The sequence below is a fragment of the Gulbenkiania mobilis genome (assembly GCA_004346645.1).
Lineage (GTDB): Bacteria > Pseudomonadota > Gammaproteobacteria > Burkholderiales > Chromobacteriaceae > Gulbenkiania > Gulbenkiania mobilis.
This window is the reverse complement of the sequence record SMDA01000011.1, coordinates 1-56,979: the sequence shown is the minus strand read 5'-3', so window position 1 is coordinate 56,979 and position 56,979 is coordinate 1. Positions and strand designations below refer to the sequence as shown.

General features: G+C 63.2%; 55 protein-coding genes and 2 tRNA genes (1 of these 57 only partly in view). 41 read left to right on the top strand and 16 right to left on the bottom strand.

Annotated features, from left to right (window positions below):
- The 3 genes in view from rpsD to rplQ are tightly spaced (at most 24 nt apart) and all read left to right on the top strand, a layout consistent with a single transcriptional unit that may run on beyond the window.
- On the top strand, window positions 1-38 hold the 3' portion of the coding sequence (gene rpsD / locus EV669_RS13395; RefSeq protein WP_054286189.1) for a 30S ribosomal protein S4. 583 nt of this gene lie to the left of the window's left edge; the window shows 38 of its 621 coding nt (coding positions 584-621); the start codon falls outside the window, past its left edge; the stop codon is at window positions 36-38.
- A gap of 23 nt (window positions 39-61) precedes the next feature.
- Window positions 62-1,045: a DNA-directed RNA polymerase subunit alpha gene (locus EV669_RS13390; RefSeq protein ID WP_054286188.1), complete on the top strand. Its 984-nt coding sequence runs from the start codon at window positions 62-64 to the stop codon at window positions 1,043-1,045.
- Window positions 1,046-1,069: 24 nt separating this feature from the next.
- On the top strand, window positions 1,070-1,462 hold the full coding sequence (gene rplQ, locus EV669_RS13385; protein ID WP_054286187.1) for a 50S ribosomal protein L17: 393 nt from the start codon (window positions 1,070-1,072) through the stop codon (window positions 1,460-1,462).
- Window positions 1,463-1,529: 67 nt separating this feature from the next.
- Here rplQ and EV669_RS13380 read toward each other — a convergent pair whose 3' ends face one another.
- A complete protein-coding gene (locus EV669_RS13380) occupies window positions 1,530-2,333 on the bottom strand; it encodes an MOSC domain-containing protein (RefSeq protein WP_132098959.1) in 804 nt (267 codons plus the stop codon).
- A gap of 31 nt (window positions 2,334-2,364) precedes the next feature.
- On the bottom strand, window positions 2,365-3,774 hold the full coding sequence (locus EV669_RS13375) for an aminotransferase-like domain-containing protein (protein ID WP_132098958.1): 1,410 nt from the start codon (window positions 3,772-3,774) through the stop codon (window positions 2,365-2,367).
- Between the two features lie 189 nt (window positions 3,775-3,963).
- Between EV669_RS13375 and EV669_RS13370 the strand changes: the two genes are divergently transcribed.
- The 4 genes from EV669_RS13370 to EV669_RS13355 all read left to right on the top strand — a co-directional run bounded on the left by EV669_RS13370 (window position 3,964) and on the right by EV669_RS13355 (window position 10,734).
- A complete protein-coding gene (locus EV669_RS13370) occupies window positions 3,964-5,841 on the top strand; it encodes a methyl-accepting chemotaxis protein (RefSeq protein WP_132098957.1) in 1,878 nt (625 codons plus the stop codon).
- A 156-nt stretch (window positions 5,842-5,997) separates the two neighbouring features.
- Window positions 5,998-7,314 carry an aspartate aminotransferase family protein gene (locus EV669_RS13365; protein WP_318271483.1) on the top strand — a complete coding sequence of 439 codons (1,317 nt, stop codon included), beginning with the start codon at window positions 5,998-6,000 and terminating at the stop codon, window positions 7,312-7,314.
- A 23-nt stretch (window positions 7,315-7,337) separates the two neighbouring features.
- Complete coding sequence (locus EV669_RS13360) at window positions 7,338-8,828, top strand: CoA-acylating methylmalonate-semialdehyde dehydrogenase (protein WP_132098956.1); 1,491 nt, start codon at window positions 7,338-7,340, stop codon at window positions 8,826-8,828.
- 331 nt (window positions 8,829-9,159) lie between these two features.
- Window positions 9,160-10,734: a methyl-accepting chemotaxis protein gene (locus EV669_RS13355; protein ID WP_132098955.1), complete on the top strand. Its 1,575-nt coding sequence runs from the start codon at window positions 9,160-9,162 to the stop codon at window positions 10,732-10,734.
- Window positions 10,735-10,897: 163 nt separating this feature from the next.
- Here the strand turns inward: EV669_RS13355 and lnt are convergent, their stop codons facing one another.
- The 9 genes from lnt to EV669_RS13310 all read right to left on the bottom strand — a co-directional run bounded on the left by lnt (window position 10,898) and on the right by EV669_RS13310 (window position 18,048).
- Entirely contained in the window at window positions 10,898-12,406 is a 1,509-nt protein-coding gene (gene lnt, locus EV669_RS13350) for an apolipoprotein N-acyltransferase (protein ID WP_132098954.1), read from the bottom strand.
- A 2-nt stretch (window positions 12,407-12,408) separates the two neighbouring features.
- A complete protein-coding gene (locus EV669_RS13345) occupies window positions 12,409-13,272 on the bottom strand; it encodes an HlyC/CorC family transporter (protein WP_054286180.1) in 864 nt (287 codons plus the stop codon).
- A 2-nt stretch (window positions 13,273-13,274) separates the two neighbouring features.
- Window positions 13,275-13,781, bottom strand: a complete 507-nt coding sequence (ybeY, locus tag EV669_RS13340) for an rRNA maturation RNase YbeY (protein ID WP_132098953.1) — start codon at window positions 13,779-13,781, stop codon at window positions 13,275-13,277.
- Complete coding sequence (locus EV669_RS13335; RefSeq protein ID WP_054286178.1) at window positions 13,762-14,757, bottom strand: PhoH family protein; 996 nt, start codon at window positions 14,755-14,757, stop codon at window positions 13,762-13,764. The genes ybeY and EV669_RS13335 overlap by 20 nt, the downstream gene beginning before the upstream one ends.
- A 13-nt stretch (window positions 14,758-14,770) precedes the next feature.
- Window positions 14,771-15,076: a YciI family protein gene (locus tag EV669_RS13330; protein WP_132098952.1), complete on the bottom strand. Its 306-nt coding sequence runs from the start codon at window positions 15,074-15,076 to the stop codon at window positions 14,771-14,773.
- Window positions 15,077-15,123: 47 nt separating this feature from the next.
- Window positions 15,124-16,458 carry a tRNA (N6-isopentenyl adenosine(37)-C2)-methylthiotransferase MiaB gene (gene miaB, locus EV669_RS13325; RefSeq protein ID WP_132098951.1) on the bottom strand — a complete coding sequence of 445 codons (1,335 nt, stop codon included), beginning with the start codon at window positions 16,456-16,458 and terminating at the stop codon, window positions 15,124-15,126.
- A 2-nt stretch (window positions 16,459-16,460) separates the two neighbouring features.
- Window positions 16,461-16,847, bottom strand: coding sequence for a hypothetical protein (locus EV669_RS13320; RefSeq protein WP_055434016.1), 387 nt, complete (start codon window positions 16,845-16,847; stop codon window positions 16,461-16,463).
- 85 nt (window positions 16,848-16,932) lie between these two features.
- Window positions 16,933-17,457: a methylated-DNA--[protein]-cysteine S-methyltransferase gene (locus EV669_RS13315; protein WP_132098950.1), complete on the bottom strand. Its 525-nt coding sequence runs from the start codon at window positions 17,455-17,457 to the stop codon at window positions 16,933-16,935.
- 521 nt (window positions 17,458-17,978) lie between these two features.
- Window positions 17,979-18,048, bottom strand: a tRNA-Ser gene (locus EV669_RS13310).
- 151 nt (window positions 18,049-18,199) lie between these two features.
- On the opposite strand from EV669_RS13310, the gene EV669_RS13305 reads away from it, so the two are divergent.
- From EV669_RS13305 to EV669_RS13275, 7 genes are all read left to right on the top strand, one after another.
- Window positions 18,200-19,543 (top strand): tyrosine-type recombinase/integrase, encoded by a 1,344-nt coding sequence (locus EV669_RS13305; protein WP_132098949.1) that lies wholly within the window; start codon window positions 18,200-18,202, stop codon window positions 19,541-19,543.
- Window positions 19,544-19,569: 26 nt separating this feature from the next.
- A complete protein-coding gene (locus EV669_RS13300) occupies window positions 19,570-19,893 on the top strand; it encodes a hypothetical protein (RefSeq protein WP_132098948.1) in 324 nt (107 codons plus the stop codon).
- A gap of 109 nt (window positions 19,894-20,002) precedes the next feature.
- Window positions 20,003-20,773 carry a hypothetical protein gene (locus EV669_RS13295; protein WP_132098947.1) on the top strand — a complete coding sequence of 257 codons (771 nt, stop codon included), beginning with the start codon at window positions 20,003-20,005 and terminating at the stop codon, window positions 20,771-20,773.
- 119 nt (window positions 20,774-20,892) lie between these two features.
- Entirely contained in the window at window positions 20,893-21,165 is a 273-nt protein-coding gene (locus EV669_RS13290; RefSeq protein WP_207913905.1) for a hypothetical protein, read from the top strand.
- A 2-nt stretch (window positions 21,166-21,167) separates the two neighbouring features.
- Window positions 21,168-21,548, top strand: coding sequence for a hypothetical protein (locus EV669_RS13285; RefSeq protein WP_132098946.1), 381 nt, complete (start codon window positions 21,168-21,170; stop codon window positions 21,546-21,548).
- Between the two features lie 82 nt (window positions 21,549-21,630).
- Window positions 21,631-22,254, top strand: a complete 624-nt coding sequence (locus EV669_RS13280) for a hypothetical protein (RefSeq protein WP_132098945.1) — start codon at window positions 21,631-21,633, stop codon at window positions 22,252-22,254.
- On the top strand, window positions 22,167-24,182 hold the full coding sequence (locus EV669_RS13275) for an AAA family ATPase (protein ID WP_132098944.1): 2,016 nt from the start codon (window positions 22,167-22,169) through the stop codon (window positions 24,180-24,182). The genes EV669_RS13280 and EV669_RS13275 overlap by 88 nt, the downstream gene beginning before the upstream one ends.
- Before the next feature lie 765 nt (window positions 24,183-24,947).
- Here the strand turns inward: EV669_RS13275 and EV669_RS13270 are convergent.
- Both EV669_RS13270 and EV669_RS13265 read right to left on the bottom strand, forming a co-directional pair.
- Window positions 24,948-25,024, bottom strand: a tRNA-Met gene (locus EV669_RS13270).
- A gap of 109 nt (window positions 25,025-25,133) precedes the next feature.
- Window positions 25,134-26,288, bottom strand: a complete 1,155-nt coding sequence (locus EV669_RS13265; protein ID WP_132098943.1) for a class I SAM-dependent methyltransferase — start codon at window positions 26,286-26,288, stop codon at window positions 25,134-25,136.
- 90 nt (window positions 26,289-26,378) lie between these two features.
- On the opposite strand from EV669_RS13265, the gene EV669_RS13260 reads away from it, so the two are divergent.
- The 20 genes from EV669_RS13260 (at window position 26,379) to EV669_RS13165 (ending at window position 46,807) form a co-directional block, all read left to right on the top strand.
- Window positions 26,379-27,134 (top strand): pteridine reductase, encoded by a 756-nt coding sequence (locus EV669_RS13260; protein ID WP_054286172.1) that lies wholly within the window; start codon window positions 26,379-26,381, stop codon window positions 27,132-27,134.
- Window positions 27,135-27,216: 82 nt separating this feature from the next.
- Window positions 27,217-28,203, top strand: coding sequence for a tRNA 2-thiocytidine(32) synthetase TtcA (gene ttcA / locus EV669_RS13255; protein WP_132098942.1), 987 nt, complete (start codon window positions 27,217-27,219; stop codon window positions 28,201-28,203).
- A complete protein-coding gene (locus EV669_RS13250; protein WP_072242863.1) occupies window positions 28,193-28,993 on the top strand; it encodes a polyamine aminopropyltransferase in 801 nt (266 codons plus the stop codon). Before ttcA ends, EV669_RS13250 begins: the two co-directional genes overlap by 11 nt.
- Window positions 28,994-29,146: 153 nt before the next feature.
- Window positions 29,147-30,451, top strand: a complete 1,305-nt coding sequence (locus EV669_RS13245; protein ID WP_054286231.1) for a nucleotide sugar dehydrogenase — start codon at window positions 29,147-29,149, stop codon at window positions 30,449-30,451.
- A 60-nt stretch (window positions 30,452-30,511) separates the two neighbouring features.
- On the top strand, window positions 30,512-31,570 hold the full coding sequence (locus EV669_RS13240) for a Gfo/Idh/MocA family protein (protein WP_132098941.1): 1,059 nt from the start codon (window positions 30,512-30,514) through the stop codon (window positions 31,568-31,570).
- Window positions 31,571-31,581: 11 nt separating this feature from the next.
- The gene (locus EV669_RS13235; RefSeq protein WP_054286169.1) at window positions 31,582-32,148 is read left to right on the top strand and encodes an acyltransferase; all 567 of its coding nucleotides are present in this window, start codon (window positions 31,582-31,584) and stop codon (window positions 32,146-32,148) included.
- A gap of 46 nt (window positions 32,149-32,194) precedes the next feature.
- Window positions 32,195-33,292 (top strand): DegT/DnrJ/EryC1/StrS family aminotransferase, encoded by a 1,098-nt coding sequence (locus EV669_RS13230; RefSeq protein ID WP_054286168.1) that lies wholly within the window; start codon window positions 32,195-32,197, stop codon window positions 33,290-33,292.
- Window positions 33,293-33,412: 120 nt separating this feature from the next.
- Entirely contained in the window at window positions 33,413-34,711 is a 1,299-nt protein-coding gene (locus EV669_RS13225; protein WP_318271481.1) for a lipopolysaccharide biosynthesis protein, read from the top strand.
- Window positions 34,708-35,301 (top strand): acyltransferase, encoded by a 594-nt coding sequence (locus tag EV669_RS13220; RefSeq protein WP_132098940.1) that lies wholly within the window; start codon window positions 34,708-34,710, stop codon window positions 35,299-35,301. Before EV669_RS13225 ends, EV669_RS13220 begins: the two co-directional genes overlap by 4 nt.
- A complete protein-coding gene (locus EV669_RS13215) occupies window positions 35,298-36,380 on the top strand; it encodes a glycosyltransferase family 4 protein (RefSeq protein WP_132098939.1) in 1,083 nt (360 codons plus the stop codon). Before EV669_RS13220 ends, EV669_RS13215 begins: the two co-directional genes overlap by 4 nt.
- Before the next feature lie 82 nt (window positions 36,381-36,462).
- Window positions 36,463-37,599: a glycosyltransferase family 4 protein gene (locus EV669_RS13210; protein WP_132098938.1), complete on the top strand. Its 1,137-nt coding sequence runs from the start codon at window positions 36,463-36,465 to the stop codon at window positions 37,597-37,599.
- A gap of 52 nt (window positions 37,600-37,651) precedes the next feature.
- Window positions 37,652-38,134: a hypothetical protein gene (locus EV669_RS13205; protein ID WP_132098937.1), complete on the top strand. Its 483-nt coding sequence runs from the start codon at window positions 37,652-37,654 to the stop codon at window positions 38,132-38,134.
- A 4-nt stretch (window positions 38,135-38,138) separates the two neighbouring features.
- On the top strand, window positions 38,139-39,401 hold the full coding sequence (locus EV669_RS13200) for a glycosyltransferase family 4 protein (protein WP_132098936.1): 1,263 nt from the start codon (window positions 38,139-38,141) through the stop codon (window positions 39,399-39,401).
- 75 nt (window positions 39,402-39,476) lie between these two features.
- Window positions 39,477-39,794: an encapsulin-associated ferritin-like protein gene (locus EV669_RS13195; RefSeq protein WP_054286161.1), complete on the top strand. Its 318-nt coding sequence runs from the start codon at window positions 39,477-39,479 to the stop codon at window positions 39,792-39,794.
- Window positions 39,795-39,927: 133 nt separating this feature from the next.
- A complete protein-coding gene (locus EV669_RS13190; protein ID WP_132098935.1) occupies window positions 39,928-41,091 on the top strand; it encodes a DegT/DnrJ/EryC1/StrS family aminotransferase in 1,164 nt (387 codons plus the stop codon).
- Window positions 41,088-41,729, top strand: coding sequence for a sugar transferase (locus EV669_RS13185; RefSeq protein ID WP_054286159.1), 642 nt, complete (start codon window positions 41,088-41,090; stop codon window positions 41,727-41,729). The genes EV669_RS13190 and EV669_RS13185 overlap by 4 nt, the downstream gene beginning before the upstream one ends.
- Window positions 41,730-43,619 (top strand): polysaccharide biosynthesis protein, encoded by a 1,890-nt coding sequence (locus EV669_RS13180; RefSeq protein WP_132098934.1) that lies wholly within the window; start codon window positions 41,730-41,732, stop codon window positions 43,617-43,619.
- A gap of 238 nt (window positions 43,620-43,857) precedes the next feature.
- Window positions 43,858-45,171, top strand: coding sequence for a dicarboxylate/amino acid:cation symporter (locus EV669_RS13175; RefSeq protein WP_055434028.1), 1,314 nt, complete (start codon window positions 43,858-43,860; stop codon window positions 45,169-45,171).
- A 327-nt stretch (window positions 45,172-45,498) separates the two neighbouring features.
- Window positions 45,499-46,359, top strand: coding sequence for a KPN_02809 family neutral zinc metallopeptidase (ypfJ, locus tag EV669_RS13170; protein WP_132098933.1), 861 nt, complete (start codon window positions 45,499-45,501; stop codon window positions 46,357-46,359).
- A 76-nt stretch (window positions 46,360-46,435) separates the two neighbouring features.
- Window positions 46,436-46,807 carry a hypothetical protein gene (locus tag EV669_RS13165; RefSeq protein WP_132098932.1) on the top strand — a complete coding sequence of 124 codons (372 nt, stop codon included), beginning with the start codon at window positions 46,436-46,438 and terminating at the stop codon, window positions 46,805-46,807.
- Window positions 46,808-46,869: 62 nt separating this feature from the next.
- On the opposite strand, the gene EV669_RS13160 is transcribed toward EV669_RS13165, so the two are convergent.
- Window positions 46,870-47,238 (bottom strand): YggL 50S ribosome-binding family protein, encoded by a 369-nt coding sequence (locus EV669_RS13160; protein ID WP_132098931.1) that lies wholly within the window; start codon window positions 47,236-47,238, stop codon window positions 46,870-46,872.
- A 67-nt stretch (window positions 47,239-47,305) separates the two neighbouring features.
- A complete protein-coding gene (gene ubiD, locus EV669_RS13155) occupies window positions 47,306-48,841 on the bottom strand; it encodes a 4-hydroxy-3-polyprenylbenzoate decarboxylase (RefSeq protein WP_132098930.1) in 1,536 nt (511 codons plus the stop codon).
- A gap of 144 nt (window positions 48,842-48,985) precedes the next feature.
- Between ubiD and EV669_RS13150 the strand changes: the two genes are divergently transcribed.
- From EV669_RS13150 to EV669_RS13120, 7 genes are all read left to right on the top strand, one after another.
- Window positions 48,986-49,582: an OmpW/AlkL family protein gene (locus EV669_RS13150; RefSeq protein ID WP_055434032.1), complete on the top strand. Its 597-nt coding sequence runs from the start codon at window positions 48,986-48,988 to the stop codon at window positions 49,580-49,582.
- 90 nt (window positions 49,583-49,672) lie between these two features.
- Window positions 49,673-50,740 carry a PLP-dependent cysteine synthase family protein gene (locus EV669_RS13145; protein WP_054286151.1) on the top strand — a complete coding sequence of 356 codons (1,068 nt, stop codon included), beginning with the start codon at window positions 49,673-49,675 and terminating at the stop codon, window positions 50,738-50,740.
- Between the two features lie 231 nt (window positions 50,741-50,971).
- The gene (locus EV669_RS13140) at window positions 50,972-52,057 is read left to right on the top strand and encodes an ABC transporter ATP-binding protein (RefSeq protein ID WP_132098929.1); all 1,086 of its coding nucleotides are present in this window, start codon (window positions 50,972-50,974) and stop codon (window positions 52,055-52,057) included.
- A gap of 5 nt (window positions 52,058-52,062) precedes the next feature.
- Window positions 52,063-52,956: an ABC transporter permease gene (locus tag EV669_RS13135; protein WP_162838301.1), complete on the top strand. Its 894-nt coding sequence runs from the start codon at window positions 52,063-52,065 to the stop codon at window positions 52,954-52,956.
- Window positions 52,949-53,743 carry an ABC transporter permease gene (locus EV669_RS13130; protein WP_054286149.1) on the top strand — a complete coding sequence of 265 codons (795 nt, stop codon included), beginning with the start codon at window positions 52,949-52,951 and terminating at the stop codon, window positions 53,741-53,743. The genes EV669_RS13135 and EV669_RS13130 overlap by 8 nt, the downstream gene beginning before the upstream one ends.
- 130 nt (window positions 53,744-53,873) lie before the next feature.
- Window positions 53,874-54,938, top strand: a complete 1,065-nt coding sequence (locus EV669_RS13125) for an ABC transporter substrate-binding protein (protein WP_055434033.1) — start codon at window positions 53,874-53,876, stop codon at window positions 54,936-54,938.
- A 107-nt stretch (window positions 54,939-55,045) separates the two neighbouring features.
- Window positions 55,046-56,128: a VanZ family protein gene (locus EV669_RS13120; protein ID WP_132098928.1), complete on the top strand. Its 1,083-nt coding sequence runs from the start codon at window positions 55,046-55,048 to the stop codon at window positions 56,126-56,128.
- Here the strand turns inward: EV669_RS13120 and EV669_RS13115 are convergent.
- Window positions 56,125-56,760 (bottom strand): pyrimidine 5'-nucleotidase, encoded by a 636-nt coding sequence (locus tag EV669_RS13115; protein ID WP_054286146.1) that lies wholly within the window; start codon window positions 56,758-56,760, stop codon window positions 56,125-56,127. The genes EV669_RS13120 and EV669_RS13115 overlap by 4 nt on opposite strands.
- Between the last annotated feature and the right edge of the window lie 219 nt (window positions 56,761-56,979).

The following is a 56,979-nucleotide window of genomic DNA, read 5'->3' as shown; positions in this document are numbered from 1 at the left end:
TCAACGAACAGCTGGTTGTTGAATTCTATTCCAAGTAATCGCTAGACCATAAGGAATGACTATGCAAAACAGCGCTTCGGAATTTCTGAAACCCCGTCTTATCGACGTGCAGCCGGTTTCCGCTACGCATGCCCGCGTATCGATGGAGCCGTTCGAACGTGGCTACGCGCATACCCTCGGGAATGCCCTGCGTCGTATTCTGCTGTCCTCGATGCCGGGCTTTGCTCCGACCGAAGTGACCATCGCTGGCGTTTTGCATGAGTATTCCGCCCTGGAAGGCGTTCGGGAGGATGTCGTCGACATTCTTCTGAACCTGAAGGGCGTGGTGCTTAAACTGCATGGTCGTGACAGCGTGATCCTCTCCCTCAAGAAAGAGGGCGAAGGTCCTGTCTTGGCTAGCGATATCGATCTGCCGCATGACGTAGAAGTCATCAACCCCGACCATGTCATCGCGACGTTGTCGGCGGGCGGCAAGATCGAGATGGAGATCAAAGTCGAGAAAGGGCGTGGCTACCAGCCGGTGGCAGCCCGTATCAGCCACGACGAAAACCGTGCGATCGGTACCATCCAGCTGGATGCATCGTTCTCGCCCGTGCGCCGCGTCAGCTTCGCTGTCGAAAGCGCACGTGTGGAACAGCGTACCGACCTCGATCGTCTCGTGCTCGATATCGAGACCAACGGCGTCATCGAACCGGAGCAAGCCGTGCGCAGTGCGGCCCGCATCCTTATCGACCAGCTGTCGATCTTTGCTGATCTCCAGGGTACAACGGTTGAAGAAGTCGTTGAAAAGGCACCGCCGATCGATCCGATCCTGCTGCGCCCGGTCGACGATCTTGAACTCACGGTACGTTCGGCCAACTGCCTGAAGGCTGAGAACATTTACTACATCGGTGATCTGATCCAGCGCACCGAAACCGAGCTTCTGAAGACTCCGAACCTCGGTCGTAAATCTCTTAACGAAATCAAGGAAGTCCTGGCTTCCAAGGGTCTGACTCTTGGCATGAAGCTGGAGAACTGGCCGCCGGCAGGGCTCGAAAAACCGTAAGGTTTGAGATAAAAGGACACTACAATGCGTCATCGTTATAGCAATCGCAAACTTAACCGCACGAGCAGCCATCGTCTGGCCATGCTCCGCAACATGGCCAACTCGCTGCTGCGCCATGAAGTGATCATTACCACTCTGCCCAAGGCCAAGGAACTGCGCCGCGTGGCTGAGCCGCTGATCACGCTGGGCAAGAAGCCGTCGCTGGCCAATCGCCGTCTGGCGTTCGACCGCACCCGCGACCGTGAGATCGTGGTGAAGCTGTTCGACGTACTGGGCCCGCGTTTCGCGGCCCGTAACGGCGGCTATGTGCGTATCCTGAAGTATGGTTTCCGCAAGGGCGACAATGCGCCGCTGGCTCTGGTTGAGCTGGTGGACCGCCCGGAAGAGGCCGTGGCTGTCGAAGACGAGGCCGCTTAAGCGATTTCTGTCGTCAGTCATGAAAAAAGCCAGCTTTTGCTGGCTTTTTTCTTTGGTATTTCAATAATCAGTCAAAATCGTAGCGTCCCTTCACGACCTGAACATCATCCCCCACATTTAAAATGCCTGCTCCTTCCAGAAGGCGTAGGTTGACGCCGAAGCAGATACCGTCCCCCGACTGGCGTGTGCGGCGCAAGGTGCGCAGGGGTTCGCCGTCAGGCATGAGTGCACCGGAGTCAGGGTCCAGGGTAGTGATCACACAGCGTGTACAAGGTTTGGTGATCTCGAAGACACTGCCGCCGATTTTCAGGTGTGTCCAGTCGTCCTCCTCATACGCGCCTGCACCGGCGATCACCAGATTGGGCCGGAAGTGACGTGTGGCTACAGGGTTCGGCAGCAGCTGGTTGAGACTGTCGAGCGAGGCTTGGTTGACGAGCAGGTAGGGGTAGCCATCCGCAAAGCTCAGGGGCTTCTGCAAGCCCTTCTGGGGGCGCTGTGATTGAGTGCCCAGCCAGACCAATCGACAAGGTCGCCCCAGTACGGTGCTGAACCACATATCTACCCTTGCGTCTCCGTGCCAAGCCGCAAAACGGTCTTTCCAGACGTTGCATTCCACTGGGTGGCGGTATTCATGGCTCAATGCTGCAATCAACGGGGTGTCTGGTGCCCTGAAGAGGGCAGCGCCCGGAATCAGCTCCACTTGGATGCCCAGTAGAGCCGGGCATTCGCGTGCAGTGATGAAACGGCCGTCCGGATCGGTCAGCAGCCATTCGCGATCGTGCAGCAGGCCAGTATCGTCTGCATAGGCACGCGACAGGGCAATGGCACGGGCCGACTTGAGAGGGTGGATGTACAGTTCGGTAAGTTTCACGTCGGGTTCCGTGTGACTGGAAGGGATTGACTCATTCCGCGCAGGCAGCCTGCCGTGTGAGGAAGTCGGTCAGGGCGGGATGCATGGCGTAGGCCACATTGAAGCGTAGCCAGGGGGTGGCTTCCCCGTGCGGCCGGAACAGATGTCCCGGGGCGAGCAGGATACGTTCGTGGCGGGCGGCCTCTGCAAGCGCCACCGTATCCAACGGCTGGCGTGGGCGGGCCCAGAAGAAGAGGCCGCTGGTGGGTTGGCCGAAGCGTTCCCACCCGAGTGCATCAAAGCGCTGGCCAGCAGCCGCTTGCGCGGCGGCTAGTCGCTGGCAGAGTCGGTCCACCTGACGGCGGTAGCGTCCTTCCTGCAGCATTTCCAACACCAGCCGTTCGTTCAATTCGGGAGAGGTCAGGCCCGAGAGCATTTTGTAATGGATCAGTCGGTCGGCCAGGCCCGGCGGTGCGGCAAGGTAACCCACCCGCAAGCCGGGCGACAGGGTTTTCGAGAAACTACCGATATGAATCACGCGCTCCAGCCCGTCCAGCGCAGCCAGCGTCGGCTCGCGTCCAAGATAGAGATCCGAGGAGACATTGTCCTCGACTAGCAGGAAGTCATGCCGGCGGGCGACTTCAAGTACCCTATGCAGGGTAGGCAGGGCATAGCTGGCTCCGGTGGGATTGTGCAGCCGCGGGTTGGTGAAAAAAGCTTTCGGTGAATGCTCTTCGGCCAACCTTGCTACGGCCTCGCAATCCGGCCCCGTCGGTAGCCACGGCACCCCAATGATGTTGATGCCCCGGTATACCAGCCCGGACAGAAGATTGGAGTAGCCTGGGTCATCCACCAGCACGGTATCGCCAGGACGCAGCAGGCTGCCGGCCACCATGTCCAGCGCCTTGCTGGCGCCTTGGGTAAGGACGATGCGCTCCGCTTGTGCGGGAATGTCCTGCTCACGCAGATGGGCTCCTACCCACTGGACCAGGCCGGCAAAGCCCCGGGGTTCGCCGTAGCCCTGTTGCAGGTTCTGCCGGCGAGCCAGCTGGCGCAGGGCACGCTGTAAGGCCTCGCTGTCGTACCAGGTGGGTGGCAGCCAGCCGCATCCGGCCTGGAGCGTGTCGTCGGTATGCTCGTATACATTGCGCAGTAGCCAGTCATCGTCTACCGGCAACGCCTGCAGTGGCACCGGCGGTGTTCCCGTGCAGGGCAGGGTGCGCGGACCCACGACGTAGAAACCGGTTCCCCGCCGTGCCTGCAGCAGGCCCTGCGCTACCAGTCGGTCATAGGCCTCGGCCACCGTAAAGGGGCTCATGCCCAGTTCTTCGGCCAAGCGGCGGATCGAGGGAATGCGCATGCCCGCGTGCCAGCGTCCGGAAATGATCGCGGAATGAACGGCATCGCATATTTTCTCGATGCGTGTTCTGCCACGGGCATTGTCGAGTAGAAGCTGCATCATCTATACATCAAATAGAATTTATAAAACTGACCACAGGCTGTAATTCGTGCTAAAAAAGCGCCGTGGCCATTTATAAGCCCCACAGTAGCCAAGAGCGACTGTGAATAAGAGCCATTATGACATTAACCAGGGACGATGCCGGCCTCATGCAAGCCTGACGGCCGGAGCAAGAAAGAGCGGGAAGACAAGATGAGCACGATGCGTGCAAAACTGACGTTGCTGATAGCGCTGCTGCTGGCCTGTCTGGGAGCCATCCTCACAGGGCTGACCTACCTGCAGATGCGCTCCACGCTGACCGACCAGATCCAGAACGAAATGGCCGGCATTTCCGATGGCTATTCTCAGACCGTGCAGGACTGGGTGGCCGGCAAGACGCAGGTGATCGCTGCGCTGGCTCCCATGGGGCTGGGTGCCGATCCGATGTCGGCCATGAAGCAGAGCCGTGAAGGCGCAGGCTTCGACCTGACCTATGTCGGGTATGCCGACAAGCGGATGCTTTACTCCGACGGCCGCCCGCAAAAGCCTGACTATGACCCCACCGCCCGCCCCTGGTACAAAGCGGCCGAGGCTGCGGGCAAACCGGGTGTCTCCGAGCCCTACATCGACTTCGATACCAAGAAGCTGGTGTTGACCTTCTACGCGCCGGTGCGGGAAGGCAGCACGCTGCGCGGTGTGGCCGGCGGCGACATCTTCATCGATTCGATCGTGAAGACCATTCTGGCGATCAAGATCCATGACACCGGCTATGCCTTTCTCGTGGACAAGAACGGCACCGTGATCGCGCACCCCGACCAGAAGCTCACCCTCAAGCCGCTGACCGAGCTGGACGCCGAGCTGAGTGCTGCCAAGCTGGCCGATCTGGCCCAAAGCCGCGCGCTTGGCGATGTCAGCATCAACGGCACGCCCATGTTCGTTCACGTGTCGCCGGTGGCCGGTACCGAGTGGTACATGGGGACAGTGGTGGAGAAGGCTAATGTGCTGGCACCGCTGAACAAGTTGCTCTACACCCTGATCGGCATCGCCATCGTCGCCTTCCTGATCATGCTGCCCGTTGCATGGATGCTGCTGGTGCGCCAACTGCGCGGCCTGCTGCGTCTGCAGACGGCGATGCGGGAAATCTCGCAGGGCGAAGGCGACCTGACGCGTCGCATGGAGGTGCAGGGCAAGGACGAGATCGCCGAGACGGCGCGTGCCTTCAACAGCTTCATCGAACAACTGCAGCAGATGTTCATCGCCGTACGCCGGGAGGCCGACAGTGTGATCGATGGCGTGGAGGCGGTGACCGGCGCGGTGGAGCGCGTTGCGGAAGACTCGCGCCAGATCTCCGACGTGTCCAGTGCCAATGCTGCCACGTTGGAGGAGATCACCGTCAGCATCTCGCATATTGCCGACGCGGCGCGCGAGGCGGATGGCATGGTGCGCGCCACCGGCGAGGTATCGGCCGAAAGCGCTGCCGAGATGAACCGTATCGCCAGCGAGATGACCCGGACGGTGGACGCCGTGCGCGGCCTGGCAAGCATGCTCAGCACGCTGGACAACCGTTCCCAGCAGATCACCGGCATCACCAACGTGATCAAGGACATCGCAGACCAGACCAACCTGCTGGCACTGAATGCCGCGATCGAGGCTGCACGCGCCGGAGAGATGGGACGCGGCTTCGCGGTGGTGGCAGATGAAGTGCGCAAGCTGGCAGAGCGTACCGCGCAGGCTACGGTGGAGATCACCGGCATGGTCAATGCCATCCGGGATGAAACCCGTCAGGCGGTCGACAACATGCAGACGACGGTCAGCTCGGTCGACGGCGGCGTGGAGATGACACAGAGCGCAGTACGCCGCATCGCCCAGATCCAAGAGTCGGTAGAGGCGGTGGTCGCCAAGATGAATGAGATCGCCCTGTCCACCGGCGAGCAGCACAATGCCACCACGGCGATTGCCCAGAGTACCGAGCGTATCAACAGCCGGATTATCGATTCGGATGCCGCGATGCAGAGCGCGCACGGCACGCTCACCAGCCTGTCACGCACGGCCTCGAGCATGCGCCAGCTGTTTGCACGCTTCCACCTCTGAGCTGACTGGCAGCCCGAAGAAAGCCCGGCCTGTGCCGGGCTTTTTGCTGTACTGGTCTTCTCGCCAGTACAGTCTGGCGGTAAAAGCACCTTACTGTCCCTGTCGGCTGTGTGTCGGGCGCATTAAATTGAATGCACCAACCCGACGGAGGCTGCCATGCAGGATTATTCGCTCGACGCTTACTGGATGCCCTTTACCGCCAACCGCCAGTTCAAGTCCGCCCCACGGATGCTGGTGTCGGCACAGGGCATGTACTTCAAGGATGATGCCGGCCGGCAGATTCTCGATGGTTCTGCCGGGCTGTGGTGCGTGAATGCCGGGCACACCCGCACGCCCATCGTCGAGGCAGTGCAGCGGCAGGTGGCCGAGCTCGACTATGCGCCGCCCTTCCAGATGGCGCATCCCAAGGCTTTTGAGGCGGCTGAAAGGTTGGCCGAAATGGCCCCCGCCGGTCTCTCCAAGGTGTTTTTCGTCAACTCCGGCTCCGAAGCGGCCGATACCGCCCTGAAGATGGCGGTCGCCTATCACCGGGTACGGGGCGATGCGGCCCGCGTCAAGCTGATCGGCCGCGAGCGGGGCTACCATGGCGTGAACTTCGGCGGCATTTCGGTTGGGGGCATCGCCGGCAATCGCAAGCATTTCCCGGTGGGACTGCCCGCAGTGGACCATCTTCGCCACACCCATGACCTGGCCCGCAACGCATTCAGCCGTGGCGAGCCCGAATACGGGGCCGAGTGGGCGGACGAACTGGAAAACCGCATTCTGACCCTGCACGACCCGTCCACGATCGCGGCCGTGATCGTGGAGCCCATGGCAGGTTCGACCGGGGTGCTCATTCCCCCCAAAGGCTACCTCAAGCGCTTGCGTGAAATCTGTGATCGCCACGGCATCCTGCTCATTTTTGACGAAGTGATCACCGGTTTCGGACGACTGGGGGCGGACTGGGCAGCCAACCGCTTCGATGTCCTGCCCGACATTCTTACCTGCGCCAAGGGCCTGACCAACGGCACCGTACCCATGGGTGCGGTATTGGTCAAACCTGACATCCACGATGCGTTCATGGCTGCGGCTGGCGAGCGCGCCATCGAGTTTCCACACGGCTACACCTACTCGGCGCATCCGCTGGCCTGCGCCGCAGCGGTAGCCACGCTGAAGCTCTATCAGGACGAGGGTCTGTTTGAACGAGCGGCCCGCCTCTCTCCGCATTTCGAGGAAAAAGCGCACGCCCTACGCGCCGCCCCCTATGTGAAGGACGTGCGCAACCTGGGGCTGGTGGCGGGCATCGAGCTCGAAAGCCGCCCGGGCGCTCCTGGCCAGCGCGGCTTCGATGCCTTCCTGAAGTGCTGGGAAAAGGGCGTACTGCTGCGCTTCACCGGGGATATCCTGGCGGTTTCGCCCCCCCTGATCATCGACGAGGCACAGATCGATACCTTGTTCGGCACCATGGCCGAGGCCTTGAGAGAAATCGCCTGACACCTGACTGGAAAGACTGACCCATGCACATTCTGTCCCATTACATCGACGGCCAACCCGTTCAAGGTCAGAGCGGCCGCTTCGGTGACGTATTCAACCCCGCCAGTGGCGAGGTGGTGGCCCGCGTACCGCTGGCTCGGCCGGAGGAAGTGGATGAGGCCGTCGCCGCAGCACGGGCGGCCTTTCCCGCTTGGGCTGCCACGCCTCCGCTGAAGCGGGCCCGCATCCTGTTCCGTTTCAAGGCCTTGCTGGAAGCGCGCCAGCGCGATCTGGCGCGGCTGATTTCGTCCGAACACGGCAAGGTGGTCTCCGACGCCCTCGGCGAGGTCACCCGTGGTCTCGAGGTTGCAGAGTTTGCCTGCGGTATTCCTCAACTGCTCAAAGGAGAGTTCACCGAGGAGGTGGGCAGCGGCATCGACAGCCACGCCCTGCGTCAGCCGCTGGGCGTGGTGGCGGGCATCACACCCTTCAACTTTCCGGCAATGGTGCCGATGTGGATGTTCCCGGTGGCGATTGCCTGTGGCAACACCTTCGTGCTGAAACCTTCCGAACGTGATCCGTCGGCAGCGCTGTTCCTCGCAGACCTGTTGAAGGAGGCGGGATTACCCAATGGCGTGTTCAACGTGGTGCACGGTGACAAGGTGGCGGTGGATGCCCTGCTGGTGCATCCCGATGTCACGGCAGTCAGCTTTGTCGGCTCCACGCCGATCGCGCGCTATATCTACGAGACCGGAGCGCGTCATGGCAAGCGTGTCCAGGCGCTGGGGGGGGCCAAGAACCATCTGGTGGTGATGCCGGACACCGATCTCGACCAAGCGGTAGAAGCGCTGATGGGGGCTGCCTATGGTTCGGCAGGCGAGCGCTGCATGGCCATCTCGGTGGCGGTGGCAGTGGGTGATGTGGCGGACCGGCTGGTGGAAAGGTTGGCCGAACGGGCCCGCCAGCTCAAGATTGGCATTGGGGACGATCCCGCTGCAGAGATGGGGCCGCTCGTGACGCGCCAACATCGCGACAAGGTGGTGGGCTATGTTGAAAGTGGCGTGCGCGAAGGGGCCCGACTGGTAGTGGATGGCCGCGACTACCGTCACCCTGGTGCCGAGGGCGGCTTTTTCCTCGGTCCCTGCCTTTTCGACCATGTGCAGCCGGAGATGACGATCTATCGCGAGGAGATCTTCGGACCGGTCCTGGCGGTGGTGCGGGTGGCCACCTTCCAGGATGCCGTCGAGTTGATCAACCGGCACGAATTTGCCAACGGTACCAGTGTGTTTACCCGCTCCGGCGGCATTGCCCGCGAATTCGCGCACCGTATCCAGGTAGGTATGGTCGGCATCAACGTGCCGATTCCGGTGCCGATGGCGTTTCACAGCTTTGGCGGCTGGAAAGCCTCGCTCTTTGGTGATCACCACATGCACGGCCCGGAAGGGGTTCGCTTCTACACCCGGATGAAAACGATCACCAGTCGCTGGCCGGAAGAGCGGCTTTCTGCCGAGTTCGTGATGCCAACGATGAAGTAAGTTCCAGAATGACGACCCTGTTTACCCGGCCTTGGCCGGGTTTTTTTCATCTTGTCATCCGATTAAGGTTTTAGCCGCAGCAGCGTATGCAATAGACTGGTGCAAACCGAGTGATCACTCTATGTTAGGGAAAACCCTTATTGTGAAAAGGGTTTTAAATAGTTTGTCAAAGCAACAACAATGTTCATAAAAGGGAAGAAGAAAATGGCCACACTCGACACGGTAGCTGCACCCTCATGGACACAGAGCGGGAGGGGCGCTGCGCCACCGCGGGCGTCCCAGGGCATGTCTCTGAAGGCGCGCCTGGCATGGATGCTAGGGCGTTTCGGTGATGCTGATCTGCCTGCTGAGCGTCTTCGTGCTGTTTCAGCAGCGCAGCATCATGATGGAAGACCGCACCCAGAAGACACGCAACCTGGTCGAAGCGGCGTTTCACGTGGTAGAGAACTATGAAGCCTTGGCGGCTTCGGGCAAGCTGAGCGAAGCCGAGGCCAAGAGCCGGGCGGCACACCTGATCGACAAAATGCGCTACGACGCCAAGGAATACTTCTTCGCGCTCGACCGCAACTTTGTCTACACCGCCCACGGCGTCAAGCCGGAGCTTATCGGTAAACCGATCGCCGGTAAGGATGCGGATGGCAACGATCTTGTTACGCTGTTCCGTGCCGCCCTGCAGGAAGGTAACGGCCAAGGCTTTGCCCATTACCGCTGGGAGAAGCCCGGACATGACAAGCCCCAGCCCAAGATCTCGTACCTGATGCAGACGCCGGGCTGGAGCTGGGTGCTCGGCACGGGTCTGTACGTGGATGATGTGGATCATGCGTTCTATGAGCAGTTGGCGCTTCTGACCGGCGGAGTGGTGATCGCTCTGGCTATCCTGGGCGGCATCGGCATGGTGATCACGCGCGGGGTGTTGCGTCAGCTGGGCGGCGAGCCGGGCGATACTGCGGCTATCGTGCAGCGCATCGCCGACGGCTATCTGGATACCGACGTGCCGGTGCGCAAGGGCGACGAACACAGCCTGCTGGCTTCCGTGGCGCATATGCAGACGCGGCTGCGTACACTGGTACAGGAAATCGCCGAAAATGCCGGACGTCTGGCAGAAATGAGCACGGCGCTCAATCAGAATGCCGAGGCGGTGGCGCACGGTTCGGACCAGCAGAGCACGGCGGCGGCCTCCATGGCCGCTTCGGTGGAAGAGCTGACCGTCAGCGTCAACCATATCGCCGATCATGCCCAGGATGCGCGCCGCATGGCCCAGCAGTCCGACGAGCTATCGGAAGAGGGGCGGCAGGTGATTGCCCAAGCCGTGGGCGAAATGCACCGCATCAACGAATCGGTGGACGTCACGGCAGAAACCTTGGCCGAACTGGCCACGAAGACGCAGACGATTTCCAGCATCATGCAGGTGATCAAGGACATTGCCGACCAGACCAACCTGCTGGCGCTCAATGCCGCGATCGAAGCGGCCCGGGCCGGCGAAATGGGGCGCGGGTTCGCGGTGGTGGCGGACGAGGTACGCAAGCTGTCAGAGCGTACCGGGCAGGCCACGCAGGAAATCGCCGTGATGATCCGCGAAATCCAGACAAGCTCGGACTCCTCACATGCCAACATGGAGCAGGCCGTCAGCCGCGTGAAGAGCGGGTTGGCCCTGGCCGAGCAGGGGGGCGAGGCCATCCGTCGCATTCGTGATAGCGCGCAGGGCGTGGTGGGAGTCATCAACGACATCTCGCATGCCCTGAAGGAGCAGGGCGTGGCCAGTCAGGAAATCGCCCGCCATGTGGAGGATATCGCCCTGAGTGCCTCGCAGAACGCGGATGCGTCCAAGGTTTCTTCGCAGTCCACTGTTCAACTCAAGGAAGTAGCCTCTACCATGCATCAGCACGTGGAACGCTTCCATCTGTGAAATGCGTCCCTCCGGCCCAGCAAAAAGCCCGTCGTGAGACGGGCTTTTCGTTTCGGCCAACCCTGCTGCGCTAAGAAGGTGCCCCGCGCAGGTGCCCGGACTGGCCAGGAGGCCCGGACAGCGCGGCGCCAAGCAGCGTGCCGGTGCCAGGACGGTGGAAGGGTCAGTATATGCGGTAGGCAGGGCCCTGGCTGCGTTGACGCCAGCCCGCAACCGCTGCGATCAAAAGCAGCAGGCCCATGGCCGCCAGGATGGGCGTGTCACCGTGGATCATGTAGGGCGTCAGGCCGGTCCGTCCCTGGACGGTGCCCACCAGAACCTGGCGCGTATCGGGGGCCGCCACCATTTCCACCTCACCATCGGGCCGCACGATGGCCGTCATGCCGGTATTGGTAGCCCGCACCATGTAGCGTCCGGTTTCCAGAGCACGCGCCTGGGACAGCTGCAGATGCTGACTGGAAGCTGCGCTTTCCCCGAACCAAGCCAGATTGCTGACGTTGGCCAGCAAGGTGGCCTCCCGCGCCGGGGCGATCAGTTCCTCGCCAAAGCTGTCCTCGTAGCAGACGTTGAAGGCAATTTTCTGCCCGGCCATCACGATTGGTGGCTGGAACGCCCCGCCCCGGGAGAAGCCGGACAGTGGCATGTTCATGTATTGGTAGAGCCAGCCCGTGAGTTCTGGCAGCGGGACAAACTCGCCAAAAGGGACAAGATGGTTCTTGGCATATGCCGGCGTGCCCGGCTGGGTAAGCGCCACCACCGCGTTGTAATAGCTGTTCTCGCTGCTGCCACGGCGGGGCACGCCTACCGCCAAGGCGGTACCGTTGCGTTCTGCGGCGCCCTTGAGCATGGTTAGATAGCCGGAGGGCAGATCCTCCAAGAACAGAGGCAAGGCCGTTTCCGGCAGGATCATCAGCTCGGTGCGGGTGGTGGCCACCTGCCGGTAATAAAGGGCGAGTGTGTCCTGCGCGGCCTGGGGGTCCCACTTCAGCGACTGGGGGACGTTGCCTTGGGCCAACGCCACGGAAACGGGCTCGCCCACTGGCTGGGTCCAGCTGCGGTTGCGCAAGTGGTAGCCTCCGCCCCATACCAGAGCCATCAGCGCCAGCAGCACGACCCGGTTTCTCGGCCGTACCCGGGCGAATACCACGATCACTCCGGCACTCAGGGCAACGGCCCAGGTTACCAGATAAATGCCGCCCACCGGGGCCAGCCCCGAAAGCGGGCTTTCAGTGATCTGGCTGTACCCGGCGGTGCCCCACGGAAACCCGGTGAGCATCCAGCCGCGCAACCATTCACCCAACGTGAAGGCCGCCGGAAAGGCCACCAGCCAGCGCAGCCAGGCACGTCCGGCCATCCGGCAGCTCAGCCAGACGGCCAGCCCCGGATACAGGGCCAGATAGGCAGGCAGTAGCAGCGTCAGGGGGGCGGCAAAAACGGACGGCAAGCCTGCCACATGATGCAGGCTGATGTAGATCCAGTAGAAGTTGGCGGTATAGGCCGCCAGACCCCAGGCATAGCCAGTGCCGAAGGCGCTGGCAGGCCGGCGCTCGGCCAGTTCTGCCAGAGCAGCCAGCAAGAGGGGCATCAGCCAGAACATGCGCCAAGGGGCAAAGGCGAACACAGACAGTGCGCCGGCCACTGCAGCCAGCGCAAACAGGAGGAGTCGGGGCATGATCAGCCTTCGGTTTCTTGCTCGACAGGCGGGCTCACTTCGCGGATGCGCTCCACGAGCAGTGTGTGCAGCCGGCGACTGTCTGCACGCAGCACAGTGAAGCGCAGCCCAAATTCTTCGAAGCGTTCGCCACGCTTGGGCAGGTGACCGCAATAGCCCATCACCCAGCCGGCGATCGTATCGTTGTCGTGTTCGGAGAGCGTGGTGCCGAAGAAGGCGTTGAAGTCCTCGATCTCGGTGCTGGCACGGACGCGGAAGCGGTGGCCGTGGATCGGCACGATCGAGTCATCGCTTTCCTCGTAGTCGAACTCGTCGTCGATCTCTCCGACGATCTGTTCCAGTACATCCTCTATCGTGACGAGTCCGGAGACGCCGCCATACTCATCCACCACTACGGCCATGTGGTTGCGGGTGGCCTTGAAGTCGTGGAACAGCAGGTTCAGCGGCTTGCTCTCTGGGACGAACACCACCGGGCGCAGCGTGGCGCGCAGGTCGAAGGTTTTGGGGGCGTGGAAGTAGCGCAATAGATCCTTGGCCAGGAGGATGCCGAGCACGTCGTCCTTGTCCTCGCCGATGACCGGGAAGCGGGAATGACCGGTATCGATGACAAAGGGCAGGAAGCGGTCAATGCCTTCGTCGATGCGCAGCACGTCCATCTGGCTGCGCGGCACCATCACGTCCCCCACGGTCAGGTCGCTGACGTCGAGCACGCCCTCGATCATGCCTAGGGCTTCGGCATCGAGCAGGCCGCGCTCGGTGGCAGCATTCAACAGGGCCAGCAGTTCGGCCCGATCCTCGGGCTCGCGCAGCAGTAGGGTGGAGAGGCGGTCGCGCCAACGTGGTCGCGGTTTACTGGCGTCTTCCATGATCAGACAAGTTCCTCGGCATACGGATTGGCATATCCTAGTTTTGCGAGGATGACGCTTTCAAGTTTTTCCATCACTTCGGCTTCGTCATCCCCTTCATGATCGAAGCCTTGCAGATGCAGCAGTCCGTGCACGGTGAGGTGTGCATAGTGCGCTTCGAGCGTCTTGCCTTGGGTACGAGCCTCTTCTTCCACCACCGGCGCACAGAACACCAGATCCCCGAAGAGGGGCAGACCCGGCACGGGTTCGCCCTCGTTGAGCGCGAACGACAGTACGTTGGTGGGGTAGTCCTTGCCACGGTAGTCGTGGTTGAGCGCGCGGCCCTCGTCGGCGTCTACCACCAACAGCGAGACCTCGGCCCGGGCCACGTCAGGCTGCAGCGCGGCCCGGGCCCAGCGGGCGAAGGCCTCGGCCGGGGGAGGGTTGGCCGAAGCACTGCGGTTTTCAAAGGCCAGCGAGAGCCGGCCTGCCAGGCGGCGAAGCGGGTTGTTACGTTTGGCGATCTTCACGGGTTGTCGGGTTCTGCGTTTCGTTCCGGATCTGGTAGGTGTCGTAGGCGTCGACGATCTTCTGCACGAGCGGGTGACGCACCACGTCCTCACTCTGGAAGTGATGAAAATGGATGCCCCGCACATGGCCGAGGATGCGCTCCACCTCACCCAGCCCACTCTTCTGGTTCTTGGCCAGGTCGATCTGTGTCAGGTCGCCAGTGATCACCGCGCGTGAGCCGAAGCCGATCCGGGTAAGGAACATCTTCATCTGCTCCGGCGTGGTGTTCTGCGCCTCGTCGAGAATGATGAACGAACTGTTGAGTGTCCGGCCGCGCATATAGGCCAGCGGGGCGATCTCGATCAGGTTTTTCTCGAAAAGGCGGGCGACTTTGTCAAAGCCCATCAGGTCGTAGAGCGCATCGTAAAGCGGACGCAGGTACGGGTCCACTTTTTGCGCAAGATCGCCCGGCAGAAAGCCCAGTTTTTCGCCCGCCTCCACTGCCGGACGCACCAGCACGATGCGCTTGACGGCATCACGCTCCATCGCGTCCACCGCGCAGGCCACCGCCAGGTAGGTCTTGCCGGTGCCGGCCGGACCGATACCGAAAGTGATGTCGTGCTCCAGGATGGCCTTGATGTAGCCACTCTGGCGCGGCGTGCGTCCGCGCAGGTCGCCGCGACGGGTATGCAGTACCGGCACACCTTCCTCTGCGATTTCGTCGCTGCCGGGGCGCGGGTGCTGCCGTACCTCCACCAGGCCCAGCTGCACGTCATCGATGGAGAGGTCCTGCTTTTCGGCCAGCAGGTAGAAGCGGGTAAGGGCGGTAACGGCCTCGCGGGCGCGCTCGCCTTTGATCTTGAAGTGCTCGCCACGCCGCTGGATGGTGACGTCCAGCCCGGTTTCCACCTGCTTGAGGTTTTCGTCCAGCGGGCCGCACAGCCGGGCCAGCCGTTCGTTGTCGATGGGGTTGAAGCTGAGGTTTTCGGTCAGCAAGAGTGGGCTCCGTTCAGGTTCGGACAGCCGGTGTTTCCCTTAGCGGGGCCAGCACGTCGGCCGTCATGGTCGGAATGAATTCCAGGATGTCGTAGCGGGCCAGGCCCGCCTTGGCAAACGGGTCTTCGGCCAACCTCTGCTCCAGCACATCGCGTGCGCACGGCCGGGCCAGGATCACGCCGCCGGTACGCGGAACGCGTCGGCCAGAGACCAGAAACACCCCGTCAGCATACGCAGCTTCCAGCCAGCGCACATGTCCGGGCAGTGCCGCGTCGATCATCTCGAGGGGAGCGGTGTAGGTGAGGGTGATGACATACATTGCAAGCACCTGGTAAAACGCCCCGCAGAGCGGGGCGGAAAAAGGGGTCAGACGGTCTCGGCAATCACCGCTTCGCCGCCCAGCGAATGGGGAAAAGCTTCGGTGATCAGCACGTCGATCATTCGGTTAAGCAGGCGCGGGTGACCGTGGAAGTTGACGACACGGTTGTTGGCGGTGCGGGCGGCCAACATGGTTGCGTCCTTCTTCGAGACGGACTCCACCAGCACCTGCTGCACCGTGCCCACCATGTCTTGGTTGATGGCATACCCTCGTGCTTCGATCACCGCATTCAGGGCTTCGAGCCGTCGCACCTTCTCCTCATGCGGCGTATCGTCCGGCAGATTGGAAGCCGGCGTGCCCGGCCGCGGGCTGTAGATGAACACGAAGCTGAAATCGAACTCCAGATCCTTCACCAGACGCAGCGTCTGCTCGAAGTCCGACTCGGTCTCGCCGGGAAAACCGACGATGAAGTCTGACGACAGGCATAGCTCGGGGCGCACCGCGCGCAGCTTGCGGATGATGGACTTGTATTCCAGTGCCGTATAGCCGCGCTTCATGGCCATCAGGATGCGGTCGGAACCGCTCTGGACCGGCAGGTGCAGGTGGGACACCAACTTGGGCAGGCGTTCATAGCAGGCAATCAGGCGGTCGGTGAACTCGCGCGGATGGCTGGTGGTGAAGCGGATGCGCTCGATACCGGGCACTTCATGGACATATTCCAGAAGCAGGGCGAAGTCGGCGATCTCGCCGTCCGCCATCAGGCCCCGGTAAGCATTGACGTTCTGCCCGAGCAGGGTGATTTCCTTCACGCCCTGCTGTGCCAGTCCGGCGACCTCCACCAGCACATCCTCGAACGGACGCGAGACCTCCTCGCCGCGGGTGTAGGGCACCACGCAGAACGAGCAGTACTTCGAACAGCCTTCCATGATCGACACGAAGGCGGCACCGCCCTCTACCTTGGCCGGCGGGATGTAGTCGAATTTTTCGATCTCGGGAAAGGTAATGTCCACCTGCGAGGCACCGGTCTGCTGACGGCTCTTGATCAGCTCCGGCAGGCGGTGCAGCGTCTGCGGGCCGAACACCACGTCCACATAGGGTGCGCGCTTGACGATGGCGTCGCCTTCCTGGCTGGCCACACAGCCGCCCACGCCGATGATCAGGTCCGGTCGGGCCTCCTTCAGCGGACGGATGCGCCCCAGATCGGAGAACACCTTTTCCTGCGCCTTCTCGCGCACGCTGCAGGTGTTGAACAGGATGACGTCGGCTTCCTCGGGGTTGTCCGTCTTGATCATGCCTTCGGTGCTGCCCAGAACGTCGACCATCTTGTCGGAGTCGTATTCGTTCATCTGGCAGCCGAAGGTCTTGATGTACACCTTCTTCATTGTCACTCGGTATCCGTTGCGGGACGGGCCAGGCGGGCCTGCAGCTCTTCCGCGGTGAGCAGCCAGATGCGGTTGACCTGGCCCTGGGGGTTGAGGGTGAGACCGACCACCTGACCGGCCAGCTCCGGCAGACGGCCGGTGAGCAGGAAGCGGTTGTCGCGGTCATAGATGCGTACGCCGGGGGTCAGCTGCAGCACCTGATCGGAGCGCGCGAGGAAAAGCCAGCCTGCCAGCGTCTCCAGCCAGGATTTGTCCTGCTTTTCCAACTGCATCAAGGGGTAGTCGGCAGCGACCACCCGCGCCACGGCCAGGTCGGCTGGCAGCAGGCGGGCTGCCAGCGACGGCGCGGCATGCAGACAAAGAAGCAGCAGAAAGGCGAACTTTTTCATGGTCGGAATCAAAGAGTTGCGCGAGTTTATCACAGCGGGCCGAGGCATTCAGCCCGTCGCCCGGCCCTAGGGGGCGGCATCGGCCTCAGGCGAACAGCGGGGGCGGGGTATGCGCCATCTCGAAGGCAAGCAGGGCGGCTTTGAGCGGCAGACCGCCCGCATACCCGGTCAGACCGCCATCGTGGCCGATGACCCGGTGGCAGGGAACGATCAACGCGATCGGGTTGGTGGCGTTGGCCCGCCCGACGGCCCGGGCCGCTCCCGGGTCGCCCACGCGCCGGGCCAGCTCGCCGTAGCTGAGAGTGGTGCCGTAGGGGATGCGGCAAAGCTCTTCCCATACCCGCTGCTGAAAGGGCGTGCCGCTCGCAGCCCGACGCAGGCTGAACACCTTGCGCGCGCCACACTCGTATTCCGCCAGCTGCTCTGCCACATCACCAAGCGCCCCGTCGTCCCGTGGGGTGCCCAGATGTGCGGCACGCTCAAGCTCACGCTCTACCGAAAACTCCAGCCGCAACAGCGCGCCGCTGCTATCCAGCCAGGCTACCACTTCGCCGAAACGGGTAAGGATGCGGCCGTAACAGGCGGCTATGGGAGAAGCAGGCTGGGGCATCGGAGCGTCTTTCGGAGAAGGGCGGGTCGGCCCCATCATACGCCTTGCCTCCTGGGTCGCCCATCATGCCTGCCTGCACATCAGGGTCGTCTACCCGCGCCCAAGGGTATGGGCCCCCGATGAGAAACGCTTCCGGGTAATTCAGGCGGGTGCCCTTGTGGCCGGGTGCCTGGCGGGCTTCAGATCCGGATGGTAGCAGGGCAGGCGCACCGCTCTGGGGTCACACGCCCGACACGCGGGTTCTGCTCGTCTGGTGCCTAAGCGGTTGCCCCGAAGCGATGCTGGCGGCTGCGTTTTTCCTGGGTATTCAGCAATAGGCGAGGAGTGTGTGGCAGCGGGACATCAAAGGGGGCGGCGGACGGGGCATTGCAGGCGGGCGCTTTCGGCCGGCACAGCAGAGGGAAGTTGGTGAAGCCGACGAAGTAGGCTCTTACGGCATGGCTTCGGAATTTTTGCGGAGCAAGCACGTTTTTGCGAAGCAAAGAAAAAGGGGTTAGCTTGCGCTAACCCCTTGAATTCCTTGGTGGCGAATCAGGGACTCGAACCCCGGACCTGCGGATTATGATTCCCCCTATCTGTGCATAACTAGCCATATATAAGCGTTGACTGAAACAAGCAAAACCTAGCAAATGCTGGCGTTCAGCGCATTGTCATTGCCCTATTCTGTGGATAAGTGTAGATTCCGATTTACGGTTTCTGCTTACATATTGCTTACATATTTTTATCCACAGCGGGCGACAACATGGCGAAGGTAAAATTTACTGCTAACGTCATAGAAGGTGCGACGTGTGAACCCGGCAAGGCGCAATCCTTCCTTTGGGACAGCGAAGCGCCGGGCCTTGGCCTGCGCGTGACCGCTGCCGGCGCAAAGAGCTACATCTTTCAAAGCCGGGTGCATGACAAGCCTATCCGCCTAACCATTGGCGACGTGAACGCATGGCGACTTGATGCGCCAGCGCGAAGCCAAGAGAACAGCGCCCGCAAGGAAGCCCGCCGCCTACAAACGCTGTGCGATGCCGGCATAGACCCGCGCCAAGAGAAGCAGGACAAAAAAGCCGCCAGCGAGCAGCGCAAGGCCGAAGCCGAAGCACACAAGCGGGAAGAACAGCGCCAGCGGGTAACACTTGGCGAAGTCTGGCCCGTTTACATTGATGACCGCCGCCATGCGTGGGGCGAGCGCCACTTACTGGACCATTTCAAAGTTGCCCAGCTTGGCGGGCAGCCGAAGAAGCGCGGCAAGGGCGAAACCATGCCCGGCCCGCTGGCTGCCCTGCTGCCGGTAAAGCTGGCAGACCTGACCCCGGCCAAGGTAACGGCATGGCTGAAACGCGAGAACGAAACACGCCCGGCCCGCGCCGCCCTAGCCTTCCGTCTGATGATTGGCTTCGCGTCCTGGTGCAAGGAAAGCCGCGATTACGCCGCCCTGCTGCCAGAAGGCGCGTTTACCGCTAAGAAGGTGCGCGAAGCCGTGGCCGCGCCAGCAAGCAAAACCGACTGCCTGCAACGGGAACAACTCGCCGCGTGGTTCGCCGCCGTGCGCCAGCTAGACAACCCGGTGCAATCCGCCTACCTGCAAACCTTGCTGCTGACTGGTTCGCGCCGGGAAGAACTGGCCGAGCTGCGCTGGGATGACGTGGATTTTCAATGGCGAAGCCTGACCATCAAGGACAAGGTTGAAGGCGAGCGCGTAATACCACTGACGCCCTACGCTGCAAGCATTTTGGCCTGCCTACCGCGCCGGAATGAGTGGGTTTTCTCCAGCCCTACCGCTGCCGGTGGGCGCATCGTGGAGCCGCGCATAGCCCATAACCGCGCCCTTGCCGCCGCCGGCCTGCCTGCCTTGACCCTACATGGCCTGCGTCGTTCGTTCGGCACATTGGCCGAATGGGTGGAAATGCCGGCCGGCGTGGTGGCGCAAATCATGGGACACAAGCCCAGCGCCATTGCCGAGAAACACTACCGCCGCCGGCCACTGGACCTGCTGCGCAAGTGGCACGACCAGCTAGAAGGCTGGATTCTGGAGCAAGCCGGCATTGAACAGCCGCAAGCCGACACCGCCGCCGCCCGCCTTCGCGTCGTGGCCTGATTTCCCAACCAAAAAGAAGAAGCGCCATGAACACAAGCAACGCGACCCAAGCGAATCAATCCGAATTTGCGAACTTTGGCCCGGTAATTGATGCCGCCACGATGGCACACATGGAAAAAGCAGCGGCCGGCAATGAAGTAGGCACTTCCCGCCGCCTGGCCTTGCTTGCCTGCGCTCGCAGCATGGAAACGCTCGCAGCGATTAGTGCCGAACAGCCGGAAGCCTTCGCGGATATATTGGACAGCGTGGAATCATTCAAAGAACACGCTCAAGGGCTATTGGAAGTAGCCGAAACCGCCCTTCTGCGCTTGCAGCTTGCAGATTGCCGCAATGAGCCTGCATTGCAGTAAATAACCGTTTCGTCGCCCACTATCTCGACGGGGAGAAAAGCCGGACACCTTCACCGGCATGTGGGCGGCTCCAATATCTTGAAGGTTTGCGTTTGAAGGAGTGCAAAGGTTGACCGAGCAATTTCCACCGTTGCGGCTATACCTGACGCTTGAAGAAGCCGCCGCCGCAATATCCGCCCGGCTGGGGCAGCAATGGACCGTTAGCGACATTCTTGACCGTGCCGCCAACGACGAAATCAGCATCGTTGCCAGAATACCGACCGCCTGCCGCTTAGTGCGTTGTGAACCAATGGAAGGCAAGCCAAACGAAATAGATGTGCCGGCCGGCTCGCTGCCGCGCATCAGCGCCAAGGCGGCCCGTACCCTTTTACTCGCCCCAGCGGCAAGCTTTGACGAATTGACATACCCGCGAACGATTGATTTCTTGGGTGAGCCATTGGAAGTCATGGCGACCGTCTGGGAACTTGCACCAGGAGAAACAGCGCCAGAATTCACCGTCACCGATTGCCGTGTGAGTGGTGCCGCCGTGCTGGAGCTGGAGAAGCGTTATGGAGGGAAAGACGCGAACAAGCCGACCCCAGCGCCAGCCGAAGAAGGCGAAGGATGGGCGAGTGCTTCCAGTTTCCAGCCTAAAACCAGTGTCGGGAAAATAGCCGTGGAAGTGGCTTGGCGTATCGAGCAGGGGACAGGAAGAAAGGCCGATGCTGCCAGCGTTATGGAGGAGCTAAACAGGATGGCATCCAACGGAGACAGGCCGGACATTCTTATTGAACCGGGCGTCAGGTACGTTTGGTGGCTGACGTCCAAGGAGACCAAGAAGCGCTACACGTTAGACGCCTGCGGCAAGGCGTTGCAAAGCTGGAACGCCGGAAGAAAATAGCCGCCGATGGGCAGAGAATAGGCCCAATAGGCAGAGAGTAGGCCCGCCAGAAATGGCGGTTTTTTTTCGTCTGTAGCCTGCGAATCGTCATCAATGACCACGAAAGACGAGCAAGCAACGTGCAAACGATTCAATCCCTTGTTTCCGCTGGCCGCGAGCTGGTGAGTACCAGAGAAGCCGCCGAACTGCAAATCCCCCCGGCGCTTGCCGCCATCGCGGGCAACCGCGACATCCTGCCGACCAATGAAGCCGCCCCGGCTTTGAATCGTCGGAGCCAGACCTTGCGCAAATGGGCCGCCTTCGATTGCGGGCCGATTCGCCCGGTGCGCATCAACGGCCGCCTTGGCTGGCGCGTGGCGGATATTGCCCGCCTGCTGAACGGGGGCGAATAACCATGAAAAAAAACGCCCCGTTCCAAGAAAAGAAACAGAGCGCCGTAACCAAGGCCAAGTTTAACACCAGCCGCGAGCAAATGCACCTGCCGGGCATCGAGCTGCCGCCCGCTTCGCCGGCAATCTGGCCGACACCCGGCACGCTGGAAAATCTGGCCCTGCGCCACCTGCTGGCCGGTGATGAATTGCGGCAGGACAGCTTTGAAGCAACTTGGCGCTTGGCCGCAATCGTGCATTCGCTGGCCGGCAAGGGCTGGCCGTGCATCGTGCGCATGGTGTCCAGCCAAGGCCACGCTAGGCCGATTGCCGCCTACAGGTTGGACATTGAAGCGCCAGCCGTGCAAACGGCCCTGCGTCGCCATTGGGTGGGGGTGGCCGCATGAGAGCCTACCTTGTGAACGCCGCACCTTTCCTGCCGTGGCTAAACGCCAGCCTGCCGGCCCTGCTTGCGATGGGGGCCAGCCTATGCGCGTAACTGACTTCAACAAAGACCTGAACACCAGCCGCGCCAATACCAGGCATTCCGTCGTGGTGCGCGCCATTCAGGAAGCCTTCCCCGGCGTGCTGGCCTGCATTGCATCGCATGAGACTAACGACCGGCTGGGCGTTGACGTGTGGCTGGAGCTGGCCGGACAGCGCCCAATTGGCGTTGACCTGAAAATCCGCGCCAAGGACTACGCCGCCGCGACGGGTGGCCCGCTTGATTGCGTGCTGGAACTGCGGGACGCCGGTAAATGCGGCTGGTCGACCCGCGCCAGCCTGTGCGATTGGCTGCTGTTCGTCTGCACTGATACCGGCCGCTGGGCTGCGTTCCGGCACGCCGACATTCTGGCCGTTTGCACTATGTGGGGCGATGCCTTCCTGAATCACCCGCGCTGCAAGCGCATCACGACCCGCACCGCGAGCCGCTTCCCCCACCACTACGCCCGCGATTCGCTGGCCGTGGCTGTGCCGGCTGACTTGCTCCAGAAGGGCAATCAACGAACTGAAAGGGGGGGACGATGGCAGCAAATGACATTGAACGAGCCACAAGTGCCCTGTTCGCGCTGGATGCTGGCGCGGAGCGTGGCGAATGGGTGCGCATCATGACAGCCGCCAAAGCGGCCGGCGTGGACTTCGACACCGTGGACGCCTGGAGCGCCAGCGCACCGAACTACCGCAACACCAAGGACGTGCAATCCGTCTGGCGTGGCCTGCGCGAAGGCGGCGGCATTTCCGAAAACACGCTGTTTTATCTGGCCCGGCAAGAAGGCTGGAAGGACGGGCAGGAAGCGCCGACGCGGGCCGATATTTCCGCCTTGGTGGCAAAGGCCCAGCAATCCCGCCCAGCGCCGCCAGAAGCCGCCAAACGGCCGGCAATGGATCCTGCCGAAGTGTGGAGCCGCTGCCGGCCAGCGACGGCCGAACATGGTTACATCGCCCGCAAGGACGGCTTGCCGGACGGGCTGCGCGTGTACCCGGCCGACGCGCCGCGCCTGACCATTGCCGGCCAGGACGTGGCGGGCTGGCTGGTGGTGCCGTGCCAAGCGCCAGCGGGCGAGCTGCAAAGCCTGCAATTCATCCCGCCCCAGCAAGGCAAGAAGCTGAATCTTCCGGGGGCGACGATGGCCGGCGGGCTGCATGTGGTGGGCGAGCTGCTGCCGGATGGGCTGGCCTATGTGTGCGAAGGAATCAGCGCCGCATGGGCAGCCTGGAAGGCGACCGGCCGCGCCGCCGTGGTGGCCTTTGGCTGGGGCAATGTGGCGAAGGTGGCCCCGGCTCTTGCCGAGCGTTACCCGGCCCTGTCGCTGGCGCTGCTGCCAGACGTGGGCAAGGAAGCCAGCGCCGCCGAAATCGCCGCCAGCGTGCCGCGCTGTGGCTGGGTGGAGCTGCCCGCCGGCATGGACCAAAACAGCGACGTGGGCGACTTCGCCGCCGTGGCCGGGCTGGATGTGCTGGAGCAACTGCTAACCGATGGCGTGCAGCACCCGCCGAAGCCTGAGCCGCGCTACCGGGCTTTGTCTGCTGCCGACCTGATGAAGCTGCCGCCGATTCGCTGGCGCGTGCGTGGCGTGCTGCCGGCGGCTGGCATTGCCGCCGTGTTCGGCCCGTCCGGCAGCGGCAAGAGCTTTGTTGTCATTGACCTTGCCGCATCGCTGGCGCTGGGGCGGCCGGACTGGTTCGGCCACAAGCTGAAACCGTGCAATGTGGCCTATGTCTGCCTTGAAGGGACCGAAGGGCTGCGCAATCGGATTGATGCGTGGCAAACGCACCACTTCATGCCGGCACCGGCTGGGCTGCATTTCTTCTGCCTGGACAACTTCGACTTGATGAACCCCAAGGACGCCCGCGAACTGGCCGCCTGCGTGCTGGAAACGGCCGGACCGGGCTGCATGGTGGTAATCGACACGCTGGCGCAAGCCTGCCCCGGCATGGACGAGAACAGCAGCGCCGACATGGGCCTAGCCCTGCGGGGAGCCAAGCTCATTCAAGCGGCAACGGGCGGGCTGGTCCTGCTGGTGCACCACACCGGCAAGGACACCACAAAGGGGATGCGCGGGCATAGCAGCCTGCGGGCCGCGCTGGATGCCGCCATTGAAGTAAGCCGCGACGGCGACCGGCGGGAATGGAAGGTGGAGAAGTCCAAGGACGGTCAAGACGGACAGGCCGCCCCGTTCCGCCTGCGCGTGGTGGACCTAGGCACGGACGATTACGGCGAGCCGGTTACATCCTGCGTGGCGCTGCCTGATGACGCGCCAGCCACGGCAAAGAGCCGCCGCAAGCCGCTGACCAAGGCCAGCCACAAAGCCGCATTCGCCAAGCTGGGCGAAATGCTAAAGGCGAGCCGCCATCGTGGCCGGGGTAGTGCACCAGACGACAGGCCGTGCCTTGAGTTGGAAGCCTACATGGAAGCCATCAGGCCGCTAATGGAGTGCACCAGAGAGAAAGACCGGGGCACCTACGCGCAAAGGGCCGTTACTGCCATGCGTGACCACGGCCTAATTGATTGCGCCGACAGTTGGGTATGGATGTTGTGAGCCACGGCCACAAAAGCCACAAAAGGCCACATTGTGGCCCACTGCGGAAAGCCACAAAAGCCACACACCCCTTTAGGGGTGTGGCTAGTGTGGCCGTAGACGTGGCCGAGAGAAACAAGACCGAAGGAAGGCGGGAATTCGCCCTTCTGGAGCAACGAAGAAAGAACGAATCATGACCGACCGCAACATCAGCGCCGCCGAGCGCCAGCAGCAGACCCGCCCACCGTGGTGGGTTTTTTCATAGGTGGCACCGGGGGGGCGGTCAAAAGTCCGGAAGGGGCAAGGGCATAGACCACCCGTTCCCCCACGCGCAGAAAAAATCCCCCTACAGATTTGTTAATCAAATGAGAATCGCTAACAAGCCGGAAAGCCGCGCCGTGCTTGACTTTGGCGTTGCCTGCGGCTGGCGGGCTGGGGGTTAAAACTCGGGGGCAATGTTAAAGCCAGCCGGGGGGCTTAAATCTCTGGAGCGTTCAAAGCCATGACCGGCCATTTCGCTGTTGCATCACAAACGTGGACAAAAAACCCGCTGACGCTGATAAGCCATGCCAAGCCTAAGCAAGCATCCGATAGGCTGGCGGCAGGCGCGTGTAAAGCCGCTGCGCACGTTTAACGGGGGGATAGCTGACAAGTGGTGGACTTGCTGGCGCTTACAACATGCTTACACGGCCGAAGCGTTGCCAATTGCTGCTTACAAAGTGCTTACACGAAGGCAGAAAAGCAAAAGGCCAACCCGGAAGGATTGGCCTAAGTGCTTGAATCTGTTGGTGGCGAATCAGGGACTCGAACCCCGGACCTGCGGATTATGATTCCGTCGCTCTAACCGACTGAGCTAATTCGCCACGGTCCACAACCTGTCGGCTGCGGAGTGGGGCGAACTATACGACGGGCTTTGGCGTAGTGTCAACACCCCTTCGCAAAAATAATGGCAGTGTTTTGGGCGGCGTCCGGCTAGAGCGTGTGGCAGCGGTCGCCCGAGGCGAAGCCGCACCAGTCGATGGGCATGCCGCGACCGAAGCCGATCACCTTGAAAAGCTCACCCATCTCGGTCGGGTCTGTCAGCTTCTGTACCGCACTGGCCGTGCGCAGATAGCGCGCTGCGTCGTCCGCGTCGATCCCGCCCAGTTCTTCGGCCAACCCGGCGTTGACGAGGAACTGAGCCTGGGTAGTGTAGCCGATCAGGTCCAGGCCGGCCTCCAGCCCCGCTTCGGCAATGGCGGTGAAGTCCACGTGGCAGGTAAGGTCCATCAGGCCCGGCAGGTAAAAGGGGTCGTGCACCGTGTGGTGCCGGTAGTGGCCGATCAGGGTGCCCATGTGGCGTTGCGGGTGGTAATACTCGTGGCGTGGGTAGCCGTAATCGATCAGGAGCAGTGCGCCGCGGCGCAGGCGGGCGCCCAGCGTGGCGATGAAGGCAGTGTTGGCTTGGCTGATCTCCGAGACGTAACCCGGCACCGGGGGCAGTCGGCTGGCAGCCAGGGCTTTCAGCGCCTCATCCGGCAGGACGCGATCCTCGAACACGAAACCGTCGGGGCCGAGCGCTACGCCGCGCTGCAGGGGCGACTGACCATCATGGACGACCAGTTCGCACGGCATGGCGTCCAGTAGCTCATTGCCCAGGACGACACCATCCAGCGCGTCGGGTAGGGCGCTCAGCCAGCGTATGCGCGGGATCAGGTGGGGAAGCGCGGCCGCGAGCGTGGCCCTCTGGCGGTCGATCAGGTCGGCCGAAAGGTCGATGATGACGTACGCTTCGGGTAATTGACCCAGCGCTTCCAGCCGGGTCAGCAGATCTACCGCCAGACGGCCGGTGCCTGCGCCGAATTCGTAAAGGGTGCCGGCGGTGGCAGGCAGCAGTTCCGCGACCTGGCGGGCGAGGGTGTGTCCGAAGAGCGGTGTCATCTCCGGGGCGGTGATGAAATCGCCCGTTGCGCCAAACTTGGTACTGCCGGCGGCATAATAGCCCAGCCCGGGTGCGTACAGGGCCAGCTCCATGTAGCGCGAGAACGGGATCCAGCCACCGCGGGCCCGGATGTCCTCAGAAATCTGGCGGACCAAGGCTGCGCTGTGGGCGGCAGCGGTGGCGTCTGGCTGTGGCAGGCGGGTCATGGCGGCTCCATCGGGTACACTGTGGGGCGGAATTGTCGACCAAAGCGGGCGGAAAAAGAAGCGTTGCCCTTAGCTGAGACGGAATACCGAATGAAGGCAAGACAAGAAGACGACAGGGTGGTGCTGGTGACGGGGGCGGCCCGCAGGGTGGGCGCCGGCATCGCGCGCCACCTGCATGCGCGCGGTGCGCGGCTGGTGCTGCATTACCGTGGCTCGGCGCACGAGGCCGCTGCGCTGGCGGACGCGCTGAACACAGAGCGGCCCGGCTCGGTGCGGTTGGTGCAGGCCGACCTCCTGGATACGGCGGCGCTGCCTGAACTGGTGGAGGCGGCAGTGGGCGCCTTCGGGCGGTTGGACGGGCTGGTCAACAATGCCTCTAGCTTTCACCCCACCGAGGTGGGTACGATCGACGAGACCGACTGGCACGACCTGATCGGCTCCAACCTGAAGGCCCCGCTGTTTCTGGCCCAGGCCGCTGCGCCGCATCTGGCCGCCACAGACGGCGCCATTGTGGGGATCATCGACATCCACGCCGAGCGGCCAATGCGCCGCCATGTGGTGTACAACCTCGCCAAGGCTGGTCACGCCCAGCTGGTGCGCACGCTGGCGCTGGAGCTGGCCCCGCGGGTGCGGGTGAACGGCGTTTCGCCCGGCGTGAACCTGTGGCCGGAAGACGAGGCCTCCTTCGATGCGGCCGAACGGGCCGGCATTGAACGCAGCATTCCGCTGGCGCGCACCGGTGTGCCGGAAGACATCGCCCGCGCGGTGGCCTTCCTGCTGTTCGACGCCAGCTACGTTACCGGACAGGTGCTGGCGGTGGACGGTGGCCGCAGCCTGGTGCTGTAGCGCCTGCCTTTGGGTGAATCAGCGGTTTTGCCCGCGCCGGCATTGCGCTAAAATCGCCTGTTTTTCAATTTCTTAGCCGCCCATGTCTGAACAGACCACGGTTGCCGACGAGAAGGCCAAGAAGGCCGCCTACGAGGGCAACAAACTCACCAAGCGCCTGCGGCATCACGTAGGCGACGCCATCAACGATTTCAACATGATCGAGGAGGGCGACCGCGTCATGGTCTGCCTGTCGGGCGGCAAGGATAGCTACGCCCTGCTCGACATCCTTCTCGGGCTGCAGAAGTCGGCGCCGATCAGCTTTTCGATCGTCGCGGTCAACCTCGATCAGAAGCAGCCTGGCTTCCCTGCTGACGTGCTGCCCGCCTATCTCGAGTCTCTCGGGGTGGAGTACCGCATTGTCGAGGAGGACACCTACAGCATCGTCAAGCGGGTGATCCCCGAGGGCAAGACCACCTGCAGCCTGTGTTCGCGCCTGCGCCGGGGGGTGCTCTACCGTGTAGCCGAAGAGCTGGGGGCCACCAAGATCGCGCTGGGTCACCATCGTGATGACATTCTGGAGACGCTGTTCCTCAACATGTTCTATGGCGGCAAGCTCAAGGCCATGCCCCCCAAGCTGGTGAGCGACAACGGCAAGCACATCGTGATCCGCCCACTGGCCTACTGCCGCGAGAAGGATCTGGAGCGCTACGCCCGGCTGCGGGCCTTCCCGATCATCCCGTGCAACCTCTGTGGCTCACAGCCCAACTTGCAGCGGCAGGTGGTCAAAGAGATGCTCAACGACTGGGACCGGCGTTTCCCGGGCCGCATCGAGACCATGTTCCGCGCGCTGCAAAACGTGGTGCCCTCGCATCTGGCTGATACCAGCCTGTTTGACTTCGCCGGCCTCGTCAGTGGACAGGTGCCGCTGGCAGGCGGCGACATGGCTTTCGACAAGGAAACCTTCCACGACCCGCTGCCGCCTCTCGATGAGGATGGGGCGGGGTTGGCCGAAGCCGTCCCACAGCGTCGCACCATCAGCATCCTCGATTCGCGCCGTCCGGTTCAGGAGAGCCCCTGTGGCGGGTAAGGCGCGCCATCCCTTCCGGCGTCGCATCCGGGACGGTGCCGATGCCATGCCGGAGGTGGAGATCTCCGAGACCGACGGCTTGCGCTCGCTCCATCTGGGTTCGCCTACCGTGCAAAGCTCGATGGATCTGGCGGATCCGAGCGACCTCGTGCTGACCTACACCCGCGCCATGATGGGCTTCCTGCTGTTCAACCCGGACCCGCGCCACATCCTGCAGGTCGGGCTGGGCGGGGGCTCGTTCGCCCGTTTCATCGACGATTACCTGCCCGATGCGGTCAGCGTGGCCGTGGAAATCAACCCGCAGGTCATCACCGTGGCGCGGGCCTTCTTCCAGCTGCCGGAGGAGGGCGACTTCTTCGAAATCGTCGAGGCCGACGGCGCGGATTACGTGAAGATCTTCCGGGGATCCACCGACGCCATCCTGGTGGACGGCTTCGATGGTGAGCAGATCGTGGACGCCCTCACCACCGAGGACTTCTTCGAGGATTGCCGACGTGCGCTGTCGCCGGCCGGGGTGTTCGTCACCAACTGGTGGAGCGGCGACAAGCGCTATTTCACCTTCCTCGACCGGCTGCTGAAGGTGTTCGAGGGGCGGGTGCTGGAGCTGCCTGCGGCCACCCACGGCAATGTGGCGGTGATGGCCTTCCGCCAGACGCCGGCGCCGCTTGGGCTGGATGCGCTGAAAAAGCGGGCCGAAGCGCTGGAACCACGTTTCGGGCTGGAGTTCGTGGAGTTCGTCAGCCGTCTGCGCATGACCAACCAGCACAACGGCGGTCGGTTGTTGCTGTAAAACGGCACCGGCGTACACCGCCGCGAACCTGCCGGGCGAAAGCGTGAGTGCGCGGCGGGCTGCGCGTATAATGCCGGCCAACACTGCATATCCGGGCCTGTGAAACGTTTCACAGGCCCAAGACTTTTTCTAGTTCCGGGAAGATTCATCGTGATCCAGCAGCAACTGCTTCAACGCATCGAACAGAAATCGGCCGTGATCGGCATTGTCGGGCTTGGCTATGTGGGCCTGCCGCTGATGCTGCGCTTTGCCGAAGTGGGCTACAAGGTGCTCGGTTTCGACATCGACGCCGACAAGGTGACCGCCCTGACCGAGGGGCGCTCCTACATCGAGCACATCCGTGCGGAGAGCATCCGCCAGGCACGCGATCGCGGCTTCGAGGCCACCACCGACTTCTCCCGCGCTGGCGAAGCCGATACCCTGATCCTGTGCGTGCCCACGCCGCTCAACAAGTACCGCGAACCCGACCTGTCCTTCGTGCTCGACACGATGGACTCGCTGGTGCCCTACCTGCGCGAAGGCCACCTGGTCTCGCTGGAATCCACCACTTATCCGGGTACCACCGACGAGGAGTTGCTGCCGCGCATCGAGTCGCGTGGCCTCAAGGTGGGCGAGAACGCCTTTCTGGTGTTCTCGCCGGAACGTGAGGACCCGGGCAACCCCGACTTTACCACCCGCACCATTCCCAAGGTCTGCGGCGGCTACAGCCCGGCGTGCCAGGAAGTGGGGGTAGCCCTCTACAGCGCGGTGATCGACAAGGTGGTGCCGGTATCCTCTACCCGTGCCGCGGAGATGACCAAGTTGCTGGAAAACATCCACCGCGCGGTCAACATCGGACTTGTGAACGAGATGAAGATTGTTGCCGACCGCATGGGCATCGATATCCATGAGGTGATTCGTGCTGCGGCGACCAAGCCCTTCGGCTTCGTGCCTTACTACCCGGGCCCGGGCCTTGGTGGTCACTGCATTCCGATCGATCCCTTCTATCTGACGTGGAAAGCGCGCGAATACGGGGTGAACACGCGCTTCATCGAGCTGGCCGGCGAGGTGAACTCGTCGATGCCGGACTACGTGGTCAGCAAGGTGGCCGCCGCCCTCAACGACCGTCGCAAGGCGATCAACGGCAGCCGCATTCTGGTGCTGGGCATCGCCTACAAGAAGAACGTGGACGACATGCGCGAGAGCCCGTCGGTGATGCTGATGGAGAAACTGCGTGACCTCGGCGCCGAGATCGCCTATAGCGACCCGCACGTACCGGTATTCCCCAAAATGCGCGAGCACCATTTCGACCTGTCCAGCGTGCCGGTGACGGCCGAGACGCTGGCCGGTTACGACTGCGTACTGCTGGCCACCGACCATGACCGGTTCGACTACGCGCTCATCAAGGCGCACGCCCAGCTGATCGTCGACAGCCGCGGCAAGTACCTCGAGCCGGCCGGGCACATCGTCAAGGCCTGATACTAACCCTTAGCGTCTAGAGGCCGCGGCGCTGCCGCGGTCCAAGGAATGTCCTGCCCCATGCATGCTTTCGAAGCCATCACCGACCGCAAGATCCGCTTTGCACTCGTAGGGTGCGGCCGTATTGCCCAGAACCACTTCGCTGCGCTGGAGAAACACGCCGACCGTGCCGAGCTGGTGGACGTTTGCGACATCGATCCTGCTGCACTGAAGGCCGCGGTGGCCCGCACCGGCGCCCGCGGCCACGCCAGCCTGACTGGGATGCTGGCCCTAACCGACGCCGACATCATCGTGCTGACCACGCCTTCGGGCCTGCATCCGGCCCAGTCCATTGCCTGTTCCGAAGCCGGTTTCCACGTGATGACGGAAAAGCCGATGGCCACGCGCTGGCAGGACGGCTTGGCGATGGTCAAGGCAGCAGACAAGGCCGGCCGTCGCTTGTTCGTGGTCAAGCAGAACCGTCGCAACGCCACGCTGCAGCTGCTCAAGCGGGCGATGGAGGCCAAGCGCTTCGGGCGCATCCATATGGTGAACGTCAACGTCTTCTGGACACGTCCGCAGGCGTATTACGATTCGGCCGCCTGGCGCGGCACCTGGGAGTTCGATGGCGGCGCCTTCATGAACCAGGCCAGCCACTATGTGGACCTCTTGGACTGGCTGGTGGGGCCGGTGGAAAGCGTGCAGGCCTATACCGCCACGCTGGCACGCAACATCGAGGTGGAGGATTCCGGCGTGGTCAGCGTCAAATGGCGCTCGGGCGCGCTGGGCAGCATGAACGTCACCATGCTTACCTATCCCAAGAATCTGGAGGGTTCGATCACCCTCATCGGCGAGCACGGCACCGTACGGGTGGGCGGGGTGGCAGTCAACGAGATTCAGCACTGGGAATTTGCCGAGCCGCATCCGATGGATGACGAGATCGCCAACGCCAGCTATGCCACCACCAGCGTCTACGGCTTCGGACATCCGCTGTACTACGACAACGTGATCAACGTCATGCAGGGCACGGCCGAGCCGGAGACGGACGGCCGCGAGGGGCTGAAGTCGCTGGAGCTGCTGATCGCGATGTACCTGTCCGCCCGCGACGGCCGGCGGGTGAGCCTGCCTTTGGATTACTGAGGAGCGGCAACGTGAGTCATACCATCCATCCGACCGCCATCGTGGACGAGGGCGCCGTCATCGGCGAGGGGACCCGCATCTGGCACTGGGTGCACATCTGCGGCGGGGCCCGCATCGGCGCCCACTGCTCGTTCGGCCAGAACGTGTTCGTCGGCAACAACGTGGTGATCGGCAACAACGTCAAGGTACAGAACAATGTCTCCATCTACGACGCAGTAACGCTGGAGGATGACGTGTTCTGCGGCCCGTCGATGGTGTTCACCAACGTCAACAACCCACGCAGCGCGGTGCCGCGCAAGAACGAATACCGACCCACCCTCGTCAAAAAGGGAGCCAGCCTGGGCGCCAATGCGACCGTGGTGTGCGGCCACACCATCGGCCGTTATGCCTTCGTGGGGGCCGGCGCCGTGGTCACGCGCGACGTGCCCGACTATGCGCTGATGGTGGGCGCGCCGGCCCGCCGCATCGGCTGGATGTGTGCTTGCGGCGAGCGCCTGTGCAACGACATCGGCGAGCATGCCTGTCCAGCCTGCGGCCAGTGCTACGACATCGGCGGCAACCACTGCACGCCGCTTTGAACCGAACACCGTTTTCGGCCAAGGTTGGCCGAAGGAGCGAGTTGCGATGAGCCTTCCGTTCATTGACCTGAAAACGCAGTACCGCCACCTCAAGGGCGAGATCGACGCCCGGATGCAGGCCGTCCTGGATCATGGCCAGTTCATCATGGGTCCGGAAGTGCTTGAGCTGGAGGAAAAACTGGCCGAGTACGTGGGCGTGCGCCACGCCATCGGCGTGTGCGACGGGACCGCTGCCCTGCAGATCGCGCTGATGGCCATCGGCCTGGCGCCCGGCGACGAAGTCATCACCACCCCCTTCACCTTCATCGCCACCGGCGAAGTGGTAGCGCTGCTGGGTGGCAAGCCGGTGTTTGTGGACATTGACCCGGATACCTATAACCTGGACCCCGCCCTGATCGAGGCAGCGATCACGCCGCGCACCCGCGCCATCATGCCGGTCAGCCTGTACGGGCAGTGCGCCGACTTCGACACGATCAATGCCATTGCCCAAAAGCATGGCCTGGCAGTGATCGAAGATGGCGCGCAGAGCTTTGGCGCCACCCGGCATGGCCGCCGCTCGGGGGCGCTCTCTACCATTGGCTGCACCAGCTTCTTCCCCAGCAAGCCGCTGGGGTGCTACGGGGACGGCGGTGCCATCTTCACCGACGATGACGCCTTGGCCGCCCGCATGCGCCAGCTGCGCGTGCACGGGCAGGACACCCGTTACCACCACCCTCTCACAGGCATGAACGGCCGGCTGGATACGCTGCAGGCCGCCGTGCTCCTGGCCAAGCTGCCCAGTTTCCCGGAGGAAGTAGAGGCCCGGGCACGCATTGGGGCCCGCTATTCGGCCTACCTGGAAGAGGTGGCTCGGGTGCCGCGGTTGGCCGAAGGTAATACCCACGTCTATGCACAGTACACACTGGAAGTGGACGACCGGACGCGGGTACAGCAGGCCCTGCAGGCCGCCGGCATTCCGACCGCTGTGCATTACCCGATCCCGCTGCACCGGCAGCCCGCCTTTGCCCATTTGGGGCTGGAAGAGGGCGCCTTTCCGGTAGCCGAATCTGCCTCGCGCCGCGTGCTCAGCCTGCCGATGCATCCCTTCCTGGACGCCGCCACGCAGGACACGGTCATCGCCGCCGTCCGTCAGGCACTCGCCTGATCGGGCCGGGCAGGCATCCGGCTTGCACCACAAGCCCCGCACCCGCCGCCCGATCCTAGGCGGCGGACCGGTCCGGCGCCTCGCGCCGGCGTGACCCAACCAGCCCGACCGTCCTCTCCCATGCAGACACACAGTGCCCCGACCGGAATGCCCCTGCTCGCCCGGCTCAAATCGTTCCTGACCGGCGGCTTTGCCCGTAACGTGGCCACCCTCGCGGGGGGCGCCGCGGTCGCGCAGTTCCTGCCGCTGCTCTTGGCGCCCCTGCTCACCCGGCTCTACAGTCCGGCCGAGTTCGGCGTGCTGGCCATCTATATCGCCTGGCTGTCCAACCTGGCCGTGCTGGCCACGGCACGCTACGAACTGGCCATCGTTCTACCGGAGGATCCGCGTCGCGCGGCAAACCTGATGGGGCTGGCCATCGGCATCACCTTTGCCGTGTCGCTCCTGTCCGCGCTGGTGATGGAGCCCGGCAGCGAGTGGCTGGCCGCCCGGGCAGGCGAGCCGGCGCTCGCGCCCTGGCTGCGCTGGCTGCCGCTGTCGCTGTGCCTCTCCGGCCTGATGCAGGCCTGGGCCAACTGGAACAACCGCCACGAGCGCTACAAGGCCAACGCCAGCGGCCGCATGGCACAGGCGGTGAGCATGATGGCGGTGCAGGTCGGGTGCGGCCTGGCCGGGTTCGCCACTGGCGGGCTGGTGATGGGACAGATGGCCGGGCAGGCAGCCTCGTTGGTGGTGCAGGCCTGGCGCGACCTGCGTGAGCGCTTCGGCTTCCGGCATCAGGTCTCGCTGGCTGGCATGCGGTCGGTGGCCCGCGAGTATGCCGAGTTCCCGCGCGTGAACGCGCCCCATGCCTTCGTCGCGGCCCTGCAGGACACGCTGACCGTCACGCTGCTGACGGTGCTCTCGGGTTCGACCGTGGTTGGCCTCTTCGGTCTGATGATGCGGGTGCTCAAGCTGCCGGCGGCGCTGGTGGGGCAGGCGGTGGCCCAGGTCACCTACCGTGATCTGGCCGCCGCGCGCAACGAGGGCCGGCCCTTGGTACCGCTACTGAAGAAGTCGCTGGTGGTGCTGCTGTTGCTGTCGCTGATCCCCTTCGGCATCATTCTCGGTGCCGGTGACATCCTTTTTGCCTTCGTCTTCGGTGAAAGCTGGCGCGACGCGGGGCGCTACGCCCAAGCGCTGGCCCCCTACATTCTGTTCCACTTCATCGCCTCGCCGCTGGGTATGGTACCGCTCGTGATCGACCGCCAGCGCATCGCGTTTGCCTTCACCGTGGTGGGAAGCGTACTCTTCCTCGGGTGCATCGCTGTCGGCAATTTCCTCTGGAACGACCTCACCGCCGCCTGCTGGCTGACCTCCGCAGTGATGTCGGTGTACTTCATAACCTATTTCGTCTGGCTTTTCAGGGCAGCTCGATGATCGCAAGGCTCTGGCAATCGCTGCGTTTCCGGCTTTCCGGGCTGATCGGCCCGCGGATGGTGTACGGTTACCGTCGCCATGACGGCGTGTACCTGCCGCGCACGCGCGTCTCCAACATGACCCGCATCGAGTATCCGCAGCGGCTGGAACTGGGCGACAACATCTGGATTGGCCACTTCAACCTGATCGACGCCTCCGGCGGCCTGTCGATCGGCGAGGGCTGCCAGATCACCAACTATGTGTCCCTGCTGACGCACTCCAGCCACATCGCACTGCGCCTGTACGGCAATGCCTACCTCGGGCAGCGCGATCCTAAGGGGTATCTTCGCAGCCCTTCCTCCATTGGACCCTACACCTTCATCGGTCCGCACAGCGTGCTGATGCCGGGCGTGCACCTGGGCAAGGGCGCGCTGGTGTCTGCCTACAGCTTCGTGACCGCCGGTGAGTATCCGGACTTTGCCGTGCTGGTCGGCAACCCGGCGCAGGTGATCGGTGACACGCGTGAGGGCGACGCGCGCTGGCTGCAGAAGCATCCGGAGCTGGCGCCGCACTATGCCGCGTGGGCCGGCCGCGAGAACCTGCCGCAATGAAGGACCTGCCGGTGGACAGCGTCCTGGTGGTGGGATCGGCGTCGGTGCACACCTGGCGCTTCCTTGCCGGCATCGCACCGCACGCGAGCAAGGTCTATCTTGCCTGCAATGGGGAGGTGCCCGAAGCGTGGCGTCCGCCCAATCTGGCGGGCACGCTGCAGGTGGATTTCGGATTGCGGGCACTGGGCACGGCGCGGCGGCTGCGCGACTGGGTGCGACAGGTTCGTCCGGCCATCGTTCAGGTGCACCAGGCCAATAGCGTCGCTTGGCATGCCCGCCGCGCGCTGACGGGGTTGTCCGTACCTTGGGTGCTGACCGCCTGGGGGTCGGATGTGCTCTTGCTGCCTCGGCGTGGCCGCTGGCTGCGGCAAATGGTTTCGGCCAACCTTGAGGCCGCTTCGGCCGTCACCAGCGATTCGCTACACATGGCGGCGGTGATTCGCACGCTGGCCCCGGTAGCCCGGATGGAGGTGGTGAACTTCGGCATGGATGCCCTGCCGGCTGCGCCACGCCTGGCTGAAAAGCCGCTCAATGTGCTCTCCTGCCGGCTGCACAAGCCGCTTTACCGCATCGACGCCATCGTGCGCGCCTGGGCCGAGGTGGAGGCCGATCCGGCCTTGGCCGGCTGGACGCTGACAGTGGCCGCCAGCGGTGAGGAGAGCGGCCGCCTGCAGGCTTTGGCCAGTTCACTGGGGCTGAGCCGACTGCAGTTCACCGGCTTCGTGACACCAGAGGTGCTGGCCGGGCTCTATCAGCAGGCGCGCGTGTTCGTCAGCGTGCCCGAGAGCGACGCCACCAGCATCAGCCTGCTCGAAGCGATGGGACACGGCTGCCTGCCGGTGCTGTCCAACCTGCCGGCCAATCTGGAATGGGTGCTCGACGGCATCAACGGCATGATCGTCGAGGATGTGGCTCGGCTGGGTGCGGCACTGCGGGCGGCGCTGGGGCGCGCAGCGGACGATGCAGTCCTGAGCGGGGCCGCCGCCCTCAACCGTCGTTTGGTGGAGCAGAAGGGCCTTCATCGTCCCAACATGGTGCGTTTTGCCGCACTGTACCGCGCCCTGCTGGACGGGACCTAGGCGGGCTTCGGCCAACCTTGCCCGGCCAACTGCGCTATCATGCGCCCTTTGTCACGCCGTATCCGGCAGGCCCCGCTCCGTCATGAAGATTGTCCATTTCACCAGTGCCCATCCCCGCCACGATATCCGCATCTTCGTCAAGGAGTGTGTCTCGCTCGCTCGCGCGGGCCATGAAGTGATTCTGGTGGTGGCGGACGGGCAGGGCGCGGAAATCCGACAGGGCGTGCACATCGTAGACGTGGGCCCGCGTCCGGACGCCAGCGCCCGCCGTGGTCGGCTGGGTCGGATGACGGCGACAACGCGCAAGGTCTGCGAAGCCGTGCTGGCCCTGCGTCCCGATGTGGCGCACTTTCACGATCCGGAGCTGATCCCGGCCGGTCTGCGGCTGCGCCGCGCCGGCATCCGCGTGGTTTACGACGTGCACGAGGATGTTCCCCGCCAGATCCTGGCCAAGCACTGGATTCCTGCCGCGGTACGGCCGCTGGTGTCGCGTGGGTTCGAAACCTTCGAGAACCACGCCGTCCGTCGCTTCGACGCCATCGTCACCTCCACGCCGCACATCCGCGACCGCTTCACCCCGCTCAACGCTCGGGTGGTGGACGTTTGCAACTACCCCATTCTGGAGGAGCTGGTGCGTGACACGCCGTGGGACGCGCGCCGCAACGAGGTGTGCTATCTGGGCGGTATCAGTCGCATCCGTGGGATCGGGCCGATCATCTCAGCGCTGCCGCACACCGCCACCCGGCTCAACCTGGCCGGCCCGTGGAGCGAGCCCGGTCTGCGTGCCCAGATGGAGCGACTGCCCGGGTGGGCGCGCGTCAACGATCTGGGCGTGCTGGACCGCGCAGGAGTGGCAGACGTGCTGTCCCGCAGCAAGGTCGGTCTCGTAACGCTGTTTCCCACCCCCAACTATGTGGATGCGTTGCCGATCAAGCTCTTCGAATACATGGCCGCCGGCATGCCGGTGATCGCCAGTGACTTTCCCCTGTGGCGTGAGATCGTGACCGACGCCGGCTGCGGCCTGCTGGTCAATCCGGAAGATGCCCCGGCCATCGCCGCTGCCATCAACCGCCTCTTGGGGGACGAGTCGATGGCGCGGCAGATGGGCGAGGCCGGCAGGCAGGCGGTGCTCAGTCGCTATAGCTGGTCGGCCGAAGCGCAGAAGCTCGTGGCCCTGTATGCCCAGCTGGAGCGCAGCGCGCTCCGTGCAGGCGCATGAACTGCTGGTGGCGGGCTGGGGCATTCGGGCCCCTCAATCTGCGGAGAATGCCATGAACACACCGTTTGCCCACCTCATTGCCAGCCTCTGTATCGGCGCGACCTTGGGCGTCCCGGCATGGGCCGGCTCTGGTTCGGTCCTGCCCGAAGGGCGTAGCTGTTACTACCTCAACGACAGACACGTGGAGCGTGCGGTGCGGCTCGATCGCACCGGCCACACGGTGCAGGGCCGCATGGTCTACTTTCCGCACGGCAAGGATGGCCGCACCGGCCGCCTGCGCGATGGCTACGTACAGCCGGACGGCAGCGTCCGTATCACCTATGACTACACCATCGAGGGCATGCACCAGATCCAGGCGCAGATCCTCGGCACGACCCGCCGCGGCCTGCGTTTCAAGACCGGGGCGTACAGGGTGGTGAGGGAGCAGCCGTACGAAGAGCGCTTTGCCGCGCCCGCAAGCGCCCGTTGGGACCGTACCGTGTTGCCTCGGGTAAAATGCAGCCTCCCGGCACTGCGCCGGGCGCTCAACGACTGACAGCATGCGCATCCTCTACATCAATCACTATGCCGGTAGCCCCCGGCACGGCATGGAATTCCGGCCGTATTACTTGGCTCGCGAATGGGTGGCCCTTGGCCATGAAGTCAATATCGTCGCGGCCGACTACTCACACTTGCGCCAGGAAAACCCGACCCTCACCGGGCCCTTTCTCGATGAAACGCTGGACGGTATCCGCTACACCTGGTGCCGCACACCGCGGTATGCCGGCAACGGCGTGAAGCGGGTGGTCAACATCTTTGCCTTCCTGCGGCGCCTGATGGGGCTGTCGGGACGCTTCCTGCGCGACTGGAAGCCGGATGTGGTGATCGCCTCGTCCACCTACCCGCTGGACATCGTGCCCGCGGCCTTCTTTGCCGGACGTACCGGAGCCCGGCTGGTGTACGAGGTGCACGACCTATGGCCGCTGACACCGGTGGAAGTGGGCGGCATGAGTCCCAAGCATCCATTCATCCGCTTGCTGCAGTGGGCCGAGGATTTCGCCTATCGTCGCGCCGACGCAGTGGTCTCGATGTTGCCCTGCGCGCGCGAGTACATGCAGGCGCATGGTATGGCGCCGGAGAAGTTCCGGGTGGTACCCAACGGGGTGGATGTGGCCGAATGGGAAAGCGCGACGCTGGCCCTGCCGGACGCCCACCGCGCGCTGCTGGAAGAGTTGAAGGCCACCGGACGCTTCATCGTCGGCTATGCCGGCGGCCACGGACTGGCCAATGCGCTGGATGTGCTTCTGGATGCGGCCGCACGGCTCGACGGTGTGCCTGTGTCCTTCGTGCTGGTGGGCGACGGCCCCGACCGGGGCCGCCTGATGGAGGAGACCGGTCGCCGTGGCTTGGCCAACGTCCACTTCCTGCCTGCGATCGCCAAGCGCGCGGTCCCCAACTTCCTGGCGGCGTGCGACGCGCTCTATATTGGCTGGCGCAAGCTGCCGATCTACCGCTTCGGCATCAACCCCAACAAGCTGTTCGACTACATGATGGCGGGGCGGCCGGTGATCCACTCCATCAGTGCAGGCAATGATCTGGTCGCGGAGGCGCAGGCCGGTGTGAGTGTGCCTGCCGAGGATGCCGTAGCGGTGGCCGGAGCGGTGGAAGCAATGATGGCGCGCTCCCCCGGGGACCGGGCCCGCATGGGCGCGTCCGGGCGTACGCACGTGCGGGCGCACCACGATTACCGTGTGCTGGCCCGAAGGTTTGCCGAAGCCTTCCGAACCGCGCAGGCGGGTTCATCTGCAGCCCTTGAGCGATAATGATCCAGTCGGCCGCAGCGTGCAGCCCGCGCGGTGCGGTCTTCCTGTGACCCTTCGCCAAAAAGGATGTGCCCGATGTCGAGTACGAGCTATCACGAACCTGTAGAGGAACTGTCTGCATTCACGCGCGACATGCACCGCGCCATCGTGTCGCTGATGGAAGAGCTGGAAGCCGTGGACTGGTACAACCAGCGCGCGGATGCCTGCAATGATCCTGAACTGAAGAAGGTTCTGGAGCATAATCGCGACGAGGAAAAGGAACACGCTGCGATGACGCTGGAGTGGATCCGCCGTCGCGATCCGACCTTCGATGCCTATCTGCGCGAATTCCTCTTCACCGAGGCCCCGATTACCGAGGTGGAGGACGCGATGGACAAGGAAGGCAAGAGCTGAGCCTCGTCCCCGTCCGGCTGCCGGCCGCATGCCGGCGGTTTTCGCGGCGTCATCCCACGGGTGGCGCCGCGAAAACCGTTTTATGCCTTTAAACCACGTGTCCGCCGCCAGGCGGGCCTTAGAGCAGGACATCATGAGCACACCGTCGTTTCTGCCGTTTGCCTTGCCGGACATCGGCGAAGAGGAAATTGCCGAAGTTGTGGACGCACTCCGTTCCGGCTGGGTGACCACCGGTCCTAAGACCCGCCAGTTCGAGGCCGATTTTGCCGCCTTCATCGGTGGCGGCGTCGAGGCCATTGCCGTCAATTCGGCTACCGCCGGGCTGCACCTGGCGCTGGAGGCAGTAGGCGTCGGGCCGGGCGACGAGGTGATCGTGCCAAGTTACACCTTCACCGCCACCGCAGAGGTGGTGCGCTATCTCGGTGCCGACCCGGTGTTCGTCGATGTGGATGCCGCGACGCTGAACATCAGCCCGGACGCGGTACGCGCGGCGATCACGCCACGCACGCGCGCCATCGTGCCGGTGCATTTTGCCGGCCTGGCCTGTGAGATGGATGAGATTCTGGAGGTGGCCCGCACACACGGGTTGAAGGTGGTGGAAGACGCAGCGCATGCGCTGCCTGCCACCTACAAAGGCCAGAAGGTGGGCACGCTGGCGTCGGATGTGACCGTGTTCAGCTTCTATGCCAACAAGACCATGACCACTGGCGAGGGCGGCATGGTGGTATCACGTCATGCCGACCTGATCGCCCGCTGCAAGGTGATGCGTCTGCATGGCATCAGCCGCGATGCCTTCGACCGCTACGTGTCCAAGACCCCGGCCTGGTTCTACGAGGTGGTCGCCCCCGGCTTCAAGTACAACATGCCCGACACGGCTGCCGCGATGGGCATCCACCAGCTACGTCGCCTGGAAGGCTTCGCCCGCCGGCGCGAGGACATGGCCACCCGCTACGACCGCGAACTGGCGGGCCTGCCGCTGCACCTGCCCGCACGTCCCGCCCAGGCCGGCGACCGGCATGCCTGGCATCTTTATCCGGTGCGGCTGCTGCCCGAGTCGGGTATTGGCCGCGATGACTTCATCGTGCGCATGGCCGAGGCCGGCATCGGCTGCTCGGTGCATTTCATCCCGCTCCATCGTCACCCCGTCTGGCGCGACGCGTATGGGCTGACCCCGGCGCAGTTCCCGGTGGCCGATGCCGCCTTTGCCGCCGAGGTGACGCTGCCGCTTTACACGCGCATGACGGACGAGGACCAGACGCGCGTTATTGCAACGGTGCGCACGCTGCTTTCGGCATGAATGCACTGCCCCCCTGCTGCGCGCCCGCCGGAGCCGGCTCGGACCGGGTGAAGCGGGTGTTCGACCTGGTGGCGGCCGGCCTGGGCCTTTTGGTGCTGGCGCCGCTGCTGTTGGGCATCGCCTTGTGGGTGAAGCTGGATTCGCCCGGCCCCGTGTTCTTTCGCCAGGTACGCGTGGGGCGCTTCGGCCAACCTTTCGCCATCCACAAGTTCCGCACCATGACCGTTGGCGCGGAGGCTGCGGGACAGCTCACCGTGGGTGCGGATGCGCGGGTTACCCGCGCCGGACGCTTCCTGCGCAAGGCCAAGCTCGATGAATTGCCGCAGCTGATCGACGTGCTGGCCGGATCGATGAGTCTGGTGGGGCCACGACCGGAAGTACCGCGCTATGTGGCCCGCTATCCGGCTGAGGTGAAGACGCTGGTGCTGTCGGTACGTCCGGGCATCACCGACTGGGCCTCGATCCGCCTCATCGACGAGAACGAACTGCTGGCCGGCGCGCCGGACCCGGAGCAGGCCTACGTCGAACGGGTGCTGCCCGAGAAGCTCGCCTATCATGTGCGCTATGCGCAAACCCATACGTTGGCCGAAGATGTGCGCATCATCCTCGCCACGCTCGCAAAGATCGTTACCCGCTGAATGCTGGAAAAACTGCTGTCGTTCTCGCGTCACCACAAGATGGCGCTGCTGATGCTGATGGATGCCCTGCTGTTGCCGCTGGCGCTGTGGAGCGCAGTGGTCCTGCGGCTGGGCGGGGTGTGGGACCCGAAGCTCGATCCTTATCTGTGGATCTTCATCGTGCCGCCGCTGTGGGTGCTGCCGATCTTTATCCACCTGGGGCTCTATCGTGCCGTCCTCAAGTATGTCGACGACAAGATCGTGGCCACGGTGTTCTGGGGCGTTACGCTCGCGGTGCTGGTGCTGACCGCGGTGATCGTGCTGGCTCGGGTTACCCCGTTTCCGCGCTCGTCGGTCATCATCTTCTGGGTGTTCGCCATGGCTTACATCGGCGGCAGCCGCTTCGTGCTGCGCGGCTTGATCCGGCGCATCGATGCGGTAGATGCCCCGCGTGAGCCGGTGCTGATCTACGGCGCCGGCCGGGCAGGCATCCAGCTGATGCTGGCGCTGCAGGCTGGGCGGGAATACCGCCCGATGGCCTTCGTGGACGACAACCCCGACCTGTGGCGCCGTACCTTTCGTGGGCTGGCGGTGCATCCGCCCCGCGAGCTGCCGGCGCTGCTCGCCGAGACCGGCGCGCGAGCCATCCTGCTAGCCATCCCCTCGGCCAGCCTGTCGCGGCAACGGCAGATTCTCGAATCGCTGGAGTCGCTGCGGGTGCCGATCAAGCGCCTGCCGGGCATGGCGGATCTCGTGTCAGGAGAAGTACGGGTCGAAGAGCTCAAGCCGGTCAGCATCGAGGACCTGCTGGGGCGTGACCCCGTGCCGCCCCGCCCGGAGCTGCTTTCGGCCAACCTGGCGGGCAAGAGCGTGCTGGTGACCGGTGCCGGCGGGTCCATCGGTTCCGAACTGTGCCGCCAGATCGTGCGCCAGCAGCCCGTGCGCCTGGTGCTGTATGAACTCTCCGAGTACGCGCTGTACGCGGTGGAGCAAGAGCTGCGGGCGCTCGCGCCCGGGCTGGAGATCGTGCCGCTGCTCGGCTCGGTGACCGACGGCCCGCGCCTGTGCTCGGTGATGCAGGCGTTTGCAGTGGAAACGGTCTACCACGCAGCGGCCTACAAGCATGTGCCCATGGTGGAGCACAATCCGGTCGCCGGCATTGTCAACAACGCTTTCGGCACCGACGTGTGCGCGGCCGCGGCCGAGGCTTGCGGGGTGACCACCTTTGTCCTCATCTCCACCGACAAGGCGGTGCGGCCCACCAACGTGATGGGCGCCACCAAGCGCCTGGCCGAACTGGCCCTGCAGGCGCGTCACGCCGAGGGCAGCCGCACCCGCTTCGTGATGGTGCGCTTTGGAAACGTGCTGGGCAGCTCTGGCTCGGTGGTGCCCCTTTTCCAGCGGCAGATCGCCGCCGGTGGCCCGGTGACGCTGACGCATCCGGACATCACCCGCTACTTCATGACCATCCCCGAGGCGGCGCAGCTGGTGATCCAGGCGGGCGCGATGGGGCAGGGCGGGGACGTGTTTGTCCTCGACATGGGCGAGCCGGTACGCATCCTGGATCTGGCACGGCGGATGATTCACCTCTCCGGGCTGGAGGTGAAGGACGACAGCCATCCACACGGGGACATCGAGATTCGATGTACCGGCCTGCGCCCCGGCGAGAAGCTCTACGAAGAGCTGCTGATCGGCGACGACGCGGTGCCTACCGACCATCCGCGCATCCTTCGGGCGCAGGAGTACCATCTTTCCGCGCAGCTACTGACCGCACACATGGCGGTGCTGCGTGAGGCCTGTGACCGTCTCGACGCGGCGGCAGCGTTTGCCTGCCTGCAGCAGGTGGTGCACGAGTTCCGTGCCGCCGAAGTCACTGCCGACTGGGTGGCGGGCGCTACCGGCGTGCATTGAGGCCCGTAGTCGGCCGCGCGTAGCGGAACGGCGCTTGCCCGCGTGGTCAAGCCCGTCCCGGGGGGGGCGTGCAAAAAACATGATGTCGGACAATCCTATCGAATCTGAGCGTGCCTGAGGGCACGCTTTCTGTTTTAATGGCGCCCTCAAAGAAACCGGCCAGACCGGGCAAGACCGGGACCACCCGGCGAAGAACGCTGCAAAGGAGGATTTCACCGTGCAACGCAGGGAAACCCTCATGAAAATGAACAAACTCACTGCCATGATCCTGGTCGCCATGATACTGGGCGTGGCAACCGGTTATGCGTGGCGCATGCTGGCCGGCAGCGATGCCGCCATCCAGGCGTTCGCAGACCAGCTGTCGATCCTGACCGACATCTTTCTGCGCCTGATCAAAATGATCATCGCTCCGCTGGTGTTTTCCACCCTGGTGGTGGGCATCGCGCGGATGGGTGATTCGGCCACGGTGGGTCGGATCGGCGCCAAGTCGATGGCTTGGTTCCTTACCGCCTCGCTGGTGTCGCTGCTCCTCGGGCTGGTGATGGTCAATCTGCTCAAGCCGGGCTTGGGGCTGAGCCTGCCCCTGCCGGAGGTGACCGCCAGTTCCGGCATCGAGAAGGGCGCCCTGACGCTCAAGGACTTTATCGGCCACCTCATTCCCAAGAGCGTGTTCGACGCCCTGGCCAAGAACGAAATTCTGGCGATCGTGGTGTTCTCGCTCTTTTTCGGCACCGCGGCCTCGGCCGTGGGCGAGAAGGCGCGCGTCCTCATCGATGTCATCGATGCGGTGGCGCACATCATGCTGAAGGTGACAGGCTACGTGATGAACTTCGCGCCCTTTGCCGTCTTTGCCGCGCTGGCCGGCATGGTGGCCAAGGAAGGGCTGAGCATCCTGTCCACCTACGGCAGCTTCATGGCGCAGTTTTACCTGTCGCTCGGCCTGCTGTGGCTGGCGCTCCTGGGCATGGGCAGCCTGTTCCTCAAGGGCCGGGTGATCGAGCTGCTGCGCGCCATCCGCGAACCGGCTCTGCTGGCGTTCTCCACCGCCAGCTCCGAGGCGGCCTACCCCAAGACGCTGGATCGGCTGAAGCGTTTCGGTTGCAGCGACCGCATTGCCAGCTTCGTGCTGCCAATGGGGTACTCGTTCAACCTCGACGGTTCGATGATCTATTGCACCTTTGCCACGATCTTCATCGCTCAGGCCTACGGCATCCACCTGTCGCTGTCGCAGGAAGTGACCATGATGCTGATCCTGATGGTCACCTCGAAGGGCATGGCGGGGGTGCCGCGTGCCTCACTGGTGGTAATCGCGGCCACGCTGGCGCAGTTCAACATCCCCGAGGCCGGTCTACTGCTGCTGCTGGGGGTGGACCACTTTCTGGACATGGGCCGCTCCGCCACCAACGTGCTGGGTAACGCCATTGCCGCCAGTGTGGTGGCCAAGAGCGAGAACCAACTGAGCGATGCCCTGCCATCGCTGGACGAGGACGATGACATCGACCCTGATCCGCAACCGGACACGGTGCCCTCCGTGGCAGGCCAGCAGGCCTGACGGTCGGCGTGAAAGACGGCTGCCTTGGCAGCCGTCTTTCTTTTTATGGGCCCTTACCCCGCTTTTTCCGTGCGGGATTTCCTTGTCGCGGACGAGGACCGCCTTCCGCGAGCCTGCTCCGGCGCGGGTATCTTTCCTGGCGCTTCGTAGGCATCCGCTGTGTTTTCTCCTTGTCCTCCGGGTCTGGCCGCGTTCGGCTCCTTGCTTGGCCGAAGCCAGGCCCGGACCTGCGTCTTGGCCCGCTGCATCGCAGGCCCGATCAGCACAAGGGCAGGGGCAGGCGCGTTGGTTGCTTCGGCCAAGGCGGATACTTGCAGGGAGAGTGGCATGCGTTGGGACCAGATGCGCGAGAGCAGCAATGTCGAAGACCGCCGGGGTGGAGGGGGTCTGCCGCTTATTGGCGGCGGGCTGGGCATCGTCGGCACGCTGGCGGTCATCGGCATCAGCCTGCTGCTGGGCGTCAATCCGCTGGACCTGCTCTCGATGAGCGGCGGCGGGCAGCCGGTTGCCCAGCAGCAGACCCCAACCGACCCCAACGACCCGGCGATGCGTTTTGTCCGGTCGGTCGTGGGCGATACCGAGGATACCTGGCAGAAGGTATTTGCAGAGCAGCTCAATGCCCAGTACCAGCCGCCGCGACTGGTAGTGTTCCGGGGACAGGTGGAGTCCGCTTGCGGACGGGCCACCTCCGCCGTCGGGCCTTTTTACTGTCCGGCCGACCGGCAGGTGTATCTGGATCTTGCCTTCTTTGACGAGCTGTCGGGACGCTTCAAGGCGCCCGGCGACTTCGCCAACGCCTACGTGATCGCGCATGAGATCGGTCACCACGTGCAAACGCTCACCGGCATTTCCCAACAGGTGCAGCAGGCCGGCCAGGCACAGGGCAAGGCCGGGCGCAACGCACTCTCGGTCCGGCAGGAGCTCCAGGCCGACTGTCTGGCCGGTGTGTGGGGTCATTATGCCGCCCAGCGCAAGCTCCTGGATCCTGGCGATGCCGAAGAGGCGTTTGCCGCAGCGCAGGCCATCGGCGACGACACATTGCAAAAACAGGCCCAGGGGTACGCCGTGCCCGACTCTTTCACCCATGGCACCTCCGCCCAGCGCTTGCAGTGGTTCCGTACGGGTCTGCAGACCGGGCAGATTCGCAGCTGCGATACCTTTTCGAGCCGCGAGTCAGCCACGCGCTAGCCTGCCTGCGACCTCCGGGCTTTGCAAATGACGGGCAAGGGTATAGATTTTGTGCGATGCACAAAAGGAGGTGTCCATGTTCTGGCCCATTTGCTGGCTGCCAATGGCAGCCGTCCCCGGCGTGCTGCGCTGCTTCTTCGCCCTAGGGCGCAGTCAGCAGGTGTTATGGCGCTCTCAGTGCTTCCACAATGCGCGTCTGCTTACCGGCTGGGCGCCATGGGAGGACAAGGTTGGCCGAATCACCCGCCGCGCCTGTGCCGATTGGGTGACCTATGCGCACGACACTACGCAGGCCCAAGGTTGTCTTGCCAGGGAGATGGCCGCTGACTGGGCGCGTGTGCCCGAAGCGGGGCAGGCTGCCCAATGGCTCAACAGCCTGCAGGCCCGCCTGCAACCCGTGATACAGGAAGAACTGGCCGCGTTCGGCCGTGCCACCGTGCGCTACTGAGCGAACAGCCAAGAAAAAACCGGCCACGCGGGCCGGTTTGCTCAGTCGTTTGCCGTAGCAGATCAGTACTGGCTGTGCCACAGATCGATCAGTTCACCGGCCTCGACGTTTTCCACTTCCTCACGCTGTCCCAGCCAGCCCACCAGTGCGGCGCGCACTTCCTCGCTGACCTTGGTGTCCCCCACGGGGAAGACCACGCCTTCCAGGTGCGAGCGGCCGTCGAAATGGCCGCCAAAGCTCACTCCATGACGGTCCACTTCGGTCAGCCAGGCGTCCAGCAGCGCATCCAGCGCTTCCGCAGGCTTGCTTTCGGCCAGGGTGGCCACGAGGTGGAAGCCCAGTTCGCTGAATTCGCCCACGTGCATCTTCTTGCGCTGACGGGGCTTCAGGCGCTTGAGCCGGTTGGGCGAGTGCGGGTTGCGTACGCTCATGAGAGGTCTCCTGTTGAAGTGGGCGCGATGATACCACCGCTTGAGTCGATACAGCCTGTCTGTCGGCTTACAGGCCGAGCGTCTGCCACAGATCGTCTACCCGCGCCTTGACGGCGCTGTCCATCACGATGGGCACCCCCCATTCACGGCTGGTCTCGCCCGGCCATTTGTTGGTGGCGTCCAGACCCATCTTGCCCCCCAGGCCAGAGACCGGGCTGGCAAAGTCCAGATAGTCGATCGGTGTGTGGTCGATCAGCGTGGTGTCGCGCACCGGGTCCATGCGAGTGGTGATCGCCCAGATCACCTCCTGCCACGAGCGGGTGTCCACGTCGTCATCCACCACCACAATGAACTTGGTGTACATGAACTGCCGCAAGAAACTCCATACGCCCAGCATCACCCGCTTGGCATGGCCAGGGTACTGCTTCCTGATACTGACCACCGCCATCCGGTAACTGCAGCCTTCCGGTGGCAGGTAGAAGTCGGTGATTTCCGGAAACTGCTTCTGCAGGATGGGCACGAACACCTCGTTCAGCGCCACACCCAGGATCGCCGGCTCGTCAGGCGGTTTGCCGGTGTAGGTACTGTGGTAAACCGGGTCTGGCCGGTGCGTGATCCGCTCCACGGTAAACACCGGAAACCAGTCCTGCTCGTTGTAGTAGCCGGTGTGATCGCCGTATGGCCCTTCCAGCGCATGCAGGTAGCCGTCTTTTTCCTTGAGTGGAATGCCATGTTCGCTCACGCCCTCAAAGCCTGTAGCGCACGGGCTCAGCTCGCCTTCCAGCACAATCTCTGCCGTTGCCGGCACCGAGAGGGTGTTGCCCAGGCAGCGCGTCAGCTCGGTGCGGCTGCCACGCAGCAGTCCGGCAAACTGGTACTCCGACAGCGTGTCGGGCACCGGTGTGACCGCCCCGAGGATGGTGGCCGGGTCACAGCCAAGTACCACCGATACCGGAAACGGCTCGCCGGGGTGGGCACGGGTGTGTTCGCGAAAGTCCAGTGCGCCGCCCCGATGGGCCAGCCAACGCATGATCAGACGGTTGCGCCCGATCAACTGCTGACGATAGATCCCCAGATTCTGACGCTTCTTGTGCGGGCCGCGCGTCACCGTCAGTCCCCAGGTCACCAAGGGCGCCACATCCCCCGGCCAGCAGTGCTGGACCGGCAGACGGGTCAGGTCTACCTCGCTGCCTTCCAGCACCACGCTCTGGCAGACGCCGCGCTTCACTTCCTTGGGCGCCATGGACAGTACCTGACGCAAGAGCGGCAATTTGTCCCACGCCTCGCGCAGCCCACGGGGCGGCTCCGGTTCCTTGAGATAGGCCAGTGTGCGGCCAATCTCGCGCAACTGCGCCACGTCGTCGGTGCCCATCCCCAGCGCAACGCGGCGCGGCGTGCCGAAAAGGTTGGCCAGCACCGGCATGTCATAGCGGTGGCTTTCGGTCTGCGGCGTTTCAAAAAGCAGGGCTGGCCCTTGCGCCTTCAGCACACGGTCACCGATTTCCGTCATTTCGAGTTTCGGCGAGACCCGCTGGGGGATGCGCTTGAGTTCGCCGGTGGCTTCCAGCTGGGCCATGAAGTCCCTGAGATCGACGTATTTCATGTGTCTTTCATGATCTAACGCAAAGTTTGAACAGGGTCGCTCCAGTAAGCTTCCCGACAGTCGAGGCACGCTACTGCCGCAAGGTTGCAAAGTCAATCGGGGCATGGGTGCCGGTACATCTGTCCTATCCTGGAGAACAAAACGATGAAGAAGCTTGCTCTGGCTCTTGTTGCCGGCCTGGTATCCGCGAGTGCTTTTGCCGCCCAAGGCGACATTCTGGCCCGTTTCCGCGTGATCAATATCAACCCGGACGTCAAGACCGACAAGACCCTGTCGGCTCTGCATGTTGACGTAGATGACCAGACCGTTCCGGAACTGGACTTCACCTACATGCTGACCAACAACATCGGCGCCGAGCTGATCCTGGGCACCGCCCGTCACGAAGTGACGTCCACCCTGGGTTCGCTGGGCAAGGTCAGCCACCTGCCGCCGACCGTTACCCTGCAGTACCACTTCACTCCGGAAGCCAACTTCCGTCCGTACGTGGGTGCCGGTATCAACTACACCCGTTTCTACAACGACGGGCTGAAGGCTGGCGGTGCTGACCTGTCGATCGACAAGAACAGCTTTGGCGGCGCACTGCAGGTGGGTGCCGACTACGCCATCACCAAGGACGTATTCGTCAACGTCGACGTGAAGAAGCTCTTCATCAAGACCGACGTCAGCCTGAACGGCTCCAACCTCGGCACCCTGAAGATCAACCCGCTGGTGGTTGGCCTGGGTATCGGCACCAAGTTCTGATCGGCATCCCGAATCTGAACGAGCAGGGCGCACCTTCGGGTGCGCCTTTTGTTTTCCCGGCCTAAAATCCGCTTTTTCCGGAGAAGACACATGAACACGTGGGTTGCCCAGGCCATCCGTACCATCGAGGCCGATTTCAACCGGTCGAGTGACACCCATCTCATTCCCCTGCCGCTGCCTGCGTTTCCAGGCCTTTCGCTTTACTTCAAGGACGAGTCGACGCACCCCACCGGCAGCCTGAAGCATCGCCTGGCCCGTTCGCTTTTCCTGTATGCGCTGTGCAATGGCTGGATCCGTGCCGGCACGCCAATCATTGAGGCCTCCAGCGGTAGCACCGCAGTATCCGAAGCCTACTTTGCCCGCCTGCTCGGGCTGCCCTTCATCGCCGTGATGCCGCGCGGCACCTCCGAAGAAAAGATCCGTGCCATCACCTTCTACGGTGGCCAATGTCATTTGGTGGACGACCCCTCCACGATTTACGACGAATCGCGCAGGTTGGCCGAAACGCTGGGCGGGCACTACATGGACCAGTTCACCTATGCGGAGCGGGCGACCGACTGGCGCGGCAACAACAACATTGCCGACACCATTTTCCATCAGATGGCGCTCGAGCCTCATCCCGAGCCGGCCTGGATCGTCTGCGGTGCCGGAACGGGCGGTACTAGTGCAACCTTCGGGCGCTATGTGCGTTATCAGAAGCAAAAGACCCGGGTATGCGTGGTGGATCCGGAGAACTCGGTTTTTCACGAAAGCTATTACTCGGGCCGGACCGATTGCCGCTGTCAAGGCAGCTCGGGGGTGGAAGGCATCGGCCGTCCCCGTGTGGAGCCATCGTTCATCGCCTCGGTGGTGGACCGCGTCATCCGCGTGCCTAACACGGCCACTTACGCAGCGCTGCATTTTCTGGAAGAGGTGCTCGGGCGCAAGTGCGGCGGCTCGACCGGCACCAATTTTTACGGAGTGTGCACGCTGATCAGTGAAATGGTCGCAGCTGGTGAGTCGGGCTCGCTGGTCACGCTCATCTGTGACGACGGCAACCGTTATCTCAACAGTTATTTCGACCCGGCATGGCTGCGCGCGCAGGGTCATGATATAAGCCCATGGCTTGACTGCTATCGCCGCTTTTATGATGAGGGCGTATGGGTGCCTGTGGCCTGAATGCATCAGGCCGGCAGTACGAACCGGGCTGATCCACATGCGGGCTGGTGCGTGGACACTAAGGTGGGGAAGGGTTTTCCCTGAAAAAAGAGCCACTTGCCGCCCCGGGTGAAGTTCTTTTGACCGCGCTGCAGCAAGAATGGCTGAGGTCTTGAATTTACAAGGCTTTTCGGGGTCCCCCGCGCGGGGTTTTTTGATAAAATGGCGCCCTTTTTACGGGCGGGAACGACGATGGCCCTTCTTGAAATCAGAAATGTTGTCAAACGCTTCGGCGATTTCACGGCTGTAAACGATGTCAGCCTGTCGGTGGAAGCCGGCGAATTCTTCACGCTCCTCGGCCCGTCCGGTTGTGGCAAGACCACGCTGCTGCGCATGCTGGCGGGCTTCGAGCAGCCGGATTCCGGGGCCATCCTGCTCGACGGCCTGGACATGTCGCGCGTGCCGCCCGAAAAGCGTCCAGTGCACACGGTTTTCCAGAGCTATGCCCTGTTCCCGCACATGACGGTGCGCGAGAACATTGCCTTTCCGCTCAAGATGGCAGGCTGGGACCGGAAGAAGATCGACAGTCAGGTGGACGAGCTGCTCGAGGACGTGCGCCTGACCCAGTTCGGCCAACGTTATCCGCACGAGATGTCCGGCGGCCAGCGCCAGCGGGTGGCCATTGCCCGTGCGCTGGTGGACCGCCCCCGCCTGCTTCTGCTCGACGAACCGCTCTCGGCGCTGGATGCCAAGCTGCGCGAGCAGATGCAGATCGAGCTGATCAACCTGCAGAAGGAAGTGGGCATTACCTTCGTGTACGTCACCCACGATCAGGGTGAAGCGTTGGCGCTGTCCCATCGCATTGCCGTGATGAGCCACGGCCAAGTGGAACAGCTCGACATACCGGAGCGTATCTACAGCCACCCCAAGAACCGTTTCGTGGCCGACTTCATCGGCCAGTGCAACGTGCTCGAAGGCACCGTCAAGGCGGTCGAAGGCGCCACGATGGTCGTTTCCATCAAGGGCTGTGGCGACGTGAAGTGCTCCACAGTGCCCGGCGTGGTGTCCGGACAGGCCGGCTGGCTGGCGTTGCGCCCGGAAAAGATCAAGCTCGACAAGGAGCTGCCCGATCTGCCCGACGAGGCCTACTTCAAAGGCCGGGTACACGACTGTCTCTACATGGGCGACGTGACCATCTACATCGTGGAGGTGGGCGAGGGCGTGCTGGTGGAGGCCATGCTGCCCAACAATATCCCGGGTGTGGCCAAGTTCTTCGATGACCACGATCTGGTCGAGATTGCCTGGCGCTTTGACGCCGGCAGCTTCCTCACGGAGTAAGCGGCATGACGCTGCAACAACGCATCGGCAAGTGGGTGCTCTCCTGGCCCCCGCTGGTCTACATGGTGCTGTTCTTCCTGGTACCGACGCTGATCATGGTCGTGGCCGCCTTCCGTTATCCGGGCGACTACGGCGGTCTGGCACCGATGTACTCTGTGGAAGACGGCAAGGTGGTGTGGGACCTCACGCTGGAGAACTTTCAGCGCCTGACAGAGGATGCCCTCTACTTCGACCTCTTCATCAAGTCCGCCGGATACGCGCTGGCTACCACGCTGGCCTGCATTCTTATGGCTTATCCGCTGGCCTGGCTGATTGCCCGCAGTCCCAAGCGCTACCGTGACCTGATGCTGCTGCTGGTCATCCTGCCCTTCTGGTCCAACTTCCTGATCCGCATCTATGCCTGGATGATTATCCTGGGGCCGCAGTCGGCCTTCACGCGTGCAGTGAACTGGCTGGTGACCGGGCTGGGCTTTGAACCGATACAGCTACTGTTCACACCGTTCGCGGTGATCGTGGGCATGGTGTACGTGCACCTGCCGTTCATGGTGCTGCCGCTGTATGCCAACCTCGAAAAGCATGACATGGCCTTGCTCGATGCCGCGCAGGACTTGGGGGCCAATGCTTGGCAGCGCTTCTGGCGTGTAACCTGGCCGCTGAGCCTGCCCGGTGTCTTTGCCGGCTCGGCGCTGGTGTTCATCCCTGCGCTGGGCATGTTCGCCATCCCCGACATCCTGGGCGGTACCGATTCGATCATGATCGGCAACCTGATCAAGCAGCAAATCCTTGACACCCGTGACTGGCCCTTCGGGTCGGTGCTGTCGATCATGCTGACCGGCGGCGTGCTGCTGATCGCCGCACTGGGCGCGGCCGTGGCACGCGGAGGACGCAAACGTGGCTAAGAAAAACGCTTGGTGGCTGTGGGCAGCGGCCATCCTCACCTACCTGTTCCTCTATCTGCCCCTGGTGATCGTGGTGGTGTTCTCGTTCAATGACTCGCGTCTGAACGCGGAGTGGGTGGGCTTCACGCTCGATTGGTACCGCAAGCTGTTCCACAACGAGAAAATGCTGACGGCTGCGGGCAACTCGCTGATGATTGGTGTGGTCTCCAGTCTGGCTTCCACAGTGCTGGGGACCCTGGCAGGCATCGCGCTGCACAAGTACAAGCTGCGCTTCCTGCCCTTCCTGGTGCTGACACCGATCGCGATTCCCGAACTCCTGATGGGGGTGTCGCTAGTCATCTTCTTCGTTATCGTCAACCAGCTCTTGGGTATTCTGGAGCTGGGGCTGATCACCATCATCCTCTCGCACATCGCCTTCTGCGTGGGCTTCGTGGCCATCGTCGTCCGCGCCCGCATGCAGGGTATGGACGAGAGCCTGGTCGAGGCCGCGCGCGACCTGGGCGCCACACCCTTCCAGGCCTTCCGGCTCGTCACCCTGCCGGTGATCATGCCCGGCATCATCGCCGGTGCCCTGATGGCCTTTACCCTTTCGATCGATGATTTCGTGATCACCTTCTTCACTGCGGGTGTTGGTGCCGCCACCCTGCCCCTGGAGATCTACTCCATGATCAAGATTGCGGTCACCCCAGAGGTCAACGCCGTGTCCAGCCTGCTGATGCTGCTCACGCTGGTGCTGATCGTCATTGCATCCAGGGTTTCGCCCAGCGCCTTGCGCGCCAACGGCTGACCCGCCCGTTTCGGCTAACCCCCTGCAGGGTTGGCCGAAAAACCTGGCGCCACACCAATCAAGCGGGCTTGAAAACACCGCGCGCCCAGGTCCTGTGTCTACACATCGCCGTGAACGTGAAAGGGTAATCATGAAAAAGGTTCTGCTGTCGCTGGCCCTGGTGGCTTCGGCCCAGGCATTTGCCGCCGACGAGCTGCATCTCTACAACTGGAACAACTATCTCTCCGATGCCACTGCCAAGCGCTTCGAGGCTTATTGCAAGTGCAAGCTGGTGCAGGACTACTACGGGGACAACGAGGAGATGCTGGCCAAGCTGGCCGCAGGCGCCAAGGGTTACGACATCGTCGTGCCCACCGGTTTTGCCGTTGAGGCCCTGGTCAAGCAGGGCAAGGCCCAGCCGCTCGACAAGAAGCAGCTGACCGCGCTGGGCAATATCGACCCGGGCTACATGAACGGCTTCTTCGACAAGGGCAACGTCTACTCGGTGCCGTATTCCTTCACCACCACGCTGCTGGGCTACAACGAGACCCAGCTCAAGAAGGCAGGCGTACTCGACAAGGCCAATAGCTGGGCGCTGATCTTCGATCCGGCCGTGCTGGGCAAGATCAAGGGCAAAGTCACTGTGCTCGACAGCCAGCGCGAGCTGATGTCTGCCGCGCTGATGTACTTGGGCAAGCCGGCCAACACCACCAACCCGGCCGACTGGAATGCCGCGCGCGACGTGATCCTGAAGGCCAAGCCGTACTGGGCCGCCTTCAACAACCAGAGCTACATCAAGGAGCTGACGGTCGGCAACATCTACGTTGCCTTCGGCTACTCCAACGATATGTTCCAGGCACAGCAGGATGCCAAGAAGGCCAAGCGTCCGTTCACCCTCAACTTCTCTCTGCAGAAGGAAGGCAATACCCTTTCGCTCGACAACTTCGTCGTGCTCAAGGATGCGCCGCGCAAGGACCTTGCCTACAAGTTCATCAACTTTATGCTCGATGGCAAGAACGCCGCCGACCTGACCAACGAGATGGGCTCCGGCAACCCGAACAAGGCAGCCAAGCCATTCGTAAAGCCGGAAATCGCCAAGGTGGCGGCCATCTTCCCGGGCGCCAGCGATGTGGGCCGCCTCCAGCAGCTGCGTGACCTCACCGCCAAGGACCGGCGCGAGCTCAACAAGGTCTGGTCTCAGGTCAAGCTGAAGTAAGGCGAGGTGCCCTGCAGTGCCACCGGGCGCAGCAGGGCACTCTTGCAGGGGGCATTTCCGGCTGGGTATCCTTGCCGGATGTCCCCTTTTCATCTTCCGTTGCGGCCATGCATCCGTCCGGCACATCCCTGAGCCTCAGGCCGGCACACCTGCCGCACTATGTCGCGCTGATCACCTTCGTGGTCATCGTGTTTACCAGCTTCTATCCCTTTACTGGCTGGGCATACAGTGGTCGCCCGCTGCTGGAATTCCTCACCTACGCCTGGCCTTACTATTTCCGGCTGTTCGACAACATCGTCAATTATCTGGTGTATGTGCCGTATGGCTTTGCGCTGGCGCTGACGCTCAAGCCCCGGTGGATGGGCTGGCTGCTGGCTCTGCTCTTGTCGACCCTGACGAGTTTTTCGGTGGAATTCGGCCAGCAGTTTCTGCCGGAGCGCGTCGCCTCCAATCTCGACATCGCCTACAACCTGGCTGGTGCGGCCACCGGGGCCACGCTCGCCATCAGCCCTTTGTTCAGACGGGTGTGGCATCGGGTATGGCAGTGGCGCCATCGCTATTTCTCGCCAGCCGCTGCGGCCGACTATGGTCTGGTGGTACTGGTGGTGTGGTTCCTCACACAGCTCAACCCGGCCGTTCCCCTGTTCGGTGTGGTGATCTATCCGGGAGGCTTGCCCCAGCCGTATGTCTCTCCGCTGGAAAACCCGCTGCTCTTTCTGTGGCTGATTGAAGCGGGCGGGGCCATGCTCAACCTGACTGCAACGCTCCTCTTTGCCACCGCCTTCCTGCGGGACCGGCGCTATATTGCCCGTACCATCCTCACCGTGCTGGTCTTGGCCTTCTTCCTCAAGATTGTCGCCGCCGGCATGCTGCTCAAGCCGATCGCATTCTTCGAGTGGATCAACCCGAGCGTGATGGCCGGGTTGGCCGCAGGGCTGTTCCTGGTCTGGCTGTTCACGCGTTTGGCCAGCCGGGGGCAGGCTGTCGGGGCGCTGGCTGCGGTCGGTGCGGCCCAAGGCGTGGCGGCACTCTGGCCGCTGGCACCCGAAGCGGGGGAGGCATTGCGCTACTTCCGCTGGAGCTATGGCCATCTGGAAAACATGAGCGCTTTGGTCGAGTTCCTTTCGCGCCTGTGGCCGTGGGCGGCCACCCTCTGTCTGATCTTTTTCCTGTGGGAGACGCGGGACTAGAGGCTGCGACAGCCCCTCACCAGATCACGTACCGACGGTACCCTCACATCCACATACCCTGGCTTGCGTGGCGTCTTGCTGATCCATACCGTGCGCATGCCCAGCGCTTTGGCGCTCCTAAGGTTGGCCAAAGAGTCCTCCACCATGATGCAGTAACGCGGATCCAATCTCTCCCGCCGCAATACCTGGCGGAACGCTTTGCGATAGGGCTTGGGGATCAGGTTTACGCTGTCCACCCCGTAAAGCGCGGAGAAGTGTCGGTCCAGCTTCAGGTGGCGAGTCACCCCTTCCACATAATGCTGGGGGCCGTTGGAGAACACGATCTTTCTACCAGGCAAGTGTTGCACCACATTGCGCAGCAGATGGTCCTGCCGCAGCAGGCCCCACAGCAGCGGTAGGGCATGGGTCGTATGCAGGAAGTGCCGAGGGTCCACGCCATGGTTGCGCATCAGTCCGGTCAGAGTGGCGCCGTAGCGCAGCCAGTAATCGCGTTGCAGTGCGTGCGCGGTGGCCTCGTCCATCTGCAGGTGCTCGACAATGTAGTGGGCCATCGTCTGGTTGAGATGGGGAAAGACCTGCCAGCTTGCATCATGCAGGGTGTCATCCAGATCAAAAATCCATGTGAGCGGCATTCCATCTCCTGTAGGGCCTATCCGAGCGGGGGGCGTCATTATCTCAACAGCGCGGTCACATCGGACAGGGCCGGGCTCTTCACTGGTCAAACAGCGGAGTTCGAATGCCGCAAGCGCTATGCCTGCAATATTTTCTGCAAATGGGGGTTGACGGTGTTTGGTGAGGTGGGTATAGTTCGCTTCCTCTGCTGAGCGCAACGGCGCCGGCCTGATCTTTGA

Coding starts and splice junctions, on each gene's coding strand:
- EV669_RS13390 (WP_054286188.1), top strand. CDS start 62: ATGCAAAACAGCGCTTCGGAATTTCTGAAACCCCGTCTTATCGACGTG.
- rplQ (WP_054286187.1), top strand. CDS start 1,070: ATGCGTCATCGTTATAGCAATCGCAAACTTAACCGCACGAGCAGCCAT.
- EV669_RS13375 (WP_132098958.1), bottom strand. CDS start 3,774: ATGATGCAGCTTCTACTCGACAATGCCCGTGGCAGAACACGCATCGAG.
- EV669_RS13370 (WP_132098957.1), top strand. CDS start 3,964: ATGAGCACGATGCGTGCAAAACTGACGTTGCTGATAGCGCTGCTGCTG.
- EV669_RS13365 (WP_318271483.1), top strand. CDS start 5,998: ATGCAGGATTATTCGCTCGACGCTTACTGGATGCCCTTTACCGCCAAC.
- EV669_RS13360 (WP_132098956.1), top strand. CDS start 7,338: ATGCACATTCTGTCCCATTACATCGACGGCCAACCCGTTCAAGGTCAG.
- EV669_RS13355 (WP_132098955.1), top strand. CDS start 9,160: ATGCTGATCTGCCTGCTGAGCGTCTTCGTGCTGTTTCAGCAGCGCAGC.
- lnt (WP_132098954.1), bottom strand. CDS start 12,406: ATGCCCCGACTCCTCCTGTTTGCGCTGGCTGCAGTGGCCGGCGCACTG.
- EV669_RS13345 (WP_054286180.1), bottom strand. CDS start 13,272: ATGGAAGACGCCAGTAAACCGCGACCACGTTGGCGCGACCGCCTCTCC.
- EV669_RS13330 (WP_132098952.1), bottom strand. CDS start 15,076: ATGTATGTCATCACCCTCACCTACACCGCTCCCCTCGAGATGATCGAC.
- miaB (WP_132098951.1), bottom strand. CDS start 16,458: ATGAAGAAGGTGTACATCAAGACCTTCGGCTGCCAGATGAACGAATAC.
- EV669_RS13320 (WP_055434016.1), bottom strand. CDS start 16,847: ATGAAAAAGTTCGCCTTTCTGCTGCTTCTTTGTCTGCATGCCGCGCCG.
- EV669_RS13315 (WP_132098950.1), bottom strand. CDS start 17,457: ATGCCCCAGCCTGCTTCTCCCATAGCCGCCTGTTACGGCCGCATCCTT.
- EV669_RS13305 (WP_132098949.1), top strand. CDS start 18,200: ATGGCGAAGGTAAAATTTACTGCTAACGTCATAGAAGGTGCGACGTGT.
- EV669_RS13300 (WP_132098948.1), top strand. CDS start 19,570: ATGAACACAAGCAACGCGACCCAAGCGAATCAATCCGAATTTGCGAAC.
- EV669_RS13285 (WP_132098946.1), top strand. CDS start 21,168: ATGAAAAAAAACGCCCCGTTCCAAGAAAAGAAACAGAGCGCCGTAACC.
- EV669_RS13280 (WP_132098945.1), top strand. CDS start 21,631: ATGCGCGTAACTGACTTCAACAAAGACCTGAACACCAGCCGCGCCAAT.
- EV669_RS13275 (WP_132098944.1), top strand. CDS start 22,167: ATGGCAGCAAATGACATTGAACGAGCCACAAGTGCCCTGTTCGCGCTG.
- EV669_RS13265 (WP_132098943.1), bottom strand. CDS start 26,288: ATGACCCGCCTGCCACAGCCAGACGCCACCGCTGCCGCCCACAGCGCA.
- EV669_RS13260 (WP_054286172.1), top strand. CDS start 26,379: ATGAAGGCAAGACAAGAAGACGACAGGGTGGTGCTGGTGACGGGGGCG.
- ttcA (WP_132098942.1), top strand. CDS start 27,217: ATGTCTGAACAGACCACGGTTGCCGACGAGAAGGCCAAGAAGGCCGCC.
- EV669_RS13240 (WP_132098941.1), top strand. CDS start 30,512: ATGCATGCTTTCGAAGCCATCACCGACCGCAAGATCCGCTTTGCACTC.
- EV669_RS13230 (WP_054286168.1), top strand. CDS start 32,195: ATGAGCCTTCCGTTCATTGACCTGAAAACGCAGTACCGCCACCTCAAG.
- EV669_RS13225 (WP_318271481.1), top strand. CDS start 33,413: ATGCAGACACACAGTGCCCCGACCGGAATGCCCCTGCTCGCCCGGCTC.
- EV669_RS13220 (WP_132098940.1), top strand. CDS start 34,708: ATGATCGCAAGGCTCTGGCAATCGCTGCGTTTCCGGCTTTCCGGGCTG.
- EV669_RS13215 (WP_132098939.1), top strand. CDS start 35,298: ATGAAGGACCTGCCGGTGGACAGCGTCCTGGTGGTGGGATCGGCGTCG.
- EV669_RS13210 (WP_132098938.1), top strand. CDS start 36,463: ATGAAGATTGTCCATTTCACCAGTGCCCATCCCCGCCACGATATCCGC.
- EV669_RS13205 (WP_132098937.1), top strand. CDS start 37,652: ATGAACACACCGTTTGCCCACCTCATTGCCAGCCTCTGTATCGGCGCG.
- EV669_RS13200 (WP_132098936.1), top strand. CDS start 38,139: ATGCGCATCCTCTACATCAATCACTATGCCGGTAGCCCCCGGCACGGC.
- EV669_RS13195 (WP_054286161.1), top strand. CDS start 39,477: ATGTCGAGTACGAGCTATCACGAACCTGTAGAGGAACTGTCTGCATTC.
- EV669_RS13190 (WP_132098935.1), top strand. CDS start 39,928: ATGAGCACACCGTCGTTTCTGCCGTTTGCCTTGCCGGACATCGGCGAA.
- EV669_RS13185 (WP_054286159.1), top strand. CDS start 41,088: ATGAATGCACTGCCCCCCTGCTGCGCGCCCGCCGGAGCCGGCTCGGAC.
- EV669_RS13180 (WP_132098934.1), top strand. CDS start 41,730: ATGCTGGAAAAACTGCTGTCGTTCTCGCGTCACCACAAGATGGCGCTG.
- EV669_RS13175 (WP_055434028.1), top strand. CDS start 43,858: ATGAAAATGAACAAACTCACTGCCATGATCCTGGTCGCCATGATACTG.
- ypfJ (WP_132098933.1), top strand. CDS start 45,499: ATGCGTTGGGACCAGATGCGCGAGAGCAGCAATGTCGAAGACCGCCGG.
- EV669_RS13165 (WP_132098932.1), top strand. CDS start 46,436: ATGTTCTGGCCCATTTGCTGGCTGCCAATGGCAGCCGTCCCCGGCGTG.
- EV669_RS13160 (WP_132098931.1), bottom strand. CDS start 47,238: ATGAGCGTACGCAACCCGCACTCGCCCAACCGGCTCAAGCGCCTGAAG.
- ubiD (WP_132098930.1), bottom strand. CDS start 48,841: ATGAAATACGTCGATCTCAGGGACTTCATGGCCCAGCTGGAAGCCACC.
- EV669_RS13150 (WP_055434032.1), top strand. CDS start 48,986: ATGAAGAAGCTTGCTCTGGCTCTTGTTGCCGGCCTGGTATCCGCGAGT.
- EV669_RS13145 (WP_054286151.1), top strand. CDS start 49,673: ATGAACACGTGGGTTGCCCAGGCCATCCGTACCATCGAGGCCGATTTC.
- EV669_RS13140 (WP_132098929.1), top strand. CDS start 50,972: ATGGCCCTTCTTGAAATCAGAAATGTTGTCAAACGCTTCGGCGATTTC.
- EV669_RS13135 (WP_162838301.1), top strand. CDS start 52,063: ATGACGCTGCAACAACGCATCGGCAAGTGGGTGCTCTCCTGGCCCCCG.
- EV669_RS13125 (WP_055434033.1), top strand. CDS start 53,874: ATGAAAAAGGTTCTGCTGTCGCTGGCCCTGGTGGCTTCGGCCCAGGCA.
- EV669_RS13120 (WP_132098928.1), top strand. CDS start 55,046: ATGCATCCGTCCGGCACATCCCTGAGCCTCAGGCCGGCACACCTGCCG.
- EV669_RS13115 (WP_054286146.1), bottom strand. CDS start 56,760: ATGCCGCTCACATGGATTTTTGATCTGGATGACACCCTGCATGATGCA.